Source organism: Pontibacter sp. SGAir0037 (assembly GCF_005491705.1).
In the GTDB taxonomy this organism is placed as follows: domain Bacteria; phylum Bacteroidota; class Bacteroidia; order Cytophagales; family Hymenobacteraceae; genus Pontibacter.
The window spans coordinates 3458731-3516401 of sequence record NZ_CP028092.1 but is presented as its reverse complement, the minus strand read 5'-3'; the positions used below and the strand labels follow the sequence as shown (position 1 = coordinate 3516401).

The following is a 57671-nucleotide window of genomic DNA, read 5'->3' as shown; positions in this document are numbered from 1 at the left end:
CGCAGCTTCTCACTGTTACAAAAGAATCTTTATATAAAGGAATTTCTAAAGCTGTAGTAGGTTATCGTTTAGGAGATATCAGCTACGAAATTCAGCAGCATGCTGAGAAGCATGGATACGGAGTCGTAAGGGAGTTAGTTGGCCATGGGATTGGCAGAAGCCTTCATGAGTCACCGGAGGTTCCTAACTACGGCAGGAGAGGACAAGGCTTAAAATTACAGAACGGTTTGGTACTTGCTATTGAACCGATGATCAATTTAGGCACACGCCATATTGTACAGGAGGATGATGGTTGGACTATTAATACTAGTGACAATAAACCATCAGCTCATTTTGAGCACACTGTTGTGATCAGAAAAGATGCTGCTGAAATACTTACAACTTTTGATTATATAGAACAAGCTAAAAAATAATAAATGGCGAAGCAGTCCTCTATCGAACAAGACGGAACAATAATCGAAGCATTATCAAATGCCATGTTTCGGGTAGAGTTAGAAAATGGTCATCAGGTGATAGCACATATCTCCGGCAAAATGCGAATGAATTATATTAAAATTTTGCCTGGTGATAAAGTAAAGCTCGAAATGTCTCCTTATGACTTAACAAAAGGTAGAATTGTTTATCGATATAAATAAATACAATGAAAGTTAAAGCATCAGTAAAAAAGAGAAGTGCTGAGTGTAAAGTAATTCGCCGCAAGGGGAAGCTTTATGTTATCAACAAAAAAAATCCAAGATATAAACAAAGACAAGGATAATTAATTAAGTATGGCTAGAATAGCAGGAGTAGATATTCCAGATAACAAAAGAGGCGAGATAGCGCTAACCTATATTTTTGGTATCGGTCGCAAATTATCTCAATCAATTCTTACTAAGGCTGGAGTGGATCTTGACAAAAAAGTAAAAGACTGGTCTGAAGATGAAGCCAGTGAGATCAGAAATATCATTGCAGCTGAACACAAAACAGAAGGTGTTTTAAGATCTGAAGTGCAATTGCACATCAAGCGTTTAATGGATATTGGTAGCTACCGTGGTTTAAGACACCGTAAAGGTCTGCCAGTTCGTGGACAGAGAACTAAAAACAACTCACGCACCAGAAAAGGTAAGCGTAAAACAGTTGCAAATAAGAAGAAAGCTTCTAAATAATTTTTGATCATGGCTCAGAAAAGAAAAGACAAAGCTAAGAAGCGTGTAGTAGTTGTGGAAGCAACAGGCCAAGTACACATCAAGGCTTCTTTCAATAATATCATTATATCAGTAACCAACAATGCAGGCCAGGTTATATCTTGGGCTTCTGCTGGTAAAATGGGTTTTAAAGGTTCTAAAAAGAACACTCCTTACGCTGCACAAATGGCAGCTTCAGATTGCGCTAAGGTTGCTTATGACCTTGGAATGCGTAAAGCTGAAGTTTTTGTAAAAGGTCCTGGTGCAGGTAGAGAGTCCGCCATCCGTACTGTGCAAAACTCTGGTATCGAAGTAACAACTATCAAAGATGTTACACCACTACCTCACAACGGATGTCGTCCTCCAAAACGCAGAAGAGTTTAATTTTAAAGTAGATTAAAGAAAATGGCAAGATATACTGGTCCAAAAAGTAAAATCTCCAGAAAATTTAACGAAGAGATTTTCGGCCCAAGCAAAGCATTAAAGAAGAAAAGCTATCCTCCTGGGATGCACGGACGTGGCCGCCGTAAAAAACAATCTGAATACGCAATTCAGCTTGCTGAGAAGCAAAAAGCAAAATACATCTACGGTGTATTAGAAAGACAGTTCGCAAACCTGTTCGATAAAGCTCACCGTAAAGGTGGTATCACTGGTGAGAACCTGTTAGCTCTTCTTGAGTCAAGATTAGATAATACTGTTTACAGATTAGGTATCGCTCCAACAAGAAGAGCTGCCCGTCAGTTAGTGTTGCACAAGCACATTACCGTGAATGGTGACGTTGTAAACATTCCTTCTTATAGTCTGAAAATTGGTGATGCTGTTGCTGTTAGAGAGAAATCTAAATCTCTTGAAGCAATCACTACTTCTTTAACTGTTCGTAATGCTCGTCAATTCGGATGGTTAGAGTGGGATGCGGCTGAGATGGTTGGTAAGTTTGTGTCTTCGCCTCAGCGTGACCAAATTCCTGAGAAGATTCAGGAGCAGCTAATCGTCGAGCTTTACTCTAAGTAATCAGCTTAATCAATTTTTAACCTTTAACACTGCAAGTATGTCAATATTAGCATTTCAAATGCCAGAGAAAGTTGTAATGGAAAAAGCAGACGACTTTCATGGTTTATTTGAATTCAAGCCGCTCGAAAAAGGTTACGGTGTAACGATCGGTAATGCTTTGCGAAGAATCCTGCTTTCTTCTTTGGAAGGTTATGCAGTTTCTAGCATTCGTATACCTAGCGTACTGCATGAGTTTTCGTCTGTTGAAGGAGTGGTTGAGGATGTGTCTGATATCATTCTTAACATGAAGATGGTTCGCTTCAAAAAAGTTAGCGAAATTGTTGACGATAAAATCACAGTTACCCTCAGTGGACAAGATAAATTCACTGCTGGTGATATTAGTAAATTTACTTCAAGTTTCGAGGTGCTTAACCCAGAGCTTGTAATCTGCCACATAGATCCTAGCGTTAATTTCGAAATCGAAATGACGATACAGAAAGGTAGAGGATATGTTCCTGCTGAGGAAAATAAACCTGCAGAGCAAGTTTTCGGACAAATCGCGATCGATGCTATTTTCACGCCTATTAAAAATGTGAAGTATAGTGTTGAAAACACGCGTGTAGAGCAGAAAACTGACTATGAAAAGCTTGTGCTTGACATACAGACAGATGGTTCTATACACCCTGAAGATGCTTTAAAAGGCGCTGCTAATATCCTGATTCAGCATTTTATGTTGTTCTCTGACAACACCATGACTTTTGAAACTGCTAAACCTGAAGAAGAAGAGGCAGTTGACGAAGAAATGCTTCACATGCGTAAAGTTTTGAAAACTTCATTGCAAGACATGGATCTTTCAGTCAGAGCTTACAACTGCTTAAAGGCTGCCGATATCAAAACACTGGGCGACCTTGTGCAGCTTGATATCTCTGACATGATGAAGTTTAGAAACTTTGGTAAAAAATCATTAACTGAGCTGGAAAATCTGGTTCAGGAGAAAGGTCTAACTTTCGGAATGGACCTTTCTAAGTATAAATTAGAAGAAGATTAATAATCCTACGGCATAATTCCCGATCCCGCATAGGTTGATCGACGGTATGCACGTGCACAATTCATTAAAATGAGACACGGTAAAAAAGTAAATCACTTAGGAAGAACCGCTTCACACCGTAAGGCTTTGTTGTCAAATATGGCAGCTTCCCTTATACTTCACAAGCGTGTATCTACTACAGTTGCTAAGGCTAAAGCACTGCGTAAATATGTAGAGCCTCTGCTAACTAAATCAAAAAACGATACAACGCACTCAAGAAGAACTGTGTTTGCTTATCTTCAGGATAAACAATCTGTAAAAGAGCTTTTTGACGAAGTAGCTGGTAAAATAGCTAACAGACCTGGTGGTTATACTCGTATTATTAAAACTGGCTACAGACTAGGTGACAACGCAGAAATGTGTGTTATGGAGCTTGTAGACTACAACGAGGATATGTTATCTACAACAGGAACTGCCGGAGCAGGTGCTAAAAAATCTCGCCGCCGTGGTGGTAAGAAAAAAGGTGCTGATTCTGCTGGCGCGGAAGCAACTGCAGATACTACAGAAACAGTTTCTGAAGAGTCAGCTTCTAATGAGGAAACCAAAGATGCTGAATAAGCTTGGCTTATTAAATATTTCAAAGGGACACGGCTTATGTCGTGTCCCTTTTTTATTTTTGCATAAATACTTGTTATGAAAAAGAATATCGCAACTGATGCCATCCTTCTACTTGAAGATGGAACCGTTTACACAGGTAAAAGTTTAGGCCGAATAGGTACTTCAGGTGGTGAACTTTGTTTCAATACCGGGATGACAGGCTACCAGGAAATCTTTACTGATCCTTCTTATTTTGGTCAGATTGTAATTACCACTGTTTCCCATGTGGGAAACTATGGAGTGCAGGCTGAAGAGGTAGAGTCGGATAAGGTACAGATTAAAGGTTTGGTTTGTAAAGATTTTTCACATGACTTCTCGCGTAAAACAGCTGAAGGCTCTTTACAGGAGTATTTTGAGAAGGCAGGTGTAGTTGGTATCTGTGAAATTGATACACGTGCTTTAGTGCGCTACATTCGTGATAAAGGTGCCATGAACGCTATCATATCTTCTGAAACAACAGATATTGATGAGCTGAAGAAACGATTAGCCGAGGTGCCGTCTATGAGTGGGCTGGAGCTATCTTCTCAGGTAAGCACCACAGAGGTGTACAAGCTAAGTAATGGTGAAACCAGATTCAGAGTTGCTGTGCTCGATCTAGGTATTAAGAAAAATATTATTAATAACTTAGTGAGCAGAGGGTGTGAAGTAAAAGTTTTCCCTTATAATACCTCTTTCGAGGAGATGGAAGAGTGGAATCCGGACGGTTACTTTATATCTAACGGCCCTGGAGATCCGGCAGCTACTACTGATGCAGTGCTTAATGTTAGAAAAATGCTTGAAAAGCAAAAGCCACTTTTCGGAATATGTTTAGGGCACCAGGTTCTGGCAGAGGCAAATGGCATTTCAACCTATAAAATGCATAACGGTCACCGTGGGTTAAACCACCCTGTAAAGAACCTGCTGACTGGCCGTTGCGAGATCACTAGTCAGAACCACGGATTTGTGGTAGATGCCGATCAGATATTAAATCACCCTGATGTGGAAGTAACCCATATCAACCTGAACGATAACACTATTGAAGGTATAAGACTGAAGACAAAGCCGGCTTTCTCTGTGCAGTACCATCCCGAGTCCTCGCCTGGTCCTCACGACTCTACCTATCTCTTCGATGATTTTATAGCATTACTAGAACAGAATAAATAAAAGTAAAACTAAGATTAATTAACAGATGAGCTTAATCACAGACATCAAAGCAAGACAGATCTTCGATTCGCGAGGAAATCCTACAGTAGAGGTAGATGTAACTACTGAAAGCGGTAAAGTTGGCCGTGCTGCTGTTCCTTCTGGTGCTTCTACTGGAGTACACGAGGCTGTAGAACTTCGCGACAACGATAAAAGCAAGTACATGGGCAAAGGTGTACTGAATGCTGTTAAAAATGTAAACGAGAAAATTGCAGATGAGCTGGTAGGCTTTCCTGTGTATGAGCAGAACCTGCTAGACAAGATCATGATTGAGCTTGACGGTTCTGACAATAAAGGTAATTTAGGTGCAAATGCTATTTTGGGTGTATCGCTGGCTATTGCCAGAGCTGCTGCCCAAGAGCTGAACATGCCGCTTTACCGTTATGTAGGTGGTGTTAGTGCCAACACGCTTCCAGTGCCAATGATGAACATCCTGAACGGTGGTAGCCATGCTGATAATGCAATCGACTTTCAGGAGTTTATGATCATGCCTGTAGGTGCACCTACTTTCTCAGAAGCGCTTCGCATGGGATCTGAAGTGTTCCACCACCTGAAAAACGTGCTGAAGAAAAAAGGCCTTTCTACCAACGTAGGTGATGAGGGTGGTTTTGCACCAAACATTGCTTCTAACGTGGAAGCTATTGAGGTAGTGTTGCAGGCAATCGAAACTGCTGGTTACAAGCCAGGAGATGATTTCATGATTGCCATGGATGCTGCCAGCTCTGAATTCTACGATGCTGAGTCAGGTTTGTACCACTTCAAAAAATCAACAGGTGATAAGTTAACTTCTTCGGAAATGGTTAGCTTCTGGGCTGATTGGGTTAACAAATATCCGATCATTTCTATCGAAGACGGTATGGCTGAAGACGACTGGGCTGGCTGGAAACAGCAAACAGAGGCAATCGGTGATAAAGTACAGCTGGTAGGCGACGACTTGTTTGTAACAAACGTGAAGCGTCTGCAGCAAGGTATTGATCAGAAAATAGCTAACTCTATTCTGATTAAAGTAAACCAAATAGGTTCACTTACCGAAACTATCAGTGCCATTAACTTAGGTTTGCGTCACGGCTATAAGAGCGTAATGAGCCACCGTTCTGGCGAAACTGAAGACAACACTATTGCTGACTTAGCTGTAGCGTTAAATACTGGTCAGATTAAAACCGGTTCGGCTTCTCGCTCAGACCGTATGGCAAAATACAACCAGTTGCTTCGCATAGAAGAAGAACTAGGCGAAACTGCTTACTTCCCTGGTAAGAAATTCTAGTAATAGAAAATATATTTAGTGTAAGGCTCTGCGTTTCTAATGCAGAGCCTTATTTTTGTATTTCACTTTAGTTGAAGGTCTTATGTTGAAGCGCATACCTGGAATATTTCGTAGTTTCTATTTTATCACAACAGTGTTGTTTTTAGTGTGGATGCTGTTTTTTGATTCTAATGACTTTGTTACACAATATCATATGAGCAAGCAGCTGAGCGACCTGGAAGATGATAAGGAATATTACCAGGATCTGATCAACGAAGTGCAAAAAGACCGCAAGGAGCTGATGAGTAATCCTGAGCTGTTAGAAAAGTTTGCAAGGGAGAAGTACCTGATGAAGCGCCCCACTGAAGATGTATTTATTATTGTGCCCAAGAAAGAAAAGTAACTTATAAACGTTCTGAGCTAAAGCATACGTACAACTGACGATAAGTAGAACTAATCTGAATCAATTGACTAAAAAAGAGATAGCTTATTTTGGCGTAGGACCTGTTTTAATACTTCTTTCAAACTTTATCGGTCGTATCATTCCTTTATTTTCGATGGTCACTGCTCCAGTTATCATCCTGTTTATAGTTGCAGTTGTCAATTTATCTTTATTCAAACGCGATTTCATTTTTACATCGGTATACAGTTTCCTGCTGGTTATTTTAAACCGCACACTTCATATTTTTCTTTTAGGCGGAGTACGCGATATAGAAGGAGAGGCCTGGATCGACTTATCAACTTTAGCTTCCTGGTTACTAATTACCATGCTTATTCTAGTTTATGGATGGGTGCTCCCGATTAAGAACCTCAATGATGCTATCATCAGAAGTAAAATACGCCGAATATTAACGGCACTGTTTATTGCAGCTTCTTCGCTGGGCATGATTCTTTTATTAATCTATCTGGATCTGAAGTACATTTAGTGAAGGTATAAGCCAATTTGCAACCTCCCTTTCCTGTTATCACAAGCCCTCCTTAATTTTTCGTAAATTGCAGGCATAATGCTGCTACTGGTAAGTGGCGGCTTCACATATATTCAGAAACTATGGCAAAAGTTGCAATAAACCTTTCTACAGGCGCTCTTCAACAAGAAGAGGTGATAGTAGGTATAGACCTCGGAACTACCAATAGTTTGGTAGCCTATATACATCCGGAAGATAAAGCACCATTAGCTATCAATGACCAGGGGCGTGGTAGCATTGTGCCATCGGTGGTACACTTCACACGGAACGGCGAAACAATTGTGGGGAATGAGGCAAAGGAATACCTCATTTCAGATCCTGCCAATACTATTTACTCTGTAAAGCGCCTGTTAGGTAAATCATATAAAGACCTTGGAGAGCATAAAGATTACTTCGGCTATAAAATTATCGATGATGACAGCGAAGGTCTGGTTAAGATCAGAGTAGGAGATAAATTTTATTCTCCAATAGAATTGTCTGCAGAAATACTGCGGGAGCTGCGGGAACGGGCCGAGCATGCGCTTAAAACTCCTGTAAACCGGGCCGTTATTACCGTTCCGGCTTACTTTAACGATTCGCAACGGCAGGCAACGCGCGATGCTGGTAAACTGGCTGGGCTGGAGGTGCTGCGTATCGTTAACGAACCTACAGCTGCTTCTCTTGCTTACGGTATCGGTATTGATCCTTCGGAAGAAAAAACAATTGCCGTTTATGATTTAGGCGGAGGCACATTCGATATCTCTATTCTAAGTATACATCAAGGTATATTTGAGGTACTTTCGACTAATGGTGATACATACCTTGGAGGCGACGACCTGGACAGAGCTATCATCAACTACTGGATCAGCGAGAACCAGCTGGTTGCAGATACTGTAAACCAAGATAAAAACCTGTCGCAGGAGCTACGCCTGAAAGCAGAAGAAGCAAAGAAAGCGCTAAGCCAGCAGCAAGTATATGTCAGCCAGATAAGCGACAACATACAGTGTGGTATTACACGCCATAAATTCGAAGAGCTGATAGCGCCTATAGTAGCTGAAACGATAGAAAGCTGCCGCCAGGCTATGGGTGATGCCAACCTGACAGCAGAGCAGATTGATGCCGTTATTATGGTAGGCGGATCTACACGTGTGCCGATGGTTTACAAGGCAGTATCCGACTTCTTTGGTAAGCCTGCCAACAATTCACTTAATCCGGATGAAGTTGTCGCCTTAGGTGCCGCTATCCAGGCCGATATTCTGGCAGGTAACCGAAAAGATATCCTGTTGCTGGATGTAACGCCACTTACACTAGGTATAGAGACAATGGGTGGCCTAATGGATTCTATTATCCCCAGAAATTCAAAAATACCTACGAAGGCCGGCCGACAGTATACCACCTCCATTGATGGCCAGGTAAACATGAAAATATCTGTTTATCAAGGGGAACGTGACCTGGTAAAAGAAAACCGCAAGCTGGCTGAGTTCGACCTGAAAGGAATACCTGCCATGCCAGCTGGTTTTCCGAAAGTAGATGTAAACTTTATTCTGAATGCAGACGGTATTCTGAAAGTAGAAGCGATAGAACTACGCTCCGGAGTAAGGCAGGAAGTAGAAGTTAAACCGCAGTATGGTTTAACAGATGAACAGGTAGAGCAGATGCTGATGGATTCTATTACCCACGCCCGAGAAGATGTAAGTACCCGTATGGTGATAGAAGCACGTACAACGGCCGAACAGATGCTGTACCAGGTAGAGCGCTTCCTCGAAAAGAACAGCGAACACCTGACCGAAGACGAGATTAATCTGACCAGAACCAATGTGCAGAAGCTGCGGGAGGTGTTAACCAGCGGTGATAAAGACACTATACTAAAAGCAGTAGATGTGCTGGAAGAGCAAACGAGTCCCTTTGCTGAACGTGTTATGCAAATTTCTATAAAACAGGCAATGGCTGGTAAGAAGATAGAGTAGTATAATGCTATATTTCCACAATTCTCTTTGTAGCAGCAGGTAAAGGTGTTTGGCCTGAAACTGTAAAAGGGTACTGAAATAATTAAAAGCACTATAGCAAGAAAGGCTGCCACGATTGGCAGCCTTTCTTATTTTGCAGCCTGTACCTGATAATGTTATACATCAGAAAGCTGTAGTATAAACTGTAAAAATTTAAAATTAAGGTATAGCAGTGTAAGAGCAACGATAACGCCTACCATTACATTGGCATAAGGTGCCTCATCTTCTTTTACCTGCCGCATTCCCCAGTAGATATAGGCAATTAGGGCAACAAAGGCATACAGGAGCAACAGGACAGGTATAGCAACCAAGACTGCCACAGGTACCAGCTTCCAGAAATAATTTATACCTAGCCATGCCAGGTTCAGAATCCACGCCACCACCTGCATCACCAGGCTTCGCCTGCTGCTGCTTAAGCCAGTTACCGAAAAAAATGATGCTGCTTTGCTCATGGGAATGGTGCCTCAGAAAGTTACACCAAATTTTTTGCCCAGCATTTCCAGGTCTTTTTCTACGGGAGGCAGTAACGGAATACCTTTTTTCAGACGCTTTTGCGTCGTTTCACGCTCAGGGTCGCCCGGTATAAGCACAGCTTTTTCGCCTTTCTTTACCTTGGCGTTCCGGAAAGTCGTAATCCAGTTATCCATGTGCTCTTTAAATTCATCGGCAGGGCGGAAGGCATCTACTCGCATAGCTCCCAGAAAATGGCCTATTCCTTTGCCTACAGGATCATCGGGAGGAGAAAGAAAGCTAACGAATGGAGGTACCCAGGGCCCGTAATTAGCACCAGAAAGTACTGCAGAGAGAATATCAACGATAGAAGCCAGGGCATATCCTTTGTGGCTGCCGTGCGTTCTGTCGCTGCCCAGCGGAAGCAGAGCACCGCCTTCTTTTAGCTCGTGTGCGTTTGTGGTACGTTGTCCTTCAGCTGTCTGAATCCACCCGATAGGAGCTTTCTTTTCTTTTCGCTGCAAAATTTCCAGTTTACCGTTGGCTGCTGCTGCAGTTGCTAAATCAGCTACAAAAGCAGGTTGGTTTTTGGTAGGGATGGCAACAGCGATAGGATTCGTGCCCAGCATCCGATCTGTTGAGTAAGTGGGGGCCACTAAAGGACTGGCATTTGTCATTGCCCAGCCAATCATATCCTTTGCCAGTGCTTCCATGGCATGATAACCTGCAATTCCGAAGTGGTTAGAGTTTCGCACAGAAACCCAACCGGTCCCTACCTGGTGTGCCTTCTGTATGGCAATATCCATTGCTTTAGGTGCTATTACCAAACCAAGGCCACTATCGCCGTCTACGGTGGCCGTACTAGGAGTTTCGTGCACAATAGTGAGCTTCGGCTTTACATTAATGCGGCCTGCCTCCCATAGCCTTACATAACCACTTAGGCGGGCAACACCATGGGAATCTACGCCGCGCAAATCAGCTTCCAATAAGACTTCTGTTGCCAGCTTTGCATCTTCGGGCGGACAGCCCATGCTCAGGAATATATCTTGGGTAAAATCAAATAATTGTCGGTACGGATACATGATTATCAGAACTTTGAAGCGGTAAATTAGCAAATAAATAAGGGAATGCATGAGCTTTAGTTCTCTGTGTGCAATTGTTCTGCCAGACAAAGAGACATTTTAGCCACTTTTGTAGAGGAAATATCTGATTTTAGCTATGCTTTTATACTTACCCTTGTTTATGGAACAGATTTTGTTTTTGCTATAGTAGCTAATATTTACTGTTATGAAAAAAGCTTTACTCTTCTCGGTATTCCTCCTGGTAGCTTTTGCGGCTACCGCCCAATCGAAGCTCCTATTCGATGAAACCCTGCCTGAATCTTATCTGATTAAAGCAGGTAACAGCCAGGCAAGCATTCATAGCATCATAAATCTGCTGCAAGGCAACGTGCAACCCGATAGAGGAGGAAGGCCTAACAGAAAGCCGGAGTTTGTGGTTAAATATGAGCAACAGGCACGTGTTATCGACGAAGGAGATAACCTCCGGGTTAGTGTAGTGTTAGATAAAATAAATATCACTGGAGATGTAATTTACAGGGGCTTTCATTTAGGCTCGGCTTTACTACCAGATCAGGTAAAGTATAGCGCTAAGCTGCTGAACAGCCAGAATAAAGAAATTGCCACCTGGAGCCAGACCACTGCGTTTCACAAAGACCGTCTTACTCTAATCAGTGCAACGATTCCTGATACTGCGACAGTACAGCGATTCATGCTGAAAGTTGAGGAAAAAGAACTGATTTACTCAGCCGAAAGTATAGTGCATTTGCAGCAGCACCTAGATCTGATTCAGAGCTATTATGCGGCCGAGGCATCTATTAACCAGGCCTTGCAGCAGCTTTACAGCATATCTGCAGAAGATGTTGACCGGATGACACTGCATGACAGAAACCTGAAGCAGTTAGAAGAGACTTTCGAAGGTTTAAAGAAGGCATCTTACAGAGAAAAGCTGAACCTGAAGCAGCATGACCCGCAAAAGCTGCTTGCAAAGATGTCGGAGCTGGAGCAAAACCTGCAGGCAAAAAGAAGTGCTATTAATCATGCGCTGGCTACGCTGGATCAGCAGTTTTACAACAAGGGGATTGCTTATATGAATGCCGGCAATGCTTCGGTAGCCCAGGCTTATTTTGCAAAGTCGATAGAAGTAAACCCCGCCTTTGCACCGGCACACCTGCAAATGGCTCGTCTCGATTTTATAAATGGCTATATAAAAGAGGCCGCCACACGCACACTCGATATCATGACGCGCATGCGTATAGATCCGCAGACGGCACAAATAGGCCTGGCATTGGCACAAGATATCTATGGAGCCTACATTGTAAATGGAAATAACTTTACCAGCCGGGGCGATTACCAAAGTGCTTTGGCGACATTTGGGCAGGCAAGAAACTTCTGTAGCGCCATCGGGGGCTTACGCTGCAATTTACCTGCTTTAAATGAGGGAGAGGGCAGAGCAGCGTACGGTGCATACCGCGCTATTGTAGAGGATGGCCGTCGGTTTTTATCCCGTAACGATTTAGTGAATGCGGAGCGTGCCGCAAGTGATGCCCAGACGTTTCAGAGAGATTACAAACATGTTTTAGCCGATGCCCGTGAAGCAGATGAGCTGCAGAATAAAGTAAAGCAACAGTACTACCTGCGCCACATCGACCAGGGTAAAGTATACTTAAGTGCCCGAAATTATCAGGAGGCGCTCTATCAGTTTGAGGCGGCGCTGGATTTAGAGCATACTTATGCTTTTCAGCCGGTAAGAGAGCTTGGTCCATTAGCACAACAGGCTGCTAAACCTGTATTGATAGAGAAACTCCGCCAGGGGTATGAGCAGGCAATGCGAAACAGCCTGGCTGATGCTCGTGCTACTGCCTCCATAGCACTGGATATGCAAAACAGGTTTGCCCTGGAGCAGGATAAAGAAGTTGTTGACCGCTATAAGCAGCTGACAGAGCGCATTCAGACGCAGGAGTGTATTAATACGCAAGCTGCTTATGATAAGCATCAGGAGAATGCCAGGGAGCTTGTAAAAGGGAAAAAGTACCTGGCTGCAGATCAGGCATACCAGGCTGCATTAAAAGTGGCGGCAGGAATGCCTGCCTGCAATATTGCAACGTTTACGGCCACCGACGGACGAATGGCTATAGCCAAAGCCGTGAGTTATCAGCAAATGCTGGAGAACATTAACCATTTGGTTACTAAAAGCAGGTTTACTGAGGCTATCGCTGCCTATGAAGAAGCAGAAAAGTACTATTTAGCCGAACAGGTTGGCAAGTTTGGCTTAAATCATATCTCATTGTTCAACTTTGCAAGAGATAACCAAAAACAGTCTTTTACAGCCGCTGTAATTGGTTATTATGCTAACAGGCAGCAGGAAAAAATTGCTATGCAACTTCTGACATCGCTTCTGGATAAAGGCTATAGCAAAGGGAAAACAAAAAAGGTACAGCAGCAGTTAGGTAAACAGCTGGCACTAAAAGATGCATCGGCTGGGGCTGCAGGTACTCCCAAAGCGCTGTCAGCTACCTATACCAACGGCAACAAAAAGCTGAAGCAGCTAGGCAAAGCCTATGAGAAAGAGAAAAAGAGGCTGGCGAAGGGGTAGGTTTGTGTTGTCTTCAGGGAACAGCTATAAAAAGGCCTCTGATTTTTCTAAGTGAAAATATCAGAGGCCTTTTCACTTGGTGCTAAGCGTATAAAAATGGTGGTTCAGGCAGCACAAATTATACCTATATCATTTACAGATCCTCAAATTGCAGCGCCTGTTGTAGCACTCCCTCTTTCAGGGCATAGGCGGAAACCCTTATCTCTTCCAACTGATATGTTTCTAAAATAAAATCTACTACTATACTGGCCAGCACGATCATGTCAACCCGCATTTCCAGCATGCCAGGTATTGCTAATCGTTCGTCGTGGTTTTTGCGAAGCAGGTCGTGGTGCACAGCATAAAAATCTTCGAGAGATATAGAAGAAGCTGCTGGCTGTTTTTGTATACGGGAAGTATCGCCTTTCCGAAGTGCGTCAATATCGCAAAGTGTATCGAACGTACCCGAAGAGCCTACCAAAACCATCGGCTTATGCATGGCTACTGCTTCAGAAAGCTGCTGTAGTTTCTCTTTCAGGTAATCTTTTTCTGCTGCTATACTTTCAGCTGGTATAGGATCTTGTTGAAAAAACATATCCATAAGCCGCTGAGCACCTATTTCAAAGCTGCGCTTCCAGAAGATAGCATCTTCGTTGCAGATTATAAATTCTATGCTACCGCCACCTATATCAATGATAAGGGCAGTTTTTTCATCCAGCACCCCGGCAGACCGTACGCCATAGTAAATCAATTCTGCTTCGCGTTCACCTGAAATAACCTCTACCTGTATATCGGTTTGCTTATAAATATCTTTAACAAAATCATCTCCATTGGAAGCGTTGCGCACCATGCTGGTGGCCATAGCCCGCACTGTATCTACCTCGTGGGCATCAATTTGAGTTCTGAAATCCCGCAGTGTTTTCAGTGCCCGTTCATAGGCCTCTGGTGCTATGGCGCCATTGCTTATTCCGCCTTGCCCCAACCTTACAGGAAGCTTTGTTTTTACAAGGTCTTTCCTGATGCCGTTTTCATCTACCTCTGTAATAAGCAGGTGAAATGTATTAGTACCCATATCAATAAGCGCCAGGCGTTTGTTCATGATGCGGAAATTTGAGAATTGAAATTACGAGTTTATCTGCAAGATATTGATCCGAAGCGCCTGATGCAAGTGCCACACGCCGGTCTTACCTGCTTTTCGCTTTATTCTTATGAAAGATCAGTTTCCTGAGTACCAGGTATCCGTTGCTTATCTTTTTTCTGTTTAAGAAGAAAGGTAAACTGATGGCCACCAATAGTGAGATGCAAGCAGCAGTGCCCAGTGTTCCCCCGTAACCTGTGAAAAATTTGCTGGTGTTCAGGTAAATAAGGGAGAAAATGACACCGGAGGTAGCTATAATATAATAATTATGAACCACGCTTGACGAAACCATGCCGATAAAGGAAGATCCTATAAAGACAATCGGAATATTTGTGGTAAGATACCCTGAAAGCAGGTTCGGGAAGAAGTAGAAAAACAATCCTACAGATAATGATAAAGCAGCAGAGGAGCGCACAGGGCCCTGCCTCAATTTCTCGTTGAAAACATAAGTGCATACAGCAGCAAAAGCCCCCGTTATAATTAAAATAGCTGCGTTCATTTCATGAAAGGAAAAGAAAGATAATAATATAAGCTACAGCCACGCCTCCGAAAGCTATGGTGCCAAGTTTGCCGCCAAACCCTCTGAAAATATTTTTTGAGAAGACAAGAAGTAGTCCGGCTACAAAGCTGGCAAAAAGTATAAACACAATATTGCCGGCTATACTCGGGCTGGACATGCCTACAAAAGCACCGCAATAAGCAGAAGCAGGAACCTCTCTTAATAAAACTGACTTTCTATTTAACTCCGGGATAAAGGAAGCGATAGTACCTGTTGTTCCTGCTGCAATCACCGGACCCAGTTGAATAGTTACATTGAGGTAGAAGGTTAACACAGCTCCCAGCACGACAAACACCACTGCAAAGAAGTCTTCTCTTAAGTGTTTATCCTGATGTGTGGGTACTTTAGTGTAAGCTATCAGCACTAAAATAGAGATGGCTACTACAAAGATCAGAATTGGAACAATGTTTAATTTCTCAAGCACTATGGCCAGCAAGAAAGAGGTCTGCAGCAGGATGATTAACAGAAAAGGTAATTTTTTGATTAGCTTTTTCATGTTTATGCTTCTGAACCGGCAGCTACTTCACACGGCTGTTTCGGTTCAAGAATAAGGTAAAGTTTAACCAGAAAATTCAGGTAAAGAGCCCACACTAGTATATAACAGGGCTTCTTTGTTCAACTTTACGGGTTACTTAAAAAATAAAAAGTGGCTTCAGGTTTTTACATTAATATGTGCCAGGCAAGCCTGAAGCCACTGGTGGAATTTAAGAAAAGTGCTGCTATTTAGCAGAGGTAAACCTGAAGAAAGTGCCTAAGGGTAGTTTACGTTCCCCTCTATCATGCAGGTAAATTTCTCCCAATTCCTCATTTCTGATCTGATCTCCAAAAGTCAGGCGCATCAGGTTATTCAGGATTAGGGCCGAGAAGCCCAGGGAGTACAGGTTTATCAGCAGGAAGTAGTCTGTTTTATCCAACATCTGCTGGCATAGCTTTATCAGCTCATTCAGTTCATCTTCTAGCTGCCACTTTTCGCCATTCGGTCCACGCCCATAGGCTGGTGGGTCTAGTATAATCCCATTATAAGTGTTCCCGCGTTTTACTTCGCGGCGGGCAAATTTCATGGCGTCTTCAACAATCCAGCGAATATTGTCGAGGTTGCTGGCTTCCATGTTATCACGTGCCCAAAAGTTTACCTGCTTTACAGAATCCAGATGGGTAATGTCGGCACCTGCGGCTTTAGCAGCCAGTGAGGCCGCACCTGTATAGGCAAACATGTTCAGTACTTTTGGCTGTTGCGTCTTCAGTTTGCGGGTCGTGTCGTAAATAAACTTCCAGTTGTTATCCTGCTCCGGAAACAAGCCTACATGTTTAAAAGACGATAAGCCTAACCGGAAGCGTAATTTCATATCGTTGTACTGGTAGTTGATATACCATTGCTCCGGCATCCCCTTCTTTAACTGCCACTGCCCTTTTTCCGAGCTGCCCTTGTCGCGCTTAAAGTAGGCCTGTACCATGCGCTGCCACTCCTGCTCCGGCAGGTGCTTATCCCAAATAGCCTGGGGCTCAGGGCGTGCCACATAATATTGGCCAAACCGCTCCAGCTTTTCAAAATTTCCTGAATCTATTAATTCATAGTCGGGCCAGTTTTCTGTTGTTAAAAAGGAATACATATCTTTGCTGTTTATATCAGGCTACGTGCCAATAGTGGCTACAAAAGTACTACTAATAGATGGAACCTGAAAAAGGCACGTATCTGCAGTTTTAAATGTTTATAAAACATGGCATTAAACTTTTACAAATACCAGGGCACGGGTAACGATTTTGTAATGGTCGATAACCGTAAGCTCACTTTTCCGGCTAAAGACGAAGCTTTAGTTAACCGCCTTTGCGACAGGCGCATGGGCATTGGCAGCGATGGCCTTATTCTTTTGCAGGATCATCCCGAGTACGATTTCGAGATGGTATACTTTAACGCAGATGGCCGTTTAGGCTCTATGTGTGGGAACGGAGCACGTTGTGCCGTGCGTTTTGCCCGCCAGTTAGGCTTAATAGAAGATGTGGCACACTTTCTAGCAGCCGACGGAGAGCATCAGGCAAGTGTAGAGCGTGATTTAATTCACCTCAAAATGAACGATGTGGCAAGTGTAGAGCAGGTTGGAGAAGATTATTTCCTGAATACAGGTTCTCCGCATTATGTGCGTTTTGTAGAGAATGTGCAGGAGCTGGATGCATTTGCCGATGGCCGTGCCGTGCGCTACAACGACAGGTTTAGAGCAGCAGGCACAAACGTTAATTTTGTAGAACGTCTTTCTGAAAATGAAATCTACGTGCGTACTTACGAGCGTGGTGTGGAGGACGAAACTCTTTCCTGCGGTACAGGTGTAACGGCATGTGCGCTCGTTGCCGGTATGGAGGGAGCAGAAAGCCCTGTTTCGGTAAAAACACTCGGGGGCGAACTGCAGGTTACTTTTAAACGTGCCGGAGAAGGCTTTCACCAGATTTACCTTATTGGCCCGGCCAAATTAGTTTATTCAGGTACTGTAGCCCTTTAAACAGAAAATATAAACAAGGTCAGTATGTTTCTAAAGTCCGATAATACTTATTTACGCGCTTTAGAACCTGCTGACCTTGACTTTTTATATGCCCTGGAAAATGATATAGCTGTATGGCATATCGGCAATACCCTTACGCCTTATTCTAAATTTGTGCTGGAGGCCTACCTCGAAAATGCTACCCTCGATATTTACAGCATCAAACAACTTCGCCTGGTTATCTGCAACCTGGAGCACAGGGCCATTGGTGCTATCGATCTGTATGATTTTGAACCTCTGCACCAAAGAGCGGGTATTGGCATTATGGTAGAGCGTGAGAACAGAGGTAAAGGGCATGCTGCTGAGGCGCTTGACTTGCTTCTGCAGTACTGCCGCGCTACATTACAATTGCACCAGTTGTATTGTTCAGTTTCGGCGGGCAATCTGCCGAGCATCCACCTTTTCCGAAAAGCAGGTTTTACAGAAGTTGGCGTACGAAAGCAATGGCTCCGGTTGCCGGAGGGCTGGGAAGATGTAGTTGAATTTCAGCTATTATTCTAAAGGACTTTACTGAAACTTTATACCCGGCTGTTTTGGTTATAAATTGTTAATATTTACTGCCACATTGCCACCTCTTACCTTTTATGGCATGAACTTTAGGTTAAATAGATATAGCAGGAAAAGAAGCCTCTTTACTCCGGCAAATATGGCAGATAACCTATGTGGCTGTTAATGTGGTATTGTTTTAGTACATAACAATGAATATCTCAAAAAAACAGCTAATTTTGACGATATTGCAAACACAGGATTTCATTTAAGAACAACAATACAGATGTTTGATTTTTTCGGTAAAACCGTTGCGAAAATATTCGGAACCAAGTCCGACAAAGATATCAAGGGTGTTATACCCTACGTATCTCAGATAAACGAAGAATACGGCAGACTTGCCAGCTTGTCTGATGATGAGCTTCGCCATAAAACAGTAGAGGTGAAAGCCATTATTGATGAGCGCTTAAAGCCTATCGACGAAAATATTGCTGCCTTGCACAAGCGCATTGCCGATGAGCCTGAACTAAATATTGTGCAGAAAGAGAATATATTCTCTGAAATTGATGAGCTGGAGAAGAACCGTAACAAAGAGCTGGAAGTAGTACTGATGGAGGTATTGCCGGCAGCCTTTGCTATTGTAAAAGAAACTTCGCGCCGTTGGAAAGAGAACGGCCAGTTAGTTGTTACCGCCAATGATTTTGACCGTACACTGGCGGCCCGTAAACCTAACGTGCAGATTGATGGTGATAAAGCCATCTGGGCAAACAAATGGACAGCAGCAGGTAATGAAATAACCTGGGAAATGTTGCACTACGATGTGCAGCTGATCGGTGGTATTGTGCTGCACCAGGGTAAGATTGCCGAAATGGCAACTGGTGAAGGTAAAACGTTAGTGGCAACTCTTCCGGCCTTCCTTAACGCACTGTCTAAGCGTGGCGTACACGTGGTAACTGTAAACGATTACCTGGCACGCCGTGACTCTGAATGGATGGCTCCTTTATTTGAGTTCCATGGCATTACCATCGACTGTATAGATAAACACCAGCCAAACTCTGAGGCACGCCGTAATGCCTACCGTGCCGATATTACCTACGGCACCAACAACGAATTTGGCTTCGATTACCTGCGTGATAACATGGCGCGTGAGCCTAAAGACCTTGTGCAGCGCAAGCACCACTATGCCATGGTCGATGAGGTAGACTCTGTGTTGATTGACGATGCCCGTACTCCCCTGATCATTTCTGGTCCTGTGCCGCGTGGCGATGAGCATGAGTTCTATCAGCTGAAACCACGTATTGCCATGCTGGTAGAGGCGCAGCGCAAGCTGGTTAATAATTTCCTTACCGATGCAAAACGCTTGATCAAAGAAGGAAATGATAAAGACGGCGGATTATCTCTTTTCAGAGCTTACCGTGGTCTGCCTAAGAGTAAGCCGCTTATTAAGTTTTTAAGTGAGACAGGTAACAGAGCCATCATGCAGAAGGTAGAAAACCACTACCTGCAGGACAACTCCCGCATGATGCCTGAGGCTGATGAGCCGCTTTTCTTCACTATTGATGAAAAGCATAACCAGATCGAGCTTACCGAAAAAGGTATTGACCTGATCACAGGCCAGGGCGAAGATCCGAACCTGTTTATTCTGCCAGACATCGGTACAGAGATTGCCAATATAGAGAACAATAAATCTTTGTCTAATGAGGAGCAACTGCACAGAAAAGAGCAATTAATCGCCGATTTCCAGGAGAAGTCGAAGCGTGTGCATACAATCAACCAGTTGCTGAAAGCATATACGCTGTTCGAGAAAGATACAGAGTATATCGTAACGCCAGATCATAAAGTGAAGATTGTAGATGAGCAGACCGGGCGTGTGATGGAAGGCCGCCGTTATTCGGATGGTTTGCACCAGGCAATAGAGGCGAAGGAAAACGTAAAAGTAGAAGATGCAACACAGACGTATGCTACGGTTACGCTGCAGAACTACTTCCGTATGTACCACAAGCTGGCTGGTATGACCGGTACTGCTGAAACGGAGGCTGGTGAGTTCTGGGATATCTATAAGCTGGATGTGGTGGTAATTCCTACCAACAAACCAATCCAACGCAAAGACGAGCACGATAAAGTTTACAAAACCACCCGTGAGAAGTATAATGCTGTAGCCGACGAAATTGTAGAACTTACTGAAAAAGGCCGGCCTGTGCTGGTGGGTACTACTTCGGTTGAGATTTCGGAGTTGCTGAGCCGCATGCTTACCCTGCGTAAAATTAAGCACCAGGTACTAAACGCGAAATTGCACCAGAAAGAAGCCGACATTGTAGCAGAAGCTGGTAAGCCAAGTACAGTAACCATTGCTACCAACATGGCTGGCCGTGGTACCGATATTAAGCTTACACCAGAGTCTAAAGCAGCAGGTGGTCTGGCTATCATTGGTACAGAGCGCCACGAGTCACGCCGTGTAGACCGCCAGTTGCGTGGTCGTTCTGGTCGCCAGGGAGATCCGGGTTCTTCACAATTCTTTGTATCGTTGGAAGATAACCTGATGCGCTTGTTCGGTTCAGATAGAATTGCCCGCCTGATGGACCGTATGGGTCTGGAAGAAGGAGAGGTAATTCAGCACTCTATGATCACGAACTCAATAGAACGTGCACAGAAGAAAGTAGAAGAAAATAACTTCGGCCAGCGTAAGCGCTTGCTGGAGTATGACGACGTTATGAACGCACAGCGTGAGGTAGTTTACAAGCGTCGCAGAAATGCCCTGTATGGGGAGCGCCTGGAGCTGGATATCTGGAACATGATTTATGATATCAGCGAAGACATGGTGGTTAGCTACAAAAACTCCAGCGACTACGAAAACTTCCAGCTGCATATTATCCGCGTGTTTGGTATTGATACTGCCATTACAGAAGATGATTTCAAATCTGTTTCTGCAAACCAGCTGGCTGAGCGCCTGTATAACGAGGCACTGAACCATTACCTGGATAAAAACAAGCAGATTTCAGAACATGCATACCCTATCATTACAGACATTCACCAGAACCGTGGACCAATGATCGAGAATGTGGCTGTTCCGTTTACAGACGGCAAACGCCAGGTAGCAGCGGTGGCAAACCTGAACAAAGCCTACGAATCACATGCCATGGAGCTGATCCGTTCGATGGAGAAAGTGATTACATTAGGAGTAATTGACCAGGCCTGGACAGAGCACCTTCGCCAGATGGACGACCTGAAGCAAGTAGTGCAGAATGCTGTTTACGAGCAGAAAGATCCGCTTTTGGTGTATAAGTTCGAATCTTTTGAGTTGTTCAAGCGCATGATCGGTAAGGTAAACGAAGAAACGATTAACTTCCTTTTCCACGCTTATATTCCGATTCAGGCTCCGGATCAGGTACAGGCACCACGCCCTCAACCTGCAGCACCTAAGCCGCCTGTCTTACGCGAGAAAAAAGAAGAAGTACACTCTTCACTAGAAGGCAGTAACGGCTCCACCACTATGCAGTCGCCTGCACCGGAAAAAATATTGCCGGCTCACTCGCAGAAAGTAGCTGGTCGTAACGACCGGGTAAGCGTGCAGTATATGGATGGCAGGGTTTTGAAAGACGTTAAGTATAAAAACGTTGAGCAAGACCTGTTAGATAACCGGTGTGTACTGTTAGAAGACTAAATCAGCAGAGCAGCCACTAAGAAATTAGTGGCTGTTTTTTTATATCCCCTTCCTATCTTTGCACTTATTATGAGGAAGGCATCAGCTAGTCCAAATTAAATAATTCTATAGTCTACCATCTGATTATGTCAGGAGAAGAGATTGCAGCGCATATAGACCATACACAGCTAAAGCCGGAGGCAACAGCTGGGCAAATAGTACAACTATGCCGCGAGGCTGAAACCTATGGTTTTGCTGCGGTTTGCGTTCCACCCTGCTATGTCGCTTTAGCAAAAGATACATTGGGTACAGGTACAAAGGTAAAGCTGGCCACGGTAATCGGGTTTCCGCTGGGCTACCAGCATCACAAGGTAAAGTTCCTGGAAACGCACCAGGCCATTGCCGACGGTGCCAATGAAATAGATGTTGTCATGAATGTTTCTGCCTTCAAATCCGGACAATACGTGGAGGTAGAGAATGAGCTGAGCGATCTGGCAAAATTCTGCCATTTAAAAGAGGCGGAACTGAAAGTGATCATAGAAACAGCTCTACTTTCAGCCGAAGAGATAGTGAAAGCATGTGAGATCTGTACTGCCGCCGGAGTAGATTATGTAAAAACTTCTACTGGTTTTGCGGCAAGTGGAGCCAGGGCGGAAGATATTAAATTAATGCGGCGCACGCTGCCAGCCCAAATCAAAATAAAAGCATCGGGAGGCATAAAAACATTTGCCGATGCGCAAGCGTTAATCGAAGCAGGAGCAGATCGTTTAGGATGCTCTGCCAGTATCCAAATTATTAGTCATGAATAGAATCTTTAGCTTTCTTTTTATACTTCTTGTATGCTTCAGTACAGCCTGTGCTCCCTCTTCCGGCACCAGCACCTCAGAAGGTGTCAGAGCTGGTGGCAAAGTACGTGTAAACGAGGACTTGAGTGTATACAGGCCTAAATATCCTGCTGCTACAGATGAAGCAGCCTCTGCGCCACGCACAGAACCCGCCAATCATGTAAACAATCGTGTGGCGGTTCTGATGGATACTGTAGCCAGTGTGAATAAAGGCATTAAGTATGCCCAGGGGTATCGGATACTGGCGTATAACGGATCAGAGCGTGAAACTGTGATGAACCTGCGTAAAACTATTATAGGTCGTGTGCCGGAGGAGCAGGATTACCTTACGTATCAGCAACCAAACTTCCGGCTGAAAATAGGAGATTACTTTAGCCGGATGGAAGCACAGCAGGTGCTAAACCAGCTAAGCGATCTTATTCCGAATGCACAGATTGTGCAGGAGCAGATCAATATACCCAAGAAATAGAACCAACAGGTTCTTAACAACTAGCGTTGTAGCCATACCTGAGCTGCAGCGCTTTTTAATTTAGGACAGTCTGCGTACCTTCAGCAGTTAACTTATCAGTACATTAAATTTCAGCACCTTGACTAATTTATCTCAAAAAATAAAATCACTCGCCAAAGCTTATGCCAATGATACCATAGGCATAAGGCGCCATTTGCACGCAAACCCGGAGCTGTCTTTCGAAGAACATCAGACCGCTGCTTATGTAGAGCAGTTATTGCAAAGCTACGGATTAGAGACAAAACGTATGGCTGATACAGGGGTAGTGGCTTTGATTGAGGGGAAGAGTGCTGCCGGTAAAACAATAGCCCTGCGTGCCGATCTGGATGCTTTGCCCATTCTGGAGCAGAACCAGGTAGCGTATAAATCGAGAAACGCAGGCGTGATGCACGCCTGCGGGCACGATGTGCATACGGCTTCTCTGTTAGGTGCTGCCCGTATTCTGCAGGAGTTGCGCGAAGAGTTTGAGGGAACAGTAAAACTGGTGTTTCAGCCTGGGGAAGAGAAATTTCCAGGCGGCGCCTCTATCATGATAAAAGAAGGTGTGCTGCAGCAGCCGGCACCTGAAGGCATAATAGGGCAGCATGTATTTCCGTTTCTGCCAGCTGGCAAAGTAGGCTTCCGGGCAGGAATGTATATGGCAAGTGCCGACGAGATTTATATTACTGTTAAGGGAAAAGGAGGCCATGCCGCCATGCCTGAACTTAACGTAGATCCGGTGCTGATTTCGGCACACTTGATCGTAGCCCTGCAGCAAATTGTCAGTCGCCATGCCAGCCCCAAAGTGCCTACTGTTCTTTCATTTGGAAAAGTAGAAGCGATGGGTGCTACCAACGTAATACCAAACGAGGTAAAGATAGAAGGCACTTTCCGTACAATGGATGAAAAGTGGCGGAAGGAGGCGCACCAGCGTATCAAGAAGCTTGCTGAAAGCCTATGCGAAAGCATGGGTGGCAGCTGTGACATCGACATCAAGAACGGCTATCCGTATCTTAAAAACGAACCGGCCCTGACAGACAGAGCCCGGGCTGCAGCTGAGGCGTATTTAGGTACAGAGAATGTCGTAGAGCTGGATTTATGGATGGGGGCCGAAGACTTTGCGTATTACTCTCAGGAAGTGAATGCCTGCTTCTACCGCTTGGGCACCCGCAACGAAGCACGGGGCATAGTCTCGTCGGTGCACACGCCTACCTTCGATATAGAAGAAGATGCGCTAGAAACAGGTATAGGCCTGATGGCCTGGCTGGCCATACAGGAGTTGGGAAGTTAATTCTAAAACAGCAAGTACATTGGAAAAAAACGGGGTATACACATACAACTTGTCTACAGGGCTTCTTGGTAACAAAAGGCGCCTGATACTTGCCCCCGATTACCTGGAGTACGAGAACAGTCCTCTCCAGTCTTCTCCGTTTACGCGAATCAATAAAGAAGACATTGTTGATATAAAGCACGACCTCGAGTTCATTCTCTGGTACCGGTTCTATGTTGGTTGCGATTTTACACTCGATGTAAAATCACAGGACGGTCATATTCTGTCCGTCAGGTTTAAGAGCTATTTTTCTAAGAATGATTCTTATCGGGAGATCTATGCCAAAATAGTAGATATCATTTGGGACTATTACCTGAGCGGACTTGTAGAAAAGTGGAAAGAGCGGCTGTTTGCCAAAAAAAGCGTTGAACTGAAAGACGTGTTGCTAACAGAGGAGGGCGTATTCCTGCTCGATCAGCAATATTTGATTTACTGGGAGGATGTGGAAGTGAAGGAGTATAATGATTACTATGCCGTTTTCAGTAAGAGTCAGCCTGTTTACAATAAAATACTGCGTTACAATGAGTGGGGGAGCGAGGTGCTGTATAGTTTAGCAACCAGCTTAACGAAGGGAAGAGAAGAAAAAGAATAACCATGACAAAGCCATACCTGATCTTATTACTAACACTACTGCCGTTTTTCACAGAGGCGCAACGTAAGGTAACAGCTGCTTCTGCTATCTGGCCTGAGCTGCAGGTAAATTATGGAGCTGGCGAAGATGGAATTCTGTTTTTCCGTAACCAATACCGCATCAACTCAGACTCCCGCTTTAACGATTTAAAGGAAACCGGCCTGTTTAGCAGCTTTGAGCGTGTGGAGCTGGAGCTGGGGTACGAGCATGCCCTAACCAACCATTGGCGGGGTGGCTTATCTTTCCGCTATGCGATAGAAGATTATCCGAAAACAGGCTTTGCAGCTTTGTTTCTGCGGCATAACGGGAGCATCGGGAACTTGTACTTTAACAAGCAAGGGATGTTTGAGTATGTAACACAGGAACAGCAGGATGCTTTTGGGAGGGTGCGTTTTTCTGCTGAATTAGGTAAACGCATAGCTGTAAAGCAACGCTACATTACACCTGCCATCAATTACGAAGCTTTTATTCGCACAGAGTTCCAGAAGGCAGAGAGCAATGCGGCGGAACGAAAAATAGACAGAACACGGCTGCGCCTGAACCTGACCTATGAAGTGAATGATAAGTGGCGTATAATGCCGTATTTCATGCGCCAGACCGATTATTACTATGTGCTGATTCCGCCCAGGTATGATGAAAACAGTCAGGTTGTAGAGCTAGGCTATACTACTAAAAGAAACCGCATCAGCCCGGTGGTTGCATTAGAAATAAAGTATAGCATCCATACTACCCCTTCAACTGCCAGTATTACATATTAAGAATTACTCCTCCTGAAATTTAGGCAGAAAAGTTAAATCAAGTGAAATTTTAAAATGACATTATTTCATGATTTAACTAAAATATTCTGTTGGTATAGTTTTTATTATAGTACAAAGTGTTAGTAACATTTAAAATGTATAACAATAAAAACAGGAGGTTTAAAATGGCACTGAGCAGATATAATGGTATGCAAGAAAACGTACCGCAATCATTCAGCACAATGTTAGACAGATTCTTTAATGAGTCTCTTAATACACGCAGCGTAACTGGTTTCACGCCTCATGTTGATGCGTATGAAACTGATAATGGCTTTGAAATTGAAGTAGCTCTTCCGGGAGTGAAGAAAGAAGACATCAACATCGATTTTCAGGAAGGCAAATTAACTATATCTGGTGAGCGTAAGTTCGAAAGGAGAGAAGACAGCAAACGCTATCATATGGTAGAAACGCAGTACGGCTCTTTCACCAGAACTTTCTACTTGCCAGATAATGTGAAGGCTGATCAGATTAAGGCGCAGTTAACTGATGGTGTTTTGGTAGTTTCTGTGCCAAAAGACGAGCAGAAAACAATGAAGCACCAGATAAAGATTACATCTGGCAGCGATAAGGCAAAAGCAAGCGCAAAACCTAAAGCTGTAGAAGTGGCCGCTTCAGAAAACGGGCAGGCTTAATAAAATAAAGCTTAACAAGAGAGGCCAACTTTGGCCTCTTTTTTGTTATACTTATAGAGGATAGATATTGAAAACAATCGTAGCGTTATATAATTTCGTAAGGTATTTTAGCGTTAAGCTTGTATAATATAGGTTATTCTGCATATATTAGGTAAGAAACATCATTTAGATTAAATATTTCATGAAAACAAAACAGTTTATAGTTGGCTTAACTCTTTCCGCTGTGATGGGTGGCGGTATTGCCGTAGGTAGCTACAAGCTGCTCGAAGACGATACCAGAACCGGAAGTGCCCTGGAGCAGGCGCAACAGTATCCTTCTGTTCGCTATACCAGCGATATGCGAAGCAGTACTACTGCTGTGCCAGAAGGTTTAAATTTCATTAAAGCAGCTCAGGTGTCTACGCCTGCTGTTGTGCACGTTATGACGGAATATGCTACCACAGCCTCCGATCGGTATAGTGGCCCGATGGATCCGTTTTTGCGTGAGTTCTTTGGCGATGGCTTTGGTGAGCGTGCTCCTCGTAGTCCGCAAATGGGTTCTGGTTCAGGTGTGATTATAGCTTCTAACGGCTATATTGTTACCAACAACCACGTAATCGATAAAGCCTCTAAAGTAGAGGTGGTGCTGGACGATAAGCGTAAGTTCGAAGCCAGTGTGGTGGGGGCAGACCCGACTACTGACCTGGCGCTTTTGAAAATTGAAGCAGAAAAATTACCAGTTGTGCGTTACGGTAACTCCGACGAATTACAAGTTGGAGAGTGGGTATTAGCTGTTGGTAACCCTATGAACCTTACATCTACTGTAACAGCGGGAATTGTAAGTGCTAAAGGACGTAACATCAACATCCTGCGCACCAATGCTACAAAAGATTTGGCTATTGAGTCTTTTATTCAGACAGATGCGGCCGTTAACCCTGGTAACAGTGGTGGCGCTTTGGTAAATTTGAACGGTGACCTGGTAGGTATCAACACAGCTATCGCTTCTCAGACAGGTTCATTTGCCGGTTACTCTTTTGCAGTGCCATCTGCTATTGTAAGTAAAGTAATCGACGACTTACTGAAGTATGGTGAAGTGCAGCGTGCTTTACTGGGTGCCAGAATCCAGGAAATTGATGCTGCTTTTGCGAAGCAACAGAATATTTCTACACTAAACGGTGTGTACATTGCAGGTGTAGAAGAAAAAAGCGGTGCTAAAGAAGCGGGCTTGAAAGAGGGCGACGTAGTTACTGCTGTGAACGGTGTACCGGTGAGCAAGTCTTCTCAATTACTGGAGCAGGTAGCGAGATATCGCCCTGGTGATAAAGTAAAAGTTACCTACCTGCGCGACAATAAAGAAAGAACTGCAGATGTAATACTGAAGAACCTGAACAACAGCACTGAGATTATGAAACGGAGTGTCGCAAAGGCAGTAACGTTTGATGGTGCCCGTTTTGAGCCGGTAAGCAAGCAGGAAATGAGCAAACTTGGAATAGAAGGCGGTGCTAAAATATCTAGCGTCGAAAAAAGCAAATTCCGAGAAACAGGTATGAAAGACGGCTTTATCATTACCAGAATTGATCGATATGCTGTTAATGAGCCAGGTGATGTAGAAAAGCATCTGAAGAACTTTGATAGCGGTGTAGTATACATCGAGGGCGTTTACCCGGACGGCCTGAAGGCTTACTACCCGATAGGTAAACGATAAGCGATTACCTTTAACAGCAGGAAAGCTTCTACAGCATTGTAGAAGCTTTTTTGTTTTTATAGCTTTGTAGAGATGCGTTTACGAAAGCATGTTCCTATAGGTAGGCATCTTTCTGATACGTATACAAAAACAGTTATGCAGGAGAAGAAAACTATGAAGCAGACAATAGAGGAACTGCCATTAGCCACGGCTATAGCCGATGTGCTCAGGCAACTAGGTATAAAAGAAATAAATCCGGCCTTTAGTACCGGCCTTACCTGGGCTGAAACAGCGGGTAGAGAAAAGGTAGGAATTTATTCCCCGGCCGATGGCAACCTGATTGCGGCTGTAAACATGGCCACGCCCGAAGAGTATGAAAAGGTAGTGCAGCAGGCACAGGAGGCTTTTAAAGTATGGCGGAAAATGCCAGCTCCGAAGCGAGGCGAAATTGTGCGCCAGATCGGGAACAGGCTTCGGGAGCACAAAGAGGCATTGGGGAAGCTTGTAAGCTACGAGATGGGAAAAATTCTGCAGGAGGGACTAGGCGAAGTACAGGAAATGATCGATATCTGCGACTTTGCTGTTGGCTTGTCACGGCAGCTGCACGGTTATACAATGCACTCTGAGCGCCCGTCGCACCGCATGTATGAGCAGTATCACCCGCTGGGTATAGTGGGCGTTATTTCTGCTTTCAACTTTCCTGTGGCCGTTTGGAGCTGGAATGCCATGTTAGCCGCTGTCTGTGGCAATACCATCATCTGGAAACCATCTGAGAAAACACCGCTCACGGCAGTTGCCTGCCAGCATATTTTGCGTGAGGTATTAGCTGAGAATGAGCTGCCGGAGGGCATTTTTAACCTTATACTTGGTGGAGCTGAAATAGGTAGCCTGATGGCGCATGATGAGCGCATTCCGTTGGTTTCAGCTACAGGTTCGACCCGAATGGGCAAGAAAGTAGGGGAGGCAGTAGGAGCCCGCCTGGGCAAGTCTTTATTAGAGCTCGGAGGCAATAATGCCATTATTGTAACTGAACATGCAAACCTGGATATGGCGCTGCCAGCTATTGTGTTTGGTGCTGTAGGTACCTGTGGCCAGCGTTGTACCTCTACCCGAAGGCTGATCATTCACGAAAATATTTACGAGCAGGTTAAAGAGCGACTTCTAAGCATCTATCCCAATCTGCCTATAGGCCATCCGCTTAACAATACTACACTGGTAGGTCCGCTTATAGATAAAGCAGCTGTGCAGGCTTTTCATAAAGCTTTAGAGGAAGTTCAGCAGGAAGGCGGCAAGCTGCTAACCGGAGGTGAAGTGCTGGAGGGTGAAAACTATAAGACAGGCACTTATGTAAAGCCAGCCATAGTAGAAGCCGAAAACCATTATCATACGGTGCAGGAAGAAACATTTGCTCCTATCCTGTACCTGATTAAATACAGTGGTGAAGTAGAACACGCTATTGCTATTCAGAATGGGGTTCGGCAAGGCTTATCTTCCTCAATCTTCTCAACCAATTTAATTGAAACAGAAGCCTTTCTGAGTCACTGGGGCTCCGACTGTGGTATAGCAAATGTAAATATCGGCACTTCGGGTGCAGAAATAGGTGGTGCTTTCGGTGGCGAAAAAGACACTGGCGGAGGCCGTGAGTCTGGCTCCGATGCCTGGCGCGTATACATGCGCCGCCAGACCAACACCATTAATTATGGCCGTGATCTGCCTCTTGCACAGGGAATTAAATTTGATATAATGGACTAATGAGAATCTGAAGATGAGAAGATCTGAAAATTTGAAGATGAGTTAATGCGGAGATACCTCACAGCGTGCGAAGCTCCTGTGAATGTCTGGTGCGTTTTTACAGTAAAAGCCAGCTCTGTGACAGGGCTGGCTTTTACTGTATGCAGAAGGGCAATAAACTTTAAAATATTTTGCAACTTGATGCAACCCCGGCCTCTTTTACTTGTCTTTAGTGTGAATTTGGATGAAAGGAATGAGGAAGAAAGCAAAAATGTAAACGACAGCACAGCAAAACACTAACGCCAACTTAGAACACCTTGGAAATTATAGGCTATCAGGATGTGAACATGCACGTGATCGAACGGTGCAGGCAAGGGGACAATCGTGCACAGTACGAGTTGTATAAGCTGTATTCCAAGGCCATGTTTAACGTGAGTATGCGTATCACAAACGACTATGCCGAGGCCGAAGACGTATTGCAGGAAGCATTTATCAGTGCTTTCAGAAACCTGAGCTCTTATAAAGCGGAGGCATCGTTTGGCAGCTGGCTGAAAAAAATAGTGGTAAATGCTGCTATAAACGCTATCAGAAAAAAGAAGGCAGAGCTTGTGCCCATGGATGACAGAGTAGTAGGAGATATAGCCGATGAAGTATATGAGGATGAGTGTGAGTGGCAGATCGATAAAATACGTCGAGCAATACAGAAGCTGCCTGATGGCTATCGGGTGGTGCTGAGTTTATACCTGCTGGAAGGATTTGACCATGCTGAGATAGGAGAGATTCTTGGTGTTTCAGAATCAACCTCTAAGTCGCAGTACAGCAGGGCCAGGAAAAAATTAGTTGACATAATGCATGAACCACAGTTCGTGGGTTGATCTATAAAAGAAGCAGGAGCTTTTACGATATGGAAGATAAACTGAAAAAGTTTGTAAATGAGCACCGGGATGAGTTCGACATGTTCGAGCCTAGCCCTGCGCTTTGGCAAACCATAAGCCAGGAACTACCCAAGCCAAAGAAAGAAGCAAAAGTAATCAGCATTAATTTTGGCGAGAGTGCCAGCTTTAAAGCGAACTTTATGTTTATGCGTATCGCAGCGGCAGTTTTGCTGTTGCTGGGGTGTGGCATCACCCTGCTTGTGGTTAAGCGGAATGTGCCATCGGCAACAGGTACGCTAGCAGTTGTGGGGCAACCATCGCTACAGCGCATTGCGCCTGAACTGGTAGAAGTAGAAGCATACTATACAAGCCAGATTAACAGCAAGAAAAAAGAGCTGGGCGAATACGACTTGAAGGTGCTGGGCCTAGACGATCAGCAGGAAATTGACCAGGAACTCCAGCGCCTTGATAACAGCTATAAGCAGCTTAAAGAAGAACTATACAAAACTCCTAATACCGAAAAAGTAATGGGTGCCATGATTCAGAACCTGCAGATACGAATCGAGGTGCTTAACCGCCAGCTGGAAGTGCTCCAGAAAATTGAACAGTTGCAGAAACCTATACTAGAAGAACCTAATCAAGATGAAACTACGAATGCATAAATCTTTACGCCACCTTGTTTTACTACTCGTTATGGCACCCTCCATGGTACTGGCCCAACAAGCGGCTCCAGCACCATGCCCCACTCCGCAGGTACGCGTTCTTACCGCACAGGTACTTGCTTTAGTTGATGAACAGCCTCAGGTGGTAGCTTACACCTTAAAGAGTCCCGCACTGGCAGAGCCTGGCTTCGATGCAGAAATGCGAAAGACCTTCGAAAAAGTGTACAAGGTAAGCAGTGCTGACATGCTTAACATTGAAAATAAGTTTGGGAAGGTGCATGTGAATACCTGGAACAAAAATGAGATTCAGGTGCGTGTTGATATAATCTGTAGGGCAGGCTCTGAGCAACGGGCACAGGAGATGCTGGATAAAATTAGCATCAGGGAGAGCAGAACAGGAAGCTCCATATCTGTGAAAACAGAAATGCAATCTATGACCATCAGTGGTAATTCTAAGACTGGCTTTGAAATTAACTATACCATTAATATGCCGGAATCAAATCCCCTTACCATCTCAAATAGCTTTGGCGATGTATACTTAGCAGCTTTTAAGGGTAAGACTAATATCGCTGTAAAGTACGGTTCTCTTAAGACTGAAAGATTAGGTAATGTAGCAAACACAATAAAACTAGCTTATGGATCTGGTAGCTGCGGCTATATGAATGGGGGAAGTGTAGATGTTTCTTACGGCTCACTTAATCTTGATGGGACAAATGACATACAAGGCTCTTCCAGATACAGCGACTTTAGGATTGGCAATCTGGATCAGGCCCTAAGCATGCAAATTAAATACGGATCCTTACGAGTTGATAATATTAGTAAGAATATGCAAAAGATTAATCTGGAGAGTGGCTTTAGTCCTATCACTTTGGGATTCGACCAAAATACAGCCTTTAATTTTGATGTTAATGTACACTTTTCAAGCTTTAAATTTGATCAGGATGTGGTAAATGTGACTTCTTTGCAAAGAAATGGGCATACCTCTTCAGAATATAAGGGCAAGTTCGGAACTTCATCACCGAAGGCTTCTGTAAGTATTGTATCGAAATATGGCGATGTAAAATTTACAAACTAACATCTGCTTATAGAAATGAGTTGTTCTTAATATTGTTTGTCTGTGAAAGGAGCCGGCCTAAAGTCGGCTCCTTTCTTTTGGGTTGAAGAAGTAAAAAGACTTAGTTTTTTTATCTTTGGCTAAAGCAGGCCTTAAGTACATACGCATTATTTTAAGGCTAACGTACATTACCTACAATTTACACGAGAGCACGTATTAGGTGCATCAAAAAAATAAAACGTGAGAAAAGAAGTCGCAGCAGTATTTCAGCAAAGAGCAGATCAATTTCAGGAGCAGGAAAAGCAAACAGGTAGTAAATCCAGCACGGTATCGTGGTTGCGGGTGCTGGTATTTATATGCGGAGCGGGTATAACTTACTTTCTCTTCAGAAACTATAATCCAACGGCGGGTATAATAGGTTTAATACTGTCTTACATGCTGTTTATAGTGGTTATGCGCTGGCACAGCCGCTTAAATTATACCTATACACATTTCAAGCTTCTAAGAGAGCTAAACCTGGAGGAACTGGATAGGCTGCAGGGTAAATTACAAAAGCTTGATAAGGGCGAGGCTTTTACAGACAACCAGCACCCTTATACCTCCGATCTCGATATTTTTGGAGACAATTCTTTGTTTCAGCTTCTCAACCGCTCTATAACAAGCCTGGGAAAAACAAAGCTGGCCAGCTGGCTGCAACAGGCTGCCTTACCCGCAGAGGTTAAACAGCGCCAGGAAGCAGTGGCAGCGCTTACAAAACCAGAGCAGCTGGATTGGCTGCAGCATTTTGTGGTTATGCCCAGGCACCATAAACATACCGAAGTGCCCTCTTCTGCATTCTTTGAATGGCTGCGGGAGAACAGCCTGTATAAAAAACATGGGTATATGAAACCGTTGCTCTTTATATTACCTGTGCTTACAGTTGCAGCCATAGTTGCCTGGTTCTACGGCTTTTCTGGCTATATACCTGGTGCCTTTTTGCTGTTGCAGTTTCTGCTGGCCTATCGTTTTAGAACCATTCGCGACGATTACTATGAAAAGAGCATTAGTATTTACGAAGCCATGGAAAGCTATACCCGCCAGATGCGGCACATAGAGCAGCATGAAACAAATGCTGCCTTGCTTACCTCTCTCAAGAATAAACTTTTTTACAAGCAGCATAAAGCATCAGAGGCATTAGGAAAACTGGCTGGTATTATAGATTTCTTCTCCTATCGTTTGAGTACACTTATGGCTTTCTTTTTGAATACCATATTAATGTGGGACTTTTTGTGGATTTACAGAATAGAGCAGTGGCGAGATCAGTACCTTGGTCAGGTAGAGGGCTCTTTGGAAGTGCTGGCAAATTATGAAGCCTTAGCCAGTATAGCCTCCTTTCAACTGGCTAACCCAGCCTATGCCGTGCCAGAAATAAGTGACGTACCTTTTGAAGTAACAGCCACAGCTCTGGAACATCCTCTTATTTTTGTAAGCGAGCGTATTGCCAATAGCTTCACAATGCAGGGGGCAGGCAAAACAATAGTGGTAACAGGTTCTAATATGTCGGGTAAAACTACTTTCCTTCGCACAGTAGGTATTAACATGGTGTTGGCTTTTACCGGTGCACCCGTGGCTGCTTCTCAGATGCGTGTTGCACCAGCACAGGTATACACGGCCATGCGAACTGTCGATAATCTCGCCGAAAGCACGTCTTCTTTCTATGCAGAATTAAAGCGCCTTCGCATTTTACTGAACCTGACGGAACAAGGCATTCCGGTATTTTACCTGCTCGACGAGATTCTGAAAGGAACAAATTCCCGCGACAGGCACTTAGGAGCTATGGCTCTTATCCGGCAGCTACACCGGCGTACTGCCTCTGGCCTTATTTCAACGCATGATTTAGAGCTGGGTGCGATGGAAGAAGAATTGAAAGGCAGTGTAGAAAACTACAGCTTTAACAGTACTATAGAAGGTGACAAAATACTTTTCGATTACAAGTTACAGCGGGGCCTTTGCCGCAGTTTCAATGCCAGCAAACTCATGCAACTCATGGGCATTGCTATAGAAGAATAAGCTTTTTGCGGTATCTTATTGTTGAGCTATTTCTACTTTGGTTGATTAGCGGGTATTTGTATAAATTAGCACATTAACATATTAGCGTATTAAATTTATGAGAGTAGTAGCCGACATTCCTCACCCAGCCATGAAAGTAACCTTGCTCGCCTGGAACGGCAAATATCTGGTAAAGCTGGAAAAAGGAGATTTTGAGCAGACGTATAAAATAAGCGAAATGGATATAATGGGTGATGCCGGCGCAAAAGCCTTGCTAGATGAAGAATTCATAGATGCTGCTTTAAGCCGGTTTACTGAAATGCGTCAGTCTTTCATTGGTACACTCAGGAGGAATAGTTAGGATGAAGTAGATACTACTTATAAACGTTCTTTCACTAGCTGAGATGCTGCTCCGCAAAGTTAACTTTGACAGGTGTTTCTGTTTCAGTTGCTAATTCTACCTATTAAGAGTACAACAAATCAATCAATTATTAAAAAATCGTTTTGAAATAAGAGATTGTTTTATAAGTTTATCAATAGAAATAAAAAGACTTCCTATCAGGCTTTTTATTTCTGCATTTTTTAGAGTGGGCAATCACATGCTAAGCCTGTTGTCGCCTTGAAAAGCTATCATTGATAAACTTAATAATTTTATGTCTTCAGATCTTTCACGTAGGGAATTCCTTACAAAAGCTGGTCTTGCAGCGCTCACCCTTCCTTTTATCGCATCACTAGGAGTAAAGGCTGCTAATCCTATAGCTGTTAAAGGACTTAAAGTAGGCTATGCCAGCATTACCTGGAATGGCAACGATGTACAGGCTATCAAAGATATTTCATCACTTGGATTTAAGGGGATTCAGCTCCGGGCCAATGTTGTAAAAGAGTACGGGAGCAAACCAGCTGAACTGCAGCAGCTACTGAGGCAGTACAAACTGGAATTACCTATGTTCTCCAGCGGCAACGCCAACATTAATACTGGAAAAGACGAAGAAATTATACAAATGCACGTCGATCATGCCAGGTTTGTAAAAGCCTTGGGTGGAGAGTACATCCAGATTACAAATACTGCCCGCCCTAAAACAGGCAACCCGAGTGAGGAAGATCTGCGTACTTATGGCCAGCTGCTCAACGAAATTGGCAAGCGAACTAACGATGTTGGCGTGCAGGTAGCATACCATAACCACATGCACCAGCTCGGTGAAACACCTCATGAGGTAGAAGTTATTCTAGAAAACTGCAAAGAAGAAAATGTTAAACTCCTGCTCGATGTAGCCCACTACCATCAGGGCGGTGGAGATCCTGTAAAAGCTATAGCGCAATACAAAGACAGGATAAGAGTGCTGCACCTTAAAGATGTGCGTCCCTTGCCTGAAAAAGGGCCGCAAGCTTATTCGTTTGTTGAATTGGGGCAGGGGAAAGTGAATCTGCCGGGAGTTTTTAAAGCTCTTGCTGATATCAACTTTAAAGGCTGGGGTATTGTGGAGCTTGATGCTGTGCCTGATCAGGGGAAAACCCCGTTGCAGTGCGGGCAAACCAGTCGGGCTTATCTGCAGTCGCAGGGAATTAAAGTGTAATAAATATAAGATCAATAACACCAGGTATGAAAAACTTACGACTTATGATAGTGGGTACAGCCACAGCGCTTTCAGCAGTAGCATGTCAGAGTAATCAGCAAAACACAGAAAAGACTGCCGGCCAGGCTGTGAGTGCTACAGAGGCCTCTGCTACCAGCCCTAACACACTTACCGCTGCCGAGCAAGCAGAAGGTTGGGTATTACTATTCGATGGCAACAGCACTGCCGGCTGGCGTGGAGCCTACAAAGATGCATTCCCAGAAAAGGGCTGGAAGGTAGAGAACGGAGAACTGATCGTTATAAAATCAGACGGAGCAGAGTCGCGCAATGGAGGCGACATTATCACAGAGAAAGAGTACAGCGATTTTGAGCTGACTCTGGAAGCTAAGTTGACACCAGGAGCGAACAGTGGCGTTAAGTATTTTGTAACGGAGCGACTGCCTAAGAGCCCGGGTTCGGCTATTGGGCTGGAGTTTCAACTGCTCGACGATGAGCGCCATCCTGATGCTAAAATGGGCAAAAGTGGTAACAGAACCATTGCTTCACTTTATGATCTGATTACAGCCAAAAACAAACAGGCTTCCCCTATAGGAGAGTGGAACCAGGTGTGCATTGTATCAGATGGAAAGCATGTAGAGCATTGGCTGAATGGAACAAAAGTAGTTGAGTACGAGCGTGGCAGTACAGCCTTTCGTGATCTGGTAGCAGGCAGTAAGTATAAAGATTATGAAAATTTTGGCGAGGCAGAGCAGGGGCATATCCTGCTGCAGGACCACGGTGACGAAGTACACTTCCGCAACATTAAACTAAGAGAACTAAAAGCTAAGGGCACAGCCAGTGTAAATCAGGACTAACCATTAAACTATTATAGAAATGGAAAAACATAACAGCAATACACGCAGAGACTTTATAAAGAAGGCTGCACTGGGCACAGTAGGCTTCTCGCTGATGGGTTTTAGCGCCAAAAGCTATGGTCGAATTTTAGGAGCCAACGACAGAGTACAGGTAGCAATTGTCGGATTTTCTGACCGATTCAGGAATTCTTTATATCCTTCCTTCATGGCGCATGCCAAAGAGCTGAATTTTGAATTTATGGGTGTGTCGGATATTTGGAATTGGCGCAGAGAAGAGGCGGAGGCATTTGTGAAGGAGAAGCACGGGCTAAAAATAAAGAAGTACCGCAACAACGATGAGCTTTATGCGCAGAAAGGGGTAGATGCCGTAATTATCAGTACTGCTGATTTTCAGCATGCGCTTATGGGAGTAGAGGCTGTTAGAAATGGTAAAGATGCTTATATAGAAAAGCCTATGGCCGAAACCATGGAAGATGCCAGAGCTATTTTAAAAGCAGTAGAGGAAACGGGCAAAATAGTACAGATCGGTTCTCAGCGTAGAAGTGCACCTAATTACATAGCTGCAAATGAATACATCCGCTCCGGGAAGTTTGGCGATATTAAAATGGTGGAGATGACCTGGAACGTAAACCAACCGGGGCGTTGGCGCCTTCCGAAGCTTGTAAGCGAAATACGGGAGCAGGATACAGATTGGAACCGCTTCCTGATGAACCGCCCGAAGGTGGCTTGGGACCCAAGAAAGTACCTGGAGTACCGCCTGTTCTGGCCTTACTCTTCCGGAATACCGGGGCAGTGGATGTCGCACCAGATTGATACTGTGCATTGGTTTACGGGGCTGGAGCATCCTCGCAGTGTGGTAGCCAACGGTGGCATTTATATGTGGCAGGATGGCCGCACCAATGCTGATACCATGACGGCTGTGTTCGATTATGGTCCTGCTGATGATAAAAGCAAAGGCTTTCAGGTGGTGTACTCTTCCCGTTTCAGCAACGAGGCAGGTGGCATTAAAGAGCTATACTATTCTAATGGTGGTATGCTAAACCTCGACACAAACAAAGTAACATCGGAGGGTGGTTTAACGCAAAATATGGCGAAGGCTATGGGTATGGAGGCTAATAAATTGGCCGATTATACCCTGCCAAACGATATAAAAGCGGCCACTGGTGCCAACACAGGCGGAGACCCGATGACCTCGCTGCACATGCGCAACTGGATGGAGTGCGTGAGAAGCCGACAGACACCTAATGCCTCGGTAAAAGCTGGCTATAATCATTCTGTAGCTAACATTATGACAAGAACTGCTCTGGAAACAGGTAAACGTATTACCTTCGATGATACCAAGCAGGATGTTATAGTGAGTTAATTAGTTATATAGTAAAGTGCTGCTACTACTGCATGTTTATGCTACTCCGGATTAAAACAATGATCAGAAATTCATTTGTAGGTGCGGCTCTACTTTTAATGCTTGCAGCTTTTACAAAGGGCTATACTGCTAAGGAAGAAGCTGCAGTTAAGCCAAAGCGCTTTATGCTGACTGAAAGCAAAAAGGACAAGCGCATAGATGTAACTATAGACGGCAAGCCTTTTATTTCCTATATCTATCCTGATGCAGTAAAGAAGCCTGTAATTTATCCTATACGCACAGCTAAAGGCAACTTAATTACCCGGGGCTGGCCACTGGAGCCAAGAGCAGGTGAGCGAGTAGACCATCCGCACCACGTGGGGCTTTGGTTTAACTATGGCGATGTGAATGGATATGACTTCTGGAATAACTCTAACGATGTGGGTAGTCATAAAGGCCCTTTCGGAACCATTCGCCATCAGAGTGTGCATAAGATAACCAATGGTGATGATAAAGCTTTACTGGAAGTAAGCGCAGAGTGGCAGAAGCCTGATGGTACTGCCATGATAAAAGAAACGACCCGTTTTATTTTCAGTGATGCTCATGAAAGTCGAATTATAGATCGGGTAACTACTCTTACTGCGCTTCAGGAAGATGTGCTGTTTAAGGATAACAAAGAGGGGCTTATTGCCATCAGAGTTGCCAGAGAGTTGGAGCATCCGTCGGAGAAGCCGGAAGTTTTTACAGATGCGAGCGGCAAAGCTACTGCGGTACCTAAAATGAATAATGAAGGAGTAACAGGCCACTATACCAGCAGCGAAGGTAAGACTGGCGACGATGTTTGGGGAACCCGGGCAAATTGGGTGAATTTAGCTGGTAAGATAAAAGATGAAGCAGTATCGGTTGTTTTAATGGATCACCCGAAGAACATCGGCTATCCTGCATACTGGCATGCCAGAGGGTATGGTTTGTTCGCAGCAAACAACCTGGGACAGCACGCTATGAGTAATGGCCAAGAAGTGTTAAACTTTAAATTGGAAGCTGGCAAATCAGTAACATTCCAGCATCGGGTAATAATTCATGCTGGCGGCAGCTTAACTTCTGAGCAGGTAAATACTGAATTTCAAAAATATACGAACGGGCAATAATGCTTTGTAGCTTCCGAATCGGGAGTAACATTCAAACTGCCTGCTGCTGCACCATGTAAGCAGGCTTAACGATGAAAAAAAGCGGCTGTTCCTACAAATTAGGAACAGCCGCTTTTTTTATAAGGAATGCTGTGAATTAACCAGCAATAGCAACACGCTTAAATTCAGTTACCTTTAAGCCTTTGCTTGTTTTCTCAAGCAATTGCGCAATAGTAAGAGAAGAGTCTTTTACGAACTCCTGGTTTAATAAAGTGCTTTCTTTGTAGAACTTGTTCAGTTTACCCTGAGCAATTTTCTCTAACATGTTTTCTGGCTTGCCTTCAGCACGAGCCTGCTCTTTGCCAATTTCAATTTCACGCTCGATAGTAGCAGAATCAACGCCATCTTTATCAAGAGCGATTGGCTTCATAGCTGCAATTTGCATTGCTACGTCTTTACCAACTTCCGTTACGTCTGTACCGTTTGTGTTGGCAAGGGCAACTAATACACCTAATTTACCATTAGAGTGGTTATAAGCAACAACCTGATCAGCAGATACAGATTCGAAAGAAACTACATCAATTTTCTCACCAATTTTACCCATCAGGTCAGTGATATGATCTTGTAATGAGCGGCCATCAGCCTGAGGAGTTGCTAAAAGTTCTTCTTTGGTAGCAGCGTTTGAAGAAACAGCAGCATCCAGAACAGCTTTAGCCAGGTTTTGGAAATCAGCTACTTTAGATACCGGTTCTGTTTCGCAAGCCAAGGCAATTACTTTACCAGTAGTGCCATCTTCGCTCACCTGAGTAAGAACGATACCTTCAGAAGTAGTGTTGTCAGCACGTTTGCTGGCAATTTTCTGACCTTGCTTACGCAGAATATCTTTAGCAGCTTCGAAGTCGCCGTTAGCTTCTGTAAGCGCTTTTTTGCAATCCATCATACCAGCTCCAGTTTCCTGGCGCAGTCTGTTAACGTCTTGTGCTGTAATAGCCATGGTTTTTTATAATTATGAATTAGAAATTATAAATTATGAATTATCTATAGTTAGGGTTGTGCAGAAAGCAATTGTTAAAGATTTCTTAATTTAATAGGTTAATCTCGTGCTTCTTCTTTCCTAAACCCCTAAAACAAACTGAACATTGAAGCTGCTGCGTCCAATGTTCAGTTTATCTTATTGCAATATGAACGATTGATTATTGTTCGTCAGCTTCTTGCTTAGCCTTGATGCCTTCTTCTTCAGAACGCTTACGCTCAGTTTCTTCTTTATCAACTTTGCGCTCAGACAAACCTTCTTCAATTGCCTTACCAATGATAGACACGATAAGGGAGATTGATTTAGAAGCATCGTCGTTTGCAGGAATTGCATAATCTACTGTCTCTGGGTTAGAGTTAGTATCGCAAATTGCAAATACAGGCAAGTTTAATTTTTGAGCTTCTTTTACTGCGATGTGCTCACGCTTTACGTCAACAATGAAAAGAGCTGCAGGAAGTCTGGAAAGATCAGCGATACCTCCCAATACTCTTTCCAGTTTCTCACGCTCACGGGAAAGCATTAATTTTTCACGTTTCGCAATAGCTGCATAAGCTGTATTGTCTTTTACCATCTTGTCGATAGTAGACATTTTCTTCAAAGACTTACGAACAGTAGCGAAGTTAGTAAGCATACCACCTAACCAACGATCGGTTACGTAAGGCATTTTAAGACGCTTAGCCTCTTCCGCAACGATGTCCTGTGCTTGCTTTTTAGTAGCCACGAACATAATTTTACGGCCAGACTTTGCAATGTTCTTGATAGCAGCAGTAGCTTCATCAAGCGCAACTAACGTCTTATTTAAGTCAATAATGTGGATACCGTTCTTCTCCATGAAGATGTACGGTGCCATTTTTGGATCCCACTTGCGGGTAAGGTGACCGAAGTGAACACCTGCCTCAAGTAATTCTTTATAATTAGTACTTGCCATGTTGTTGATACACCTTTAATATTAACGTTTACTGAACTGGAATGAACGACGAGCTTTACGCTTACCGAACTTCTTACGCTCTACCATGCGAGGATCTCTTGTGATAAATCCTTCTTTACGAAGAGCTGATTTGGTCTCGGCATTCTCAACTACCAGTGCTTTAGAGATAGCAAGTCTAAGTGCTTCAGCCTGGCCGCTTACACCACCACCTTTGATATTGGCTTTAATATCGTATTTGCCAATTGAATCTAAAGTTTGTAACGGCTGATTCACAATAGTTTGCAGTACTTCGCTAGGGAAATACGTTTTAATATCTCTACCGTTAATAGTGATAATCCCTTGCCCAGGCGTCATGTAAATGCGCGCCACCGAGGTTTTTCTTCTACCAGATGTATTGATAACTTCCATTAATTATTTGATGTTGAGGGTTAATTCTTTAGGCTGCTGAGCTGCAAAAGGATGCTCGCTTCCTGTAAAAACATGAAGATTTCTGAACAGCTCGCGACCTAATCTGTTTTTAGGTAACATACCGCGAACAGCGCGCTCTACAATTAATGTAGATGATTTCGCCTTAAGCTCACGAGGAGAAGTTCTTTTCTGACCACCTGGGTAACCAGTATGCGTCAGGTAATACTTCTGATCCCATTTGCGGCCAGAGAAACGAACATTATCAGAGTTGATAACGATTACGTTGTCACCGCAGTCAGCAAAAGGCGTGTACGAAGGCTTGTGCTTGCCTTTCAAGATCTTGGCGATTTCAGACGCCACACGACCCAAGTTTCCTTGACCTGCATCAACAATCACCCAGCCTTTGTTGGCTGTCTTCTTGTTGACAGTAAGGGTTTTATAACTTAAATGATCCATTTTTAGTGGTTGTAAGCGATTTATTAATTATTGAAATATTTTTCTATGGTTCTTGAAAAATGGTCACAAAGATAGAAGTAATTTTTTTGTGATGCAAGAGTTGGTATAGAAATATGCTGTGTAACAGGGAAATAGTGCTTGGCAGGAGTAGCATCGGCAGTTCATCAGGTCTGCTTGTGCTCTTTTGATGCTGAGCAGATACTGAAATACCCGGCAGAAATTTCTGCCAGGTATTTTAAAGAACAGCAATCAACCATTAATCTTCAGGCTGTGTAGATATAGAAAGATGCTGTGTTAGTTTGTTCGCCTGAAGCACAATCACTCTCTTTTCCTTTTTTAGTTCTTCTAAATTATAAGAGCCTGTTAATTTACCACTTTCATCTTGCGAAAATAGGGCAAGTTCTATGCCTGACAGCTTGCCATTAGAAAAGGATTTGTTAAAAGAGAACTTAAAGCCTTTTTCTTTAAAAGCGCTATGAGCCGCATTAAGTTCATCGCTTGTCATGGATGCAGGCCGAAAGATGCAGGTAATGGAGTTTTGATCTTCCAGGAGTATAGAAGGATGCGGAGTGTCCTGCTTTACAGGCGGAGGAGGTGGTGGAAGTTGCTCCTTAGACGGTGCTGGTGGAGGCGGCGGAGGTAACTCTTCTTTAGCAGGCACTGGTGGCGGCGGAGGAGGTAGGTTCGGTAGCTCTCCGTACTTACTTTTAGCAGTGGCTATGCTTTTGCTGTCACTGTAATTGTATACTTCTGAGCCTCCGGATTTCAAGTAAATTACGATTGATTGTAAATTGAAATCCTGTTCGTTATCAAACTTCCAGCCAACTTTTTCTATAGTTGGGTTTCTTTTTAAGAAGGCTTTATAGTCTTGTGGTAAATTTGCTTTGTTCTGATAGTATGGATTATCTTCTAAAATAAAGAGATGTTCTTCTGTTTGGGTAATGCTTTTTGCTTTATCAGGTGCAGTTAAGCGTAGGCCATATTTTTGCGTAGCAGTTGCTACATCTTGTTCATTCTTTATTCGATAGGATTCTTCCTGGTGCCCTTTTGGTTTAATTATTAAAGTTTCAGTTGTAGCCTGCCAAACGACGTATTCTAAATTGAGAGAGTTTTTTATGAAAACCTTTGGTGCCACTTCCATATATTCTTTCGATTTCTCAATTGGTACCTCTGTTACAACTCTAGTTATAACAGGCTCTTTTAATTGCTGATTTTCTGTAGTTTGAGCAACACTGTTGAAAACTACTACAAGTACAGCAGCAACTGGAAATACCACCAGGAACCGAAGTAAATTTGCTCGGGTACTCGGATTCTTGTTCATCATAGCGATACGTTTTTTTATAGTTAAAAAATTAAAATTGTTAGCCAAAGCTGTACCCTGTGATAAACTGCTTACCCTGATCAGGCTGTACTGGTAAGCTTTGCTGTCGAGGCCGCTTTGCAATACCTTTCTGTCGGCAATAAACTCCAGGTTCTGTTTCATAGCTGACTTCATAAACCATACACCTGGGTTAAACCAGGAAAATATAGTCAGTAACTCAAAAAGCAGTACATCCAGCGTATGCCACCCCTTTACATGCACCTGTTCGTGGCGAAGGATGGGTACTAATTCGGTTGTGTGGAGTGTGCCTGGATTTAAATAGATGGTTTGCCAGAAGGAAAATGGATTAACATCTTCCTGAACCCGCCTGAAATCAAACTCAAGTAGCCGCGACTTGATTGACTGTGTATGCAGCTTGTAGAGCGAAAGGATTTGTAGTAGAAAGCGGAGAAGCATAACTGCTGCCCCTGTTGCAAATATATAAACTGGTAGTTGCCAAAGATTAAAGGCAGGCGTTTGCGTGGGAGCATGCGTAACAGTTGGCCATGGCGCAGAAACTATTACCAGCTTTTCAGTAAGCTGCGGGTTTTGAGCAGTGAATTCTGTAAGATCTACAAAAGGATAAACTATGGAAAACAGTATCCCAAAGATCAGAAAGCAGCGATTGAGGTTATAGAAGGTTAGCCGTCGCAGCACAAAGCGATACACCAGGTAAAACAGTACCAGTGCGATGTTTACTTTCAGCAGGTATAAGATCAGATCCGGCATATCATTCTGATTTTTTATTCTCAATCATATCTATAATCTCTTTCAGTTCTTCTGCGCTGATTTGCTGTTCTTTGGCAAAAAAGGCCACCAGTTCTTTATAGGAATCCTTAAAGTAGTCTCCTACAAAGCCCTTCATAAAGCGTTTCTTATAATCTTCAGCCTTTATAAGTGGGGTGTAGCGGTAGGTGTTTCCCAGCTTTTCGCTTACCAGATACCCCTTCTTCTCTAGGTTCTTTACCGTAGAGGCCAGAGTAGTATAAGGTGGCTGTGGATCAGGCAGCTTCTCCAGAAAGTCCTTGATAAAACCGCCATTCAGTTGCCAGATTACCTGCATGGCCTCTTCTTCTTGTTGTGTTAGCTTTTCCATACAATTACGATATTTTCGTATATTTACGAATATTTCGTAATAAAGTCAAGTAGCTTGGTTATATTTTTAATTATTTATAATGAAGTACTTATGTAGGATTACTTGCACACAGAAAGGCGTGGTGGCTGTTGAAGTATCTTTACCAGCTTATCTTGCGTCTATTAATAGAAGTCTAACATCTAAAAGCTAATATTTAGCATCTGATAAATGAAAGCCATACTAGTGAGACAACCTGGAGGGCCAGAGCAATTGCAGCTCGGGGAATACGAAAAGCCGGTACCGAAGCCTAATGAACTGCTGGTAAAGGTGCATGCCACTGCCCTTAACCGTGCCGATACTTTACAGCGTGAAGGAAAGTATCCGCCGCCCAAAGGCGCAAGTCCACTGCTGGGACTGGAGATTGCCGGTGTAGTAGAAGAATCAGGAGAGAACTGTAGTCGCTTTCGTACAGGAGACAAAGTTTTTGGACTGCTACCCGGTGGAGGGTATGCCGAGTTTGCCGTGATAGACGAAGCTATGGCTATGCCGTTGCCTGAAAACTTATCGATGGAACAAGCTGCTGCGATACCGGAAGTTTTTCTGACTGCTTACCAGGCTTTGTTCTGGATTGGAGATTTGCAGGCAGGGGAGCGTGTGCTGGTGCATGCCGGAGCCAGTGGCGTAGGCACAGCAGCTATTCAGCTGGCTAAGGCGAAGCAGGCGGAGGTATTAGTTACAGCATCTGAAAAGAAGATACAGGCCTGCCTGGACTTAGGTGCAAGTAAAGCCATCAATTATAAAGAACAGGCTTTCCTGAACGAGGTGATGCAATATACTAAATCGGAGGGTGTAGACTTGATTGTTGACTTTATTGCAGGACCATACTTTAGCAACAACATAGACTGCCTGGGGCTGGATGGGAGGCTGGTGCTGCTTGCTAGTTTAGGTGGGGGAAAAGTTGAAAACTTTGATTTGCGGAAGGTGCTGTCGAAGCGCCTGCAGATTTCAGGCTCCACCCTTCGATCCCGTACCCGCGATTATCAGGTTCAGCTCACCAGAGATTTGAGTGCGTTTGCATTACCTCTGTTTCAGTCGGGCCAGCTAAAACCTGTAATAGATTCTGTGTTTAGTTGGCAGGATGTGGCCGAGGCACATCGATACATGGAGCAGAACGGGAATATTGGCAAGATTGTGCTTCAGGTGAGTTGATTTTAAATAAAGTAAAAGGACAATGTGACAAAAAGACAAAGGATACAAAAGGCTCTGTACTTGCTCATTTGTCCTTTGTCGTGAAGTCTTTTTATAGTGCTCCCTCTTTGTAGGACCACGAGTTACTGTTTCTAAGTTGATTCCCTACTTATACTCTCCCCAACTCACGCAGCCTGTTGTTTATAGACCTCTACCGGAATACACCTGCCGATTCCCTGGTGATGCTTCTCATGGTTGTAGAAACTGAAGAAGCCCTTCACTCCCTGATACAGCTCCCATCCATCCTTTGCCGGGTTTAAGTAAACATAGTCCCGCTTCAGCGTCCGCCACAGCCGCTCGATGTAAATATTGTCCAGCGCCCTGCCCTTGCCATCCATGCTGATGCGGATGCCTTCCTCCTTCAGGTGTCCCACCCACTCTTTGCAGGTGAACTGACTGCCCTGGTCGGAGTTCACTATCTGCGGTTTGCCGTGGCGGGCAATCGCCTCCCGCAGCACCGATAGGCTTGCCTCGGCCTCCAGGCTGTTGGACAGCCCCCAGCCGACCACATAGCGGCTATACACATCGATGACGGCCGTCAGGTACATAAACCCCTTCTCCAGCGGGATGTAGGTGATGTCCACCTCCCAGACCTGGTTTGGATCCGCTACCTTTAGGTTCCTCAGCAGGTAAGGGTGGATATACTCTGCCTGGCCCAGCTGGCTCAGGTTCCGCTTAGGGTAGATGGCCTCCAGGCCCATGAGCCTCAGGAGCCTTCTGACCCGCTTGTGATTCACCCGATACCCTTCATCCCGCAGGTAGTCCTGCATCTGCAAGACCCCGTGCGTGGGCTTGTCCAGGTAACGCTCGTCCAGCAGGCGCATGATAGCCAGGTTCTCCTCGCTCTCCTTTGCCGGAGAGTAGTAGACGCCGCTGCGGTGGATGCCCAGCAAATCACACTGGCAGCGGACGCTGAGCCCGCCTGTCGGCTCCACCAGCTTTCTCAGCTCTGTTAGAGTCCGAGCTTCCCTAAGCTTTTTTTAAGAACTCTTTCTCCAACTCCAGACTGCCGATGCGGGCATAGAGCGTCTCGGTGTCAGGCTCCTGTGCAGGACCCTTCTCCTTTTCAAAGACAAGAGAAGAGTTCTCCACAAACTCCTGCTTCCATTTGCTGATCATGTTCGGGTGCACCTCGAAGCGTTTGGACAGCTCCGCCAGGCTCTCCCGCTCTTTCAAAGCCTCCAGGGCTACCTTGGCCTTGAAGGCCGCGCTGAATTTCCTTCTTTTCCCTTTCATTGTTTCACTAAGTTAAATGTTATACGTCAATTAAAATAGTGGACCTAAACATAGGGAGTATTATATTTATCATAATTAGTTAATGCGACCTTAGTTGCTTCACCAGCACAGCAAAGTCTTTAGGATAAGGCGCCTCTACCTTTACTGGTTCATCATTCAATTGTTTAAAGCCAATGGTATGCGAATGCAGGGCAAAGCGCTTGATCAGTGGTAGCTCTTCTGTATTTTGCTTCAGGTTGAAGCCGCGCTTCAGGTTAGAGAGGTACAGATGTTCTCCGCCATACAGTTCGTCGCTTACAATCGGGGCACCAATAGAAGCCAGGTGCACCCGTATCTGGTGCAGGCGGCCTGTTACCGGCATACATTCAATTAAGGTATGGCGACTGAAGTTTTCTAATGTGGTGAAGTATGTTTCGGCTGGTTTTCCCTGAGGAGTTAGCTTGGCAACGCCTTTTGCACTTGGCAATATGGCACGACTTACCAATTGATCATCGAATTTATGTATACCCCAGGCTACGGCATGGTATACCTTGTAAACCTCACGGTGTTCGAACTGCATCGACAGGTGGCGATAAGCCTCCGGATTTTTGGCAAATACCAGGCAGCCTGAGGTGTCTTTATCCAGGCGGTGGCAAGCCTGGAGTTCAGGGTCGTACTGCTTGGCCAGTTTAAGTAAATTAGTTGTATTAGGGGTTCTGTCTTCTAATGTAGCCAGGAAAGGAGGCTTGTTCACCACCAGGTAATCCTCACTCTCAAACACAATCAGATCCTTAAAAACGGGATATTTCATTCTATCATTTAAAGTAAATAGGGGTAGCTACTCTGTAGCCCTGCTTCCTGCTGCAAAGATACAGAATTTTAGCGTGCACTATAAGTTGCATTTCGGCAGTGCCTGCACTTTAAAACGATAACAGCTTTTGTACCACCTCCTGTTCATCCTTTCATCCAGAGAATCCTGATTTATCACAGATATTGCGGGATTGATCACAATTATTTTTCTGCTTTAAAACTTACCTGTAAGATTGTATCATATGAACAAGGGTACAGCATATAAGAAGATTGAATTTTACTTTTCTTATTGTTAATTTTTATATCTACCCCAAGTTGTACTTAAGAAGGGATTATACTTTAACAGTGCTGTTAAGTATTCTGGTATATGGGATTAGTTGCCTCCTTTTCAATTGCTGATCCAGATATAACAATACAAACAAAAATTGAAGATGTACTTGAGGAAAAATTCATAGCCCCAATGCTGCTTATTCCTTTTGTTGAAAATGCTTTTAAACATGGAATTAGCTTAAAGGGACAATCCTGGATTAAAATAACATTGTATTTTGCACAGGATAAATTATATTATGATATTTACAATAGCACACATCAAAAGCAGGAACACGATCCTGAGAAAGATAAATCGGGTATAGGACTGGAGAATGTGAAGCAGCGATTAGCCTTATTATACCCGCAGAAGCACGATTTAGTAATAAGGGAAACCTCTGAGGAGTTTTTTGTGCACCTGACTCTTCAGCTGTAAAATAAGTTACCACCATTAGAAGATGTCTTAGTAATTATATAAACAACTCGTTATGGAAAGATTAAATTAGTAGTAACGCTAGTAGTAGCACTAGGATGGCTGGTATCCTGTAAGCAAGCCAAACAACTAACAATACATCCAACTATGGCGACACATAATATCAAGGCCAATATCCAAGGTTTAGGAGATGATGAAATTCTGGTTTCGTATTATCCTATATTAACTCCAGATGATAACTCAGGAGATTCTGTACAGGATACATTGGTTGCTAAAGAAGGGTATTTTACCTGTAATATACCCGGAGCTGCGCCATTGATGGTGTACCTTATGCCAAAGAAAGCCATTTATACTAGAAGAGATGGCAGTCCTTATTGGGCAAGAGAAAAAGCTATAATTGTATTAGTAAAGCCTGGTGATAAGCTAGAGATTGAGGGAGAGCTAAAAGAGCTTTACATGGATTATACGGTTAAAGGCACAGAATTTAATGAGCAATATACAAAGGTAAGGAAAAGTTACATTGAAGCAGTATCGGAGGCTGTAGCAGTGGAGCTTCAGCTTGATACACTTATAGCCAATAACGGTGACAAAACATTGATCAATGAGCTTTTTCAGAAGCGTAATAGAATAAAAGGAATAGGAGGAGAAGCAAAGCTGGAATATGTCAAAAACAATTTAAACAAGGATTTGGCAGCTTATTTTCTTTTGGATCAGTCTTGGGAGAATTTAGGGAAACTTTATCCTGCTCTGGCACCTGATGTTCGAAATGGTCTGTTTAAGACAATGCTCGAAAGCCAGCTGGATACCTATGATAAGTATACTAAAATACAGAAAGCGAAACAGATTATAAAAGAAGGCGAAACAGCCCCTGAGTTTAAATTGCCTTCACTCGCCGGAGACTTTGCTTTAAATACAGTAAAAGGCCGATATATTGTATTAGACTTTTGGGGAAGTTGGTGTGCACCTTGTGTAAAAGGTTTTCCTAAGATGAAAGAATACTACTCTAAGTATAAAGGCAGCATCGAGTTTATTGGTATAGATTGCAATGAGACTGAAGAGGCCTGGAGAACAGCAGTGCAGAAGCACGAACTACTCTGGCCACAAGTGATCGATACATCGGAAACTGAGGCTAATGTAGCGGTAAGGTATGGTGTAGAAGCTTATCCTACTAAATTCATACTGGATCAGGATAAAAAGATTATAGCTAAGTTTATTGGCGAAGATGACAGCTTCTATAAGAAATTAGATGAATTGATGGAGGCGAAGTAACTATTTATCTAAATTGCTCTGAAGCTGATATTCTTCGTAGCGACACTATTTATATATTATGAAAGCAATAGCAATAGACGATGAACCAATGGCCTTGGAAGTAGTACGTTCGCTGGCAGCGAAGGTGCCTTTCCTGGAACTGGAGGCTTGCTTTACAGATGCCTTTAAAGCCTTGGAATACTTACAACGTGAGCCTGTTGATGTACTTTTTCTGGATATAAAAATGCCTGATATCTCAGGTCTGGAGTTTGTTGCCAGTCTGCAGAAAAAGCCGCTTGTTATATTTACTACTGCCTATTCGGAGCATGCTGTTACCAGCTTTGAGCTGGATGCTATTGATTACCTGCTGAAGCCTTTCTCGCTGGCCAGGTTTGTGAAAGCCTGTAACAAGGCACAGGAACATCTGCAACTCCGTAACAAATCAGTGGCTCCCAACAAAGATTATATTTTCCTTAAAACAGGCTATGAGCAGGTGAAGGTGTTGTATGATGAAATTTTGTATATGGAGGCAGCCGGCAACTATATTACGTTTGTGCTGGAAGAGAAGAAACTGCTCTCGCGGATGACGATAAATGAACTTTGTGAGTTACTGCCAGCCGATAGGTTTGTGCGTGTGCATCGGTCTTATGTGGTTGCCAAAGATAGAATCAATAAAATTGAGCGCCATCAGGTATGTGTAAAAGACCAGGTTGTACCTGTTGGCGCTTCCTTTATGCAAAAGCTGCAACATAGCTATTCATGAACCAGGTATTTCCAGCTGCAAATTATCCATATCTGATACTACTCCTTTTTCGCTTTCAGCAGTTTAAAGCGTAAGGTAGTACCTTTGCCCACCTCACTTTTTACGGCTATAATAGAACGATGAGCTTCTACTATGTGCTTGCAGATGGCAAGGCCAAGGCCGGTGCTGGTGGTGTCGCGGGCGCGGCTTTTATCAATGCGGTAAAATCGTTCAAATATCCGGTTAATGTGCTCCTGGGCAATACCTTTACCGTCGTCTTTTACAGTTATAGTATACTTTTTACGTCCTTCTTCAAAAGACACCCAAATGTTGCCGCCTTTTCTACCGTATTTGATGGCATTATCCACCAGGTTTACAAAAACCTGCCTGATGCGGTTAGGGTCAGCATAAAGCATTACTTTCTGTTTGGAGTCGAGTTCCAGATGTAGGTTTATCTCCAGGGAGGCTGCTTTTTGCTCCAGTTGCTCAAATACCTCTCTTGCCAGCTGAATGGCATCAAAGTCTCGCTTCTGCATCTTTACTACGCCTTTCTCAAACTGAGAAATACTGATCAGGTCTTGCACCAGGGCATCCAAGCCATCCAGGCTTTTGGCCGCTTTCTGCAGAAACTTGTCGCGCACAATGGGGTCATCCATAGCGCCATCCAGCAGTGTGTGAATAAAACCTTGTGCTGCAAAAATGGGTGTCTTTAGCTCGTGCGACACATCTGCTAAAAACTCTCTGCGCATGTTTTGCAGCTGCTTCAGTTCGTCTATTTCTTCCTGTTTCTTTTCGGCTATCTGGTAAATCTCATCCTTGATTTTGCGCAATGGATCAGAATTAAAAAGTGAACGGCCTTCAATTTTTTTATACTCCTGTTTTTTTATCTTCTCCAGGCTGGAGTAAACGTTCTTTATTTCCCGAAACACAAGTGCTTCATACGAAAAATGGATAATCAGGAAGCAGCAGATAAAAACAAGAGCCAAAGCAACTAATAAACCCTCTGTGGATAAGTAAGTGGCTAAAGCAATAAAGGCAGTAAGCACTCCTGCTACTGCCAGTGATATAAGAAGGGCAAGCGAACGCGAATTTAAATTCATTGAAAGTAATCAGGCACTGGTGTCAGGGCAAAAGACACAAGATTTTCTGATAATAAAAAGTAGATAGCCTATAGTTTTACATCTGTTTCTGCTCAGTCCTTTTCTGTAGAGCGATCAGTCTGTGTTAAACTTATAGCCTACACCCTTAATGGTTCTGATATTGTCTTCGCCTATTTTCTCCCGCACTTTTCTGATGTGAACATCTACGGTTCGGGCAATTACATATACATCGTTCCCCCAAACATTATTCAACAACTCTTCGCGGCTAAAAACTTTATTAGGTGTAGCAGCCAGAAAAGCCAATAACTCAAATTCCTTTTTGGGTAGTGTGATTTTAGCGTCGCCTTTGTAAACAGCAAAGCTGGTCCTGTCTATACGGAGGCCACCGATTTCAATTACTTTTTCTTCTTCCTCTACCTGTGCATCGCGTCGTGCAAAGGCTGCCAGCCTGCTCAGCAAGGCTCTTGGTTTAATGGGTTTGGTAATAAAATCATCAGCACCTGCGTCAAAAGCAGCCACTTCTGAAAATTCTTCTGAACGTGCTGTTAAAAAGATAATGTGTGTATGCTTAAAGTCAGACATTTCCCGCAGCTGGCGGCAGGCAGAAATGCCGTCCATTACAGGCATCATAACATCCATCAGGATAATATCCGGCTTAAACTTCTGAGCCATCTCAATAGCTTTTTTACCGTTGTCGGCTTCAGCTACATCGTAGTGTTCTTTTACAAGATTATAATTTAGTAGCTCAACAATATCCGGATCGTCGTCTACTACCAGTATTTTGTAGTTTGAAGTAGTTTGCACAGTTGTATAATTTAGCGTTTTTCAGGGTTTATCAGAGCTGCTGCACGCTTTACTGTAGGTGAGCGTATTTAACTCTGTTCACTGTTGCAATGCCTAATAATTCACGTCAAATATACTGCACATTCAGCCAAATTACTTTAGCATAATTAAATCATAATAAATTCTTAACATAGCACTGCCTCTTGCTAAGGGTATGTATAACAAGAAAGCCAACCTTATGGCTGGCTTTCTTGTTATTTTTGGGCAATGTAAATCCGGTGCTTCAGGTTCTTGTATTCGAACAGGTCTACTTTTACAGATCCTACAAACATATTAGCTTGTATCAGCACAGGTATTTTGTTCATGTCGTCTGAGAGATAGACTGTGATGGCATCTTCTCCCTTGAATAGCTTGTTGCTTGGCATTTTAGGCGTAAGCTTGATGGCGTTTATTTTCCCTATTTTAGTGCTCACCGTTTCACGGCCATGGAAAGTAACAACCATGTCAAATGCTTCCTGGTCAAAAAAACCTTTGATACTGAACCTCTCGCCAACTTTCATCTTATCATAGTTTAAGGTTCTAAGGTAGTAGAAGCCACTTACAATATCCTGTGCATTGGCAGGTATGGGAAAGGTACCGGTTTCCTTCTCTTTCTTTTTTCGTTTATCAACGTAGGCCGTATTCGCAATATGGTTAAATTCTACTGTTTCTTTTTTGCGATAGCTGCCTTCTTCTATGTTGCTGGCATAGCGCATAGGTAGAATAGCGGCCGTATCTATATACGATTGCCAGGTATCCCTGATCTTGATAAAGAAATCGAACGAGCCTGTTGTTTTACCGTTTACCGTTGCTTTATAACATGGCCGGCCATTTACAGTATGCAGCGTAGGAGCAACATCTATTACTGCTTCAGCAGCGTTTATAGGGCCATAGTGCACTTTATATTTTAATACTTCGCCTGTCGAAAAGCTTTCGTTAGGCACTGTACGTAATACCTGTTTTGTTACAAACCCTGAAATTACCAAAAAAAGTAGCCCTAATGCCGGAATAATCTTCTTCATACCTTCTGATCTAAATTAGCAGTTTTGCTTGTATCATAACAAGTACTATACCAACTGCTTCATTTCTTCTAAGTTAGCAAGTTCTTTCGTGCTAATCAACACGCATAAAACGAAAAAGGTGCTATAATCATAGCACCTTTTCCATTACTGTATCTAAAAGAACAAGTTTTAGTCTTCAGATCGATCTTCTTCTAATGCAGCGGCAACCTTTTCAGGTTCGCCTTTGATAATAGCTCTGATCTTACCTTCAATCTCTTCCATCAGTTCAGGATTGTCAAGTAGAATCTGCTTCACACCATCACGGCCCTGGCCAAGCTTATCGCCATTGTAAGAGAACCAGGAACCTGATTTCTGTACTACACCAAGCTCTACACCAAGGTCAAGAATTTCGCCTACTTTAGAGATACCTTCTCCATACATAATGTCGAATTCTACCACTTTAAATGGAGGCGCTACTTTATTTTTCACCACTTTCACACGTGTACGGTTACCAGTGATGTTATCAGCACTCTCTTTAATCTGGCCAACTCTACGGATATCCAGGCGAACAGAAGCATAGAACTTAAGTGCGTTACCACCTGTAGTAGTTTCAGGGTTACCGAACATCACCCCGATCTTCTCACGAAGCTGGTTGATGAAGATACAGCAGCATCCTGTTTTGTTGATCGTTCCCGTCAGTTTACGAAGTGCCTGAGACATTAAACGAGCCTGTAAACCCATTTTGCTGTCGCCCATATCGCCTTCTAATTCACCTTTCGGTACAAGAGCTGCTACAGAGTCAATTACAATAATATCAATAGCACCAGAGCGAATCAGGTGGTCGGCAATTTCCAGTGCCTGCTCACCGTTGTCTGGCTGAGAGATCAATAAGTTTTCAGTATCAATACCTAGTTTCTCGGCATATACTTTATCGAAAGCGTGCTCGGCATCAATGAACGCAGCCAATCCTCCTTTACGCTGTGCTTCCGCAATACAGTGCATAGTAAGCGTGGTTTTACCAGAAGATTCCGGTCCGTATATTTCAATTACACGACCACGTGGTAAACCACCAACACCCAATGCAATATCTAAACCAAGCGAACCTGTAGAGATGGCCGGAACATCCTCTACTTTATTGTCGCTTAACTTCATGACAGTGCCTTTTCCATAAGTTTTATCGAGCTTATCAATGGTTAGCTGCAGGGCCTTAAGTTTTTCGTTGCTTACGCTCATGTTCTAAAATTAAATGTGCTTTATATTGAAGGTGAAATTACGAAATCAGTAGCAAATTTCAAAAATGTTATGCTATAATTTACTAAATAATTTAGCTTCCGTTTTTATATTATGATAACACCTGCTTTACCTATTTTGTGCCATTTTTGCTACAAATTTATCTTTATTTTCAGCTTCTAAAGCAAAGGTTGAAAAATAAATTCAAGTGCATTGCCATAACTTACAAGAGGCATGATATACGGCAAAAGCTATGGTAAGGAAATTAATTGCTAATAATATTAGTTAGGTGTAAGTAAGTTTTGTCGAAGCAATCACACTTCGGTCGTGTAGTGGAAAGCACTCTTAGGAAAAGAATTGTTATGCAAGTTAACCTTAAACAAGTGCTTTATCCTGCTCAAGTTCCTTATGCCTTTGCTGCTCATAATCTTTGCGGGTCATACCATAGTAGATTACGTCAAAAAGCTCATCTGAATCAACGCCTTTGTAATCGCTTCTTAACAGTCCTTCTTTAAGAAAGCCACAGGACTCAGCAAGTTCACCATAGAATAAGTTGGTGAGTGTGCAGCGGATATAAACTTTGTTCAGAGCAATAGTTTCGAATGCCAGCCGCAGCATAAGCTCTAATGATTCTTTGGCACTTGCTTTAGATGCAGGCCAATGGTTAAAATAAAGCCCTATTTCTGCTTTGGGAACGGTATGATCAAAGTTCTTAAGAGCAATATCGCCTATGTATGCCTCATCACTTTTCTGCCAGACACCAAAGTCAAACATTTTGCGGTTGTCCCAGTAAGTGCGTAGCTGCTGTACCTGTGTGCGGGCATCTTCAAGTGCTTTTACGCGGTTCAGGCGCCCGCCGAAAGCCGGGTTTAGCGTATCTGAACTTTCATGAATCAGCCTGAAAAAGTCACTGGCATCTTCTTCCTGGTAAGGCCTTAAGAGCAATTGCGCTGTCTCGAGCCGTTCAGCAAAGGTATCGGGCAAGATGTTGTAAAGGAAGCTCATAGGGTTATGGTGTTTAAGGTTAAGGGGCTAAGCTGATTATCAGGTACTTTGGTATTGCATACGCTAATTTTGATAAAATGTATCGTGGCTGCTGGCAATATGCTTATTAACCTCACCAGCCTTTCTGCCGTTACTTTATACCAAGCAATAGTCAGCATAAAACTTAAAAAAATGGGAAATAGATTAAAAGAAAAAGTAGCCATCGTAACAGGTGGCGGCACCGGAATAGGGGAGGCGATCTGCAAGAAGTTTGCAAGCGAAGGCGCTAAAGTAGTAGTGGCAGGTTTTGCCGAAGATCCTGTAGAAGATGTCGTAAAAGAAATTCAGAGTGCAGGCGGTACAGCTATCGCTTTTACAGGTGATATATCTACCGAGGCTAACGCTAAGAATTGCGTTAACCTGGCCATAAGCCAATATGGTAAACTGGACATTCTTATCAACAATGCAGGTGTTTTTCCGGAAGTAAACGTTTTAACCGATTTCACGGAGGAAGCTTTCGATTACATGATCAAGAATAACCTGAAGTCTGCCTTTAACATGTCGAAAGCGGCTTTACCTGAACTGCAGAAAACAAAAGGTAATATTGTGTCGGCTGGTTCTGAGGCTGGTATGATTGGTATCGCCCAGAATGCGCCCTATGGTGGTACCAAAGGCTTTATGCACGCTTTTATGAAAGGGCTTGCCGTAGAGCAGGCTCAATTTGGGGTGCGTTGTAATATTGTAGGTCCTGGTCCGATTGATACCGCCTGGACACATACAGGCACAGGCCCCATGGACAGTAAGATGGTAGAAACCATGAAGCTGGCGACGCCAATGGGCCGCAGAGGTACAACAGAAGAAGTAGCCAATGTATACCTGTTCTTGGCCTCAGACGAAGCCTCTTATGTAACTGGTGCTCTGTATATGGTAGATGGGGGTATTACTGTGGCAAAAGGGCCTGTGGGCGCTATGGCCGACTCCTCTATGAAGAAAGAGCCGGAAGGAGAGCTGGATATACAGCATGCCAGAGAAGGCCATACGTCGGTAAGAAAGTAGAAGCTCTTTGGCAAAGTCAGCCTAGGGTAGTGCAAAAAGCTAATTAAGCTTTATATGGCAACATAAGAGAAAAGCCAGCTGTTGTAGCTGGCTTTTCTCTTATGCTTTATTGGTTGAGCAGGAAGGGGTACTGAAAGTGCTTTGGGCTTTTTAATTGCTGCTGGCGCATCATTACATCTAACGTATGCGCTGTTTCTTTAAAATACTCCAGTCTTCTGTAAAGCATTTCTTTTTGCAGCACCGTACCCTGATCTGTTTTTATGTACGCTTTTTTATCTTCCATAACACGGTGCATCACATCAGCTACCTGTTCTTCGTTTTGCAGAAACCATTGGTAAAAGTCCTGCAGGCGGCTGGCGCCTACTGTTTCTGATGTAAAATGAAGGCCATGAATACGGAGAATGCCGGCAAGTAAATCTACTTCCAGGGGAATAGAAGTATTGTAGGGCATAGATCGCACTTCTAATTTGCTGTTTAGTGCACCCAGGATAATTTCCAGGTTATCTTTAAAGCGGATGAATAATGCAGGCGCTTCCATAAGGCTTTTTAGGGTATGTTATTACGAATGGTGCAAAACTACACCTAATTTGTATTAGTTACAATGTGCTTACCTGGTTTAGGCAAAGTATGGGCTGTGCAGGTGCCGATATTATAAAAGGTCGGAGATCAGCTTTTCTACTGTAATACCCTCGGCTTCTGCCTTAAAGTTCCGGACAATGCGGTGGCGTAATATCGGAAGAGCTACCGCCTGCACATCTTCTATATCGGGAGAATACTTGCCATTGAGCAATGCATTACATTTAGCACCAATAATAAGGTGCTGCGATGCACGAGGGCCTGCTCCCCACTCCAGGTACTGATTAGCCAGTTGGGAAGCCATGGGCATATCAGGCCGTGTCTTATGCACAAGTTTTACAGCGTACTCAACCACATTA

General features: G+C 43.7%; 61 protein-coding genes (2 of these 61 only partly in view). 39 read left to right on the top strand and 22 right to left on the bottom strand.

What is annotated here, in order from left to right; genetic code table 11:
• The 13 genes from map to dnaK all read left to right on the top strand — a co-directional run.
• A protein-coding gene (map, locus tag C1N53_RS14335; RefSeq protein WP_137759960.1) for a type I methionyl aminopeptidase crosses the window boundary here: on the top strand, window positions 1-413 show its 3' portion. The gene continues 358 nt to the left of window position 1, outside the view; only the last 413 of its 771 coding nucleotides appear in the window; its start codon lies off the left edge, out of view; its stop codon occupies window positions 411-413.
• A 3-nt stretch (window positions 414-416) separates the two neighbouring features.
• On the top strand, window positions 417-635 hold the full coding sequence (gene infA, locus C1N53_RS14330; RefSeq protein ID WP_137759959.1) for a translation initiation factor IF-1: 219 nt from the start codon (window positions 417-419) through the stop codon (window positions 633-635).
• A gap of 5 nt (window positions 636-640) precedes the next feature.
• On the top strand, window positions 641-757 hold the full coding sequence (gene rpmJ / locus C1N53_RS14325; RefSeq protein WP_007654264.1) for a 50S ribosomal protein L36: 117 nt from the start codon (window positions 641-643) through the stop codon (window positions 755-757).
• 10 nt (window positions 758-767) lie between these two features.
• A complete protein-coding gene (gene rpsM, locus C1N53_RS14320) occupies window positions 768-1145 on the top strand; it encodes a 30S ribosomal protein S13 (RefSeq protein ID WP_137759958.1) in 378 nt (125 codons plus the stop codon).
• A 9-nt stretch (window positions 1146-1154) separates the two neighbouring features.
• Window positions 1155-1547: a 30S ribosomal protein S11 gene (gene rpsK / locus C1N53_RS14315; RefSeq protein WP_137759957.1), complete on the top strand. Its 393-nt coding sequence runs from the start codon at window positions 1155-1157 to the stop codon at window positions 1545-1547.
• Window positions 1548-1568: 21 nt separating this feature from the next.
• The gene (gene rpsD, locus C1N53_RS14310; protein ID WP_137759956.1) at window positions 1569-2174 is read left to right on the top strand and encodes a 30S ribosomal protein S4; all 606 of its coding nucleotides are present in this window, start codon (window positions 1569-1571) and stop codon (window positions 2172-2174) included.
• 37 nt (window positions 2175-2211) lie between these two features.
• A complete protein-coding gene (locus tag C1N53_RS14305; protein ID WP_137759955.1) occupies window positions 2212-3201 on the top strand; it encodes a DNA-directed RNA polymerase subunit alpha in 990 nt (329 codons plus the stop codon).
• Between the two features lie 69 nt (window positions 3202-3270).
• A complete protein-coding gene (gene rplQ / locus C1N53_RS14300) occupies window positions 3271-3798 on the top strand; it encodes a 50S ribosomal protein L17 (RefSeq protein WP_137759954.1) in 528 nt (175 codons plus the stop codon).
• 75 nt (window positions 3799-3873) lie between these two features.
• Complete coding sequence (carA, locus tag C1N53_RS14295; RefSeq protein WP_137759953.1) at window positions 3874-4980, top strand: glutamine-hydrolyzing carbamoyl-phosphate synthase small subunit; 1107 nt, start codon at window positions 3874-3876, stop codon at window positions 4978-4980.
• 25 nt (window positions 4981-5005) lie between these two features.
• Window positions 5006-6283: a phosphopyruvate hydratase gene (eno, locus tag C1N53_RS14290; protein WP_137759952.1), complete on the top strand. Its 1278-nt coding sequence runs from the start codon at window positions 5006-5008 to the stop codon at window positions 6281-6283.
• A gap of 82 nt (window positions 6284-6365) precedes the next feature.
• The gene (locus C1N53_RS14285) at window positions 6366-6665 is read left to right on the top strand and encodes a septum formation initiator family protein (RefSeq protein WP_137759951.1); all 300 of its coding nucleotides are present in this window, start codon (window positions 6366-6368) and stop codon (window positions 6663-6665) included.
• A gap of 64 nt (window positions 6666-6729) precedes the next feature.
• Window positions 6730-7188, top strand: coding sequence for a hypothetical protein (locus tag C1N53_RS14280; RefSeq protein ID WP_137759950.1), 459 nt, complete (start codon window positions 6730-6732; stop codon window positions 7186-7188).
• A 122-nt stretch (window positions 7189-7310) separates the two neighbouring features.
• Complete coding sequence (dnaK, locus tag C1N53_RS14275) at window positions 7311-9173, top strand: molecular chaperone DnaK (protein ID WP_137759949.1); 1863 nt, start codon at window positions 7311-7313, stop codon at window positions 9171-9173.
• A gap of 155 nt (window positions 9174-9328) precedes the next feature.
• Here dnaK and C1N53_RS14270 read toward each other — a convergent pair whose 3' ends face one another.
• Together C1N53_RS14270 and C1N53_RS14265 are read right to left on the bottom strand one after the other, a co-directional pair.
• The gene (locus C1N53_RS14270) at window positions 9329-9664 is read right to left on the bottom strand and encodes a hypothetical protein (RefSeq protein WP_240773230.1); all 336 of its coding nucleotides are present in this window, start codon (window positions 9662-9664) and stop codon (window positions 9329-9331) included.
• A gap of 12 nt (window positions 9665-9676) precedes the next feature.
• Window positions 9677-10744, bottom strand: a complete 1068-nt coding sequence (locus C1N53_RS14265) for an Ldh family oxidoreductase (RefSeq protein WP_137759947.1) — start codon at window positions 10742-10744, stop codon at window positions 9677-9679.
• 205 nt (window positions 10745-10949) lie between these two features.
• Between C1N53_RS14265 and C1N53_RS14260 the strand changes: the two genes are divergently transcribed.
• Window positions 10950-13316, top strand: coding sequence for a hypothetical protein (locus C1N53_RS14260; protein ID WP_137759946.1), 2367 nt, complete (start codon window positions 10950-10952; stop codon window positions 13314-13316).
• A 133-nt stretch (window positions 13317-13449) separates the two neighbouring features.
• Here the strand turns inward: C1N53_RS14260 and C1N53_RS14255 are convergent, their stop codons facing one another.
• From C1N53_RS14255 to C1N53_RS14240, 4 genes are all read right to left on the bottom strand, one after another.
• Window positions 13450-14394 (bottom strand): phosphatase, encoded by a 945-nt coding sequence (locus C1N53_RS14255; RefSeq protein WP_137759945.1) that lies wholly within the window; start codon window positions 14392-14394, stop codon window positions 13450-13452.
• An 85-nt stretch (window positions 14395-14479) separates the two neighbouring features.
• A complete protein-coding gene (locus C1N53_RS14250) occupies window positions 14480-14932 on the bottom strand; it encodes a hypothetical protein (RefSeq protein WP_137759944.1) in 453 nt (150 codons plus the stop codon).
• 1 nt (window position 14933) lies between these two features.
• Window positions 14934-15488 (bottom strand): hypothetical protein, encoded by a 555-nt coding sequence (locus C1N53_RS14245; RefSeq protein ID WP_137759943.1) that lies wholly within the window; start codon window positions 15486-15488, stop codon window positions 14934-14936.
• Between the two features lie 223 nt (window positions 15489-15711).
• Window positions 15712-16602: a class I SAM-dependent methyltransferase gene (locus C1N53_RS14240; protein WP_137759942.1), complete on the bottom strand. Its 891-nt coding sequence runs from the start codon at window positions 16600-16602 to the stop codon at window positions 15712-15714.
• A gap of 108 nt (window positions 16603-16710) precedes the next feature.
• Between C1N53_RS14240 and dapF the strand changes: the two genes are divergently transcribed.
• The 20 genes from dapF (at window position 16711) to C1N53_RS14140 (ending at window position 39302) form a co-directional block, all read left to right on the top strand.
• Complete coding sequence (gene dapF, locus C1N53_RS14235; protein ID WP_137759941.1) at window positions 16711-17484, top strand: diaminopimelate epimerase; 774 nt, start codon at window positions 16711-16713, stop codon at window positions 17482-17484.
• A 24-nt stretch (window positions 17485-17508) separates the two neighbouring features.
• Complete coding sequence (locus tag C1N53_RS14230; RefSeq protein ID WP_137759940.1) at window positions 17509-18024, top strand: GNAT family N-acetyltransferase; 516 nt, start codon at window positions 17509-17511, stop codon at window positions 18022-18024.
• Between the two features lie 271 nt (window positions 18025-18295).
• Window positions 18296-21670 (top strand): preprotein translocase subunit SecA, encoded by a 3375-nt coding sequence (secA, locus tag C1N53_RS14225; protein WP_137759939.1) that lies wholly within the window; start codon window positions 18296-18298, stop codon window positions 21668-21670.
• 125 nt (window positions 21671-21795) lie between these two features.
• Window positions 21796-22458 (top strand): deoxyribose-phosphate aldolase, encoded by a 663-nt coding sequence (deoC, locus tag C1N53_RS14220; protein ID WP_137759938.1) that lies wholly within the window; start codon window positions 21796-21798, stop codon window positions 22456-22458.
• Window positions 22451-22963 (top strand): sporulation protein, encoded by a 513-nt coding sequence (locus C1N53_RS14215; protein WP_137759937.1) that lies wholly within the window; start codon window positions 22451-22453, stop codon window positions 22961-22963. The genes deoC and C1N53_RS14215 overlap by 8 nt, the downstream gene beginning before the upstream one ends.
• A gap of 118 nt (window positions 22964-23081) precedes the next feature.
• Window positions 23082-24272, top strand: a complete 1191-nt coding sequence (locus C1N53_RS14210) for a M20 family metallopeptidase (protein WP_137759936.1) — start codon at window positions 23082-23084, stop codon at window positions 24270-24272.
• A 49-nt stretch (window positions 24273-24321) separates the two neighbouring features.
• Window positions 24322-24903 (top strand): hypothetical protein, encoded by a 582-nt coding sequence (locus C1N53_RS14205; protein WP_137759935.1) that lies wholly within the window; start codon window positions 24322-24324, stop codon window positions 24901-24903.
• 2 nt (window positions 24904-24905) lie between these two features.
• Window positions 24906-25700, top strand: a complete 795-nt coding sequence (locus C1N53_RS14200; RefSeq protein ID WP_137759934.1) for a DUF2490 domain-containing protein — start codon at window positions 24906-24908, stop codon at window positions 25698-25700.
• A 221-nt stretch (window positions 25701-25921) separates the two neighbouring features.
• Complete coding sequence (locus tag C1N53_RS14195) at window positions 25922-26371, top strand: Hsp20/alpha crystallin family protein (RefSeq protein ID WP_240773229.1); 450 nt, start codon at window positions 25922-25924, stop codon at window positions 26369-26371.
• 181 nt (window positions 26372-26552) lie between these two features.
• Window positions 26553-28055: a Do family serine endopeptidase gene (locus C1N53_RS14190; RefSeq protein WP_137759932.1), complete on the top strand. Its 1503-nt coding sequence runs from the start codon at window positions 26553-26555 to the stop codon at window positions 28053-28055.
• 153 nt (window positions 28056-28208) lie between these two features.
• Complete coding sequence (locus C1N53_RS14185) at window positions 28209-29786, top strand: aldehyde dehydrogenase family protein (RefSeq protein WP_137759931.1); 1578 nt, start codon at window positions 28209-28211, stop codon at window positions 29784-29786.
• Between the two features lie 296 nt (window positions 29787-30082).
• A complete protein-coding gene (locus C1N53_RS14180; protein WP_137759930.1) occupies window positions 30083-30640 on the top strand; it encodes an RNA polymerase sigma factor in 558 nt (185 codons plus the stop codon).
• A gap of 29 nt (window positions 30641-30669) precedes the next feature.
• On the top strand, window positions 30670-31302 hold the full coding sequence (locus tag C1N53_RS14175; protein WP_137759929.1) for a hypothetical protein: 633 nt from the start codon (window positions 30670-30672) through the stop codon (window positions 31300-31302).
• Window positions 31295-32377 carry a hypothetical protein gene (locus C1N53_RS14170; RefSeq protein WP_240773228.1) on the top strand — a complete coding sequence of 361 codons (1083 nt, stop codon included), beginning with the start codon at window positions 31295-31297 and terminating at the stop codon, window positions 32375-32377. The genes C1N53_RS14175 and C1N53_RS14170 overlap by 8 nt, the downstream gene beginning before the upstream one ends.
• Before the next feature lie 219 nt (window positions 32378-32596).
• Window positions 32597-34405, top strand: coding sequence for a DNA mismatch repair protein MutS (locus tag C1N53_RS14165; protein WP_137759928.1), 1809 nt, complete (start codon window positions 32597-32599; stop codon window positions 34403-34405).
• Between the two features lie 97 nt (window positions 34406-34502).
• The gene (locus C1N53_RS14160; protein WP_137759927.1) at window positions 34503-34745 is read left to right on the top strand and encodes a hypothetical protein; all 243 of its coding nucleotides are present in this window, start codon (window positions 34503-34505) and stop codon (window positions 34743-34745) included.
• 292 nt (window positions 34746-35037) lie between these two features.
• On the top strand, window positions 35038-35958 hold the full coding sequence (locus C1N53_RS14155) for a sugar phosphate isomerase/epimerase (RefSeq protein WP_137759926.1): 921 nt from the start codon (window positions 35038-35040) through the stop codon (window positions 35956-35958).
• Between the two features lie 26 nt (window positions 35959-35984).
• Complete coding sequence (locus tag C1N53_RS14150) at window positions 35985-36812, top strand: DUF1080 domain-containing protein (protein WP_240773227.1); 828 nt, start codon at window positions 35985-35987, stop codon at window positions 36810-36812.
• A gap of 19 nt (window positions 36813-36831) precedes the next feature.
• Window positions 36832-38175 carry a Gfo/Idh/MocA family protein gene (locus C1N53_RS14145; protein WP_137759925.1) on the top strand — a complete coding sequence of 448 codons (1344 nt, stop codon included), beginning with the start codon at window positions 36832-36834 and terminating at the stop codon, window positions 38173-38175.
• Window positions 38176-38234: 59 nt separating this feature from the next.
• A complete protein-coding gene (locus tag C1N53_RS14140) occupies window positions 38235-39302 on the top strand; it encodes a PmoA family protein (protein WP_371415907.1) in 1068 nt (355 codons plus the stop codon).
• Between the two features lie 136 nt (window positions 39303-39438).
• Here C1N53_RS14140 and tsf read toward each other — a convergent pair whose 3' ends face one another.
• The 6 genes from tsf to C1N53_RS14110 form a co-directional block, all read right to left on the bottom strand.
• Window positions 39439-40275 (bottom strand): translation elongation factor Ts, encoded by an 837-nt coding sequence (gene tsf / locus C1N53_RS14135; protein WP_137759924.1) that lies wholly within the window; start codon window positions 40273-40275, stop codon window positions 39439-39441.
• A 199-nt stretch (window positions 40276-40474) separates the two neighbouring features.
• Window positions 40475-41242 carry a 30S ribosomal protein S2 gene (gene rpsB, locus C1N53_RS14130; RefSeq protein WP_137759923.1) on the bottom strand — a complete coding sequence of 256 codons (768 nt, stop codon included), beginning with the start codon at window positions 41240-41242 and terminating at the stop codon, window positions 40475-40477.
• 21 nt (window positions 41243-41263) lie between these two features.
• On the bottom strand, window positions 41264-41650 hold the full coding sequence (gene rpsI / locus C1N53_RS14125; protein WP_137759922.1) for a 30S ribosomal protein S9: 387 nt from the start codon (window positions 41648-41650) through the stop codon (window positions 41264-41266).
• 3 nt (window positions 41651-41653) lie between these two features.
• Window positions 41654-42106, bottom strand: a complete 453-nt coding sequence (gene rplM / locus C1N53_RS14120; protein WP_137759921.1) for a 50S ribosomal protein L13 — start codon at window positions 42104-42106, stop codon at window positions 41654-41656.
• A gap of 256 nt (window positions 42107-42362) precedes the next feature.
• A complete protein-coding gene (locus C1N53_RS14115; RefSeq protein ID WP_137759920.1) occupies window positions 42363-44195 on the bottom strand; it encodes a M56 family metallopeptidase in 1833 nt (610 codons plus the stop codon).
• 1 nt (window position 44196) lies between these two features.
• Window positions 44197-44562: a BlaI/MecI/CopY family transcriptional regulator gene (locus C1N53_RS14110; RefSeq protein WP_137759919.1), complete on the bottom strand. Its 366-nt coding sequence runs from the start codon at window positions 44560-44562 to the stop codon at window positions 44197-44199.
• A 207-nt stretch (window positions 44563-44769) separates the two neighbouring features.
• Between C1N53_RS14110 and C1N53_RS14105 the strand changes: the two genes are divergently transcribed.
• A complete protein-coding gene (locus C1N53_RS14105) occupies window positions 44770-45750 on the top strand; it encodes an NAD(P)H-quinone oxidoreductase (RefSeq protein WP_137759918.1) in 981 nt (326 codons plus the stop codon).
• A 164-nt stretch (window positions 45751-45914) separates the two neighbouring features.
• Here C1N53_RS14105 and C1N53_RS14100 read toward each other — a convergent pair whose 3' ends face one another.
• From C1N53_RS14100 to C1N53_RS14090, 3 genes are all read right to left on the bottom strand, one after another.
• A complete protein-coding gene (locus C1N53_RS14100; protein WP_168193999.1) occupies window positions 45915-46724 on the bottom strand; it encodes an IS3 family transposase in 810 nt (269 codons plus the stop codon).
• Window positions 46725-46758: 34 nt separating this feature from the next.
• On the bottom strand, window positions 46759-47025 hold the full coding sequence (locus C1N53_RS14095) for a transposase (RefSeq protein ID WP_137759093.1): 267 nt from the start codon (window positions 47023-47025) through the stop codon (window positions 46759-46761).
• 79 nt (window positions 47026-47104) lie between these two features.
• Window positions 47105-47815 (bottom strand): RluA family pseudouridine synthase, encoded by a 711-nt coding sequence (locus C1N53_RS14090; RefSeq protein ID WP_137759917.1) that lies wholly within the window; start codon window positions 47813-47815, stop codon window positions 47105-47107.
• Between the two features lie 366 nt (window positions 47816-48181).
• Between C1N53_RS14090 and C1N53_RS14085 the strand changes: the two genes are divergently transcribed.
• The 3 genes from C1N53_RS14085 to C1N53_RS14075 all read left to right on the top strand — a co-directional run bounded on the left by C1N53_RS14085 (window position 48182) and on the right by C1N53_RS14075 (window position 50564).
• The gene (locus C1N53_RS14085; RefSeq protein ID WP_371415906.1) at window positions 48182-48556 is read left to right on the top strand and encodes a hypothetical protein; all 375 of its coding nucleotides are present in this window, start codon (window positions 48182-48184) and stop codon (window positions 48554-48556) included.
• Between the two features lie 144 nt (window positions 48557-48700).
• Window positions 48701-49822 carry a TlpA disulfide reductase family protein gene (locus C1N53_RS14080; protein WP_137759916.1) on the top strand — a complete coding sequence of 374 codons (1122 nt, stop codon included), beginning with the start codon at window positions 48701-48703 and terminating at the stop codon, window positions 49820-49822.
• 58 nt (window positions 49823-49880) lie between these two features.
• Window positions 49881-50564 (top strand): LytTR family DNA-binding domain-containing protein, encoded by a 684-nt coding sequence (locus tag C1N53_RS14075; protein ID WP_137759915.1) that lies wholly within the window; start codon window positions 49881-49883, stop codon window positions 50562-50564.
• A gap of 38 nt (window positions 50565-50602) precedes the next feature.
• Here C1N53_RS14075 and C1N53_RS14070 read toward each other — a convergent pair whose 3' ends face one another.
• The 5 genes from C1N53_RS14070 to C1N53_RS14050 all read right to left on the bottom strand — a co-directional run bounded on the left by C1N53_RS14070 (window position 50603) and on the right by C1N53_RS14050 (window position 55701).
• Window positions 50603-51643 carry a cell wall metabolism sensor histidine kinase WalK gene (locus C1N53_RS14070; RefSeq protein ID WP_137759914.1) on the bottom strand — a complete coding sequence of 347 codons (1041 nt, stop codon included), beginning with the start codon at window positions 51641-51643 and terminating at the stop codon, window positions 50603-50605.
• Window positions 51644-51757: 114 nt separating this feature from the next.
• The gene (locus C1N53_RS14065; RefSeq protein ID WP_137759913.1) at window positions 51758-52447 is read right to left on the bottom strand and encodes a response regulator transcription factor; all 690 of its coding nucleotides are present in this window, start codon (window positions 52445-52447) and stop codon (window positions 51758-51760) included.
• A gap of 233 nt (window positions 52448-52680) precedes the next feature.
• Entirely contained in the window at window positions 52681-53487 is an 807-nt protein-coding gene (locus tag C1N53_RS14060; protein ID WP_137759912.1) for a DUF3108 domain-containing protein, read from the bottom strand.
• Between the two features lie 168 nt (window positions 53488-53655).
• Window positions 53656-54699: a recombinase RecA gene (gene recA, locus C1N53_RS14055; RefSeq protein ID WP_137759911.1), complete on the bottom strand. Its 1044-nt coding sequence runs from the start codon at window positions 54697-54699 to the stop codon at window positions 53656-53658.
• 372 nt (window positions 54700-55071) lie between these two features.
• Window positions 55072-55701 carry a GNAT family N-acetyltransferase gene (locus C1N53_RS14050; RefSeq protein WP_137759910.1) on the bottom strand — a complete coding sequence of 210 codons (630 nt, stop codon included), beginning with the start codon at window positions 55699-55701 and terminating at the stop codon, window positions 55072-55074.
• Between the two features lie 171 nt (window positions 55702-55872).
• Between C1N53_RS14050 and C1N53_RS14045 the strand changes: the two genes are divergently transcribed.
• Window positions 55873-56736, top strand: coding sequence for an SDR family NAD(P)-dependent oxidoreductase (locus tag C1N53_RS14045; protein ID WP_137759909.1), 864 nt, complete (start codon window positions 55873-55875; stop codon window positions 56734-56736).
• A gap of 106 nt (window positions 56737-56842) precedes the next feature.
• Here the strand turns inward: C1N53_RS14045 and C1N53_RS14040 are convergent, their stop codons facing one another.
• Window positions 56843-57274 carry a hypothetical protein gene (locus C1N53_RS14040; RefSeq protein ID WP_137759908.1) on the bottom strand — a complete coding sequence of 144 codons (432 nt, stop codon included), beginning with the start codon at window positions 57272-57274 and terminating at the stop codon, window positions 56843-56845.
• Window positions 57275-57385: 111 nt separating this feature from the next.
• A protein-coding gene (locus C1N53_RS14035) for a MoxR family ATPase (protein WP_137759907.1) crosses the window boundary here: on the bottom strand, window positions 57386-57671 show its 3' end. It continues 680 nt past the right edge of the window; only the last 286 of its 966 coding nucleotides appear in the window; its start codon lies off the right edge, out of view; its stop codon occupies window positions 57386-57388.

Bases quoted from the DNA above. Each gene is read 5' to 3' on its own strand.
- C1N53_RS14185 (WP_137759931.1), top strand. From the start codon at position 28,209: ATGAAGCAGACAATAGAGGAACTGCCATTAGCCACGGCTATAGCCGAT.
- C1N53_RS14230 (WP_137759940.1), top strand. From the start codon at position 17,509: ATGTTTCTAAAGTCCGATAATACTTATTTACGCGCTTTAGAACCTGCT.
- C1N53_RS14080 (WP_137759916.1), top strand. From the start codon at position 48,701: ATGGCGACACATAATATCAAGGCCAATATCCAAGGTTTAGGAGATGAT.
- C1N53_RS14060 (WP_137759912.1), bottom strand. From the start codon at position 53,487: ATGAAGAAGATTATTCCGGCATTAGGGCTACTTTTTTTGGTAATTTCA.
- C1N53_RS14050 (WP_137759910.1), bottom strand. From the start codon at position 55,701: ATGAGCTTCCTTTACAACATCTTGCCCGATACCTTTGCTGAACGGCTC.
- carA (WP_137759953.1), top strand. From the start codon at position 3,874: ATGAAAAAGAATATCGCAACTGATGCCATCCTTCTACTTGAAGATGGA.
- C1N53_RS14095 (WP_137759093.1), bottom strand. From the start codon at position 47,025: ATGAAAGGGAAAAGAAGGAAATTCAGCGCGGCCTTCAAGGCCAAGGTA.
- C1N53_RS14245 (WP_137759943.1), bottom strand. From the start codon at position 15,488: ATGAAAAAGCTAATCAAAAAATTACCTTTTCTGTTAATCATCCTGCTG.
- C1N53_RS14240 (WP_137759942.1), bottom strand. From the start codon at position 16,602: ATGTATTCCTTTTTAACAACAGAAAACTGGCCCGACTATGAATTAATA.
- C1N53_RS14215 (WP_137759937.1), top strand. From the start codon at position 22,451: ATGAATAGAATCTTTAGCTTTCTTTTTATACTTCTTGTATGCTTCAGT.
- C1N53_RS14170 (WP_240773228.1), top strand. From the start codon at position 31,295: ATGCATAAATCTTTACGCCACCTTGTTTTACTACTCGTTATGGCACCC.
- eno (WP_137759952.1), top strand. From the start codon at position 5,006: ATGAGCTTAATCACAGACATCAAAGCAAGACAGATCTTCGATTCGCGA.
- C1N53_RS14115 (WP_137759920.1), bottom strand. From the start codon at position 44,195: ATGCCGGATCTGATCTTATACCTGCTGAAAGTAAACATCGCACTGGTA.
- C1N53_RS14110 (WP_137759919.1), bottom strand. From the start codon at position 44,562: ATGGAAAAGCTAACACAACAAGAAGAAGAGGCCATGCAGGTAATCTGG.
- rplQ (WP_137759954.1), top strand. From the start codon at position 3,271: ATGAGACACGGTAAAAAAGTAAATCACTTAGGAAGAACCGCTTCACAC.
- rpsD (WP_137759956.1), top strand. From the start codon at position 1,569: ATGGCAAGATATACTGGTCCAAAAAGTAAAATCTCCAGAAAATTTAAC.
- C1N53_RS14260 (WP_137759946.1), top strand. From the start codon at position 10,950: ATGAAAAAAGCTTTACTCTTCTCGGTATTCCTCCTGGTAGCTTTTGCG.
- C1N53_RS14070 (WP_137759914.1), bottom strand. From the start codon at position 51,643: ATGAATTTAAATTCGCGTTCGCTTGCCCTTCTTATATCACTGGCAGTA.
- tsf (WP_137759924.1), bottom strand. From the start codon at position 40,275: ATGGCTATTACAGCACAAGACGTTAACAGACTGCGCCAGGAAACTGGA.
- C1N53_RS14105 (WP_137759918.1), top strand. From the start codon at position 44,770: ATGAAAGCCATACTAGTGAGACAACCTGGAGGGCCAGAGCAATTGCAG.
- C1N53_RS14145 (WP_137759925.1), top strand. From the start codon at position 36,832: ATGGAAAAACATAACAGCAATACACGCAGAGACTTTATAAAGAAGGCT.
- C1N53_RS14140 (WP_371415907.1), top strand. From the start codon at position 38,235: ATGATCAGAAATTCATTTGTAGGTGCGGCTCTACTTTTAATGCTTGCA.
- C1N53_RS14270 (WP_240773230.1), bottom strand. From the start codon at position 9,664: ATGAGCAAAGCAGCATCATTTTTTTCGGTAACTGGCTTAAGCAGCAGC.
- rpsK (WP_137759957.1), top strand. From the start codon at position 1,155: ATGGCTCAGAAAAGAAAAGACAAAGCTAAGAAGCGTGTAGTAGTTGTG.
- C1N53_RS14175 (WP_137759929.1), top strand. From the start codon at position 30,670: ATGGAAGATAAACTGAAAAAGTTTGTAAATGAGCACCGGGATGAGTTC.
- C1N53_RS14250 (WP_137759944.1), bottom strand. From the start codon at position 14,932: ATGAACGCAGCTATTTTAATTATAACGGGGGCTTTTGCTGCTGTATGC.
- C1N53_RS14045 (WP_137759909.1), top strand. From the start codon at position 55,873: ATGGGAAATAGATTAAAAGAAAAAGTAGCCATCGTAACAGGTGGCGGC.
- rplM (WP_137759921.1), bottom strand. From the start codon at position 42,106: ATGGATCATTTAAGTTATAAAACCCTTACTGTCAACAAGAAGACAGCC.
- C1N53_RS14085 (WP_371415906.1), top strand. From the start codon at position 48,182: ATGGGATTAGTTGCCTCCTTTTCAATTGCTGATCCAGATATAACAATA.
- C1N53_RS14200 (WP_137759934.1), top strand. From the start codon at position 24,906: ATGACAAAGCCATACCTGATCTTATTACTAACACTACTGCCGTTTTTC.
- rpsI (WP_137759922.1), bottom strand. From the start codon at position 41,650: ATGGAAGTTATCAATACATCTGGTAGAAGAAAAACCTCGGTGGCGCGC.
- dnaK (WP_137759949.1), top strand. From the start codon at position 7,311: ATGGCAAAAGTTGCAATAAACCTTTCTACAGGCGCTCTTCAACAAGAA.
- C1N53_RS14075 (WP_137759915.1), top strand. From the start codon at position 49,881: ATGAAAGCAATAGCAATAGACGATGAACCAATGGCCTTGGAAGTAGTA.
- C1N53_RS14285 (WP_137759951.1), top strand. From the start codon at position 6,366: ATGTTGAAGCGCATACCTGGAATATTTCGTAGTTTCTATTTTATCACA.
- secA (WP_137759939.1), top strand. From the start codon at position 18,296: ATGTTTGATTTTTTCGGTAAAACCGTTGCGAAAATATTCGGAACCAAG.
- recA (WP_137759911.1), bottom strand. From the start codon at position 54,699: ATGAGCGTAAGCAACGAAAAACTTAAGGCCCTGCAGCTAACCATTGAT.
- C1N53_RS14190 (WP_137759932.1), top strand. From the start codon at position 26,553: ATGAAAACAAAACAGTTTATAGTTGGCTTAACTCTTTCCGCTGTGATG.
- deoC (WP_137759938.1), top strand. From the start codon at position 21,796: ATGTCAGGAGAAGAGATTGCAGCGCATATAGACCATACACAGCTAAAG.
- dapF (WP_137759941.1), top strand. From the start codon at position 16,711: ATGGCATTAAACTTTTACAAATACCAGGGCACGGGTAACGATTTTGTA.
- rpsM (WP_137759958.1), top strand. From the start codon at position 768: ATGGCTAGAATAGCAGGAGTAGATATTCCAGATAACAAAAGAGGCGAG.
- C1N53_RS14265 (WP_137759947.1), bottom strand. From the start codon at position 10,744: ATGTATCCGTACCGACAATTATTTGATTTTACCCAAGATATATTCCTG.
- C1N53_RS14255 (WP_137759945.1), bottom strand. From the start codon at position 14,394: ATGAACAAACGCCTGGCGCTTATTGATATGGGTACTAATACATTTCAC.
- C1N53_RS14155 (WP_137759926.1), top strand. From the start codon at position 35,038: ATGTCTTCAGATCTTTCACGTAGGGAATTCCTTACAAAAGCTGGTCTT.
- rpmJ (WP_007654264.1), top strand. From the start codon at position 641: ATGAAAGTTAAAGCATCAGTAAAAAAGAGAAGTGCTGAGTGTAAAGTA.
- infA (WP_137759959.1), top strand. From the start codon at position 417: ATGGCGAAGCAGTCCTCTATCGAACAAGACGGAACAATAATCGAAGCA.
- C1N53_RS14305 (WP_137759955.1), top strand. From the start codon at position 2,212: ATGTCAATATTAGCATTTCAAATGCCAGAGAAAGTTGTAATGGAAAAA.
- rpsB (WP_137759923.1), bottom strand. From the start codon at position 41,242: ATGGCAAGTACTAATTATAAAGAATTACTTGAGGCAGGTGTTCACTTC.
- C1N53_RS14150 (WP_240773227.1), top strand. From the start codon at position 35,985: ATGAAAAACTTACGACTTATGATAGTGGGTACAGCCACAGCGCTTTCA.
- C1N53_RS14040 (WP_137759908.1), bottom strand. From the start codon at position 57,274: ATGGAAGCGCCTGCATTATTCATCCGCTTTAAAGATAACCTGGAAATT.
- C1N53_RS14195 (WP_240773229.1), top strand. From the start codon at position 25,922: ATGTTAGACAGATTCTTTAATGAGTCTCTTAATACACGCAGCGTAACT.
- C1N53_RS14090 (WP_137759917.1), bottom strand. From the start codon at position 47,815: ATGAAATATCCCGTTTTTAAGGATCTGATTGTGTTTGAGAGTGAGGAT.
- C1N53_RS14160 (WP_137759927.1), top strand. From the start codon at position 34,503: ATGAGAGTAGTAGCCGACATTCCTCACCCAGCCATGAAAGTAACCTTG.